The following is a 49,132-nucleotide window of genomic DNA, read 5'->3' on the forward strand; positions in this document are numbered from 1 at the left end:
CGAAAACTACATCGTAGTCATGGTTAGCGACGACGCGAGTAGGATAGAAAATTTCCTCAAAGCTATCAAAAAATTTAACCCCGCAGACGTCGTTCGCGGCGGTTCCGTACTAATGGACTTGTGATGAAATTAAGCGAAATTTATAAAATTTTGGGGCTTGAGTTTAGCGGCGAAGAACTAGAGATCACGGCTCTAAATTCGCTCTCAAACGCAGGAGCCGGCGAGCTTAGCTACTGCGATAGCGAGAAAAACGCTAAATTTATCGAAGGCTCAAAGGCGGGCGCTATTTTAGTCGCGTCAAATTTAAAAGAGCTCGTTGGCGCGCAAAGTAGGGCGGTAGTAGTAGAAAACCCGCACCTTGCCTTTGCTATATTAAGCGAATATTTCGCAAAAGAGCTTCTAGCATCCCAGCCGCAGCCGGCGCAAATTTCGCCAAGCGCAAAGATAATGCCAAACGTCTACGTGGGCTCAGGTGCCGCGATCGGCGACAACACGCTCATTATGGCCGGCGCCTACGTCGGCGATAACGTAAAAATCGGCGCAAACTGCGTCATCCACCCAAACGTCGTCATCTATAACGACACCGTTATCGGCAACGGTTGCCGTATCAACGCAAATGCCGTCATCGGTAGCGACGGCTTTGGCTACGCACACACGAAAACGGGCGAACACGTGAAAATTTACCACAACGGCAACGTCGTTTTAGAGGATTTCGTCGAGATCGGCGCGTGCACGACGATAGACCGCGGCGTGTTTGAAAGCACGGTCGTAAAAGCGTACGCCAAGATCGATAACCTCGTGCAAATCGGCCACAACTGCGAGATAGGCTACGGCTCGATACTGGTCTCTCAGGTAGGGCTCGCAGGCTCGACCAAGCTGGGACGCAACGTCGTGATGGGCGGACAAAGCGGCTCTGCGGGACATTTAAAAGTCGGCGACTTTGCCCAGATAGCGGCGCGCGGTGGCGTGTCAAAGGATATCGCTGGCGGCAAAAAATACGCAGGCGCATATCCGATAATGGAGCTGGCTGAGTTTTTCAAACTGCAAGCTAAGATCGCGAGATTTTTTAAGAAAAACTAAAATTAGACGGCTTTTACGTAATAGCCGTCTAATTTAAAGACATAAATTTAAACGCAAAATCCATGAAAAAAAGCAAAAGAAAAGAAATTTTAAAAGCTATAAAAGAAAAAGAACTAGCCGAGTTTAGACAAAAATTGCCTATGCCCGAAGATAAATTTATACGGCTTTTCGAGCTTTTGGACGCCGAGCTTCACGCGCACGGCTGCGATCACAGCCTAAAACTCACCAAGCAAATCCTATCTAATTTGGAAGTAAAAGACGTTTTGAGCGTGCTTGCGTGGCTTGAAGAGCAGGGCGGATACTGCGACTGCGAAGTGATGATGAACGTTGAGGAGAAATTTGAGTATTTAGATTAAAGCGACGATTTAAATTTGATTCTCGGCTTATCAAATTTATGGAAGCTAAATTTATTAAAACCCAAATTTGACGCTGCAAATTTAAGCCACGTCAAATTTGAGTCAAAATTTACGCTATTTTTTATAGCTTTTTACGAATTCGCCGATCCTTGCGATACCCTTTCTTATACTTTCTAAATCGGTCGCAAAAGATAGCCTAAAGTATCCGTCCATACCAAACCCTACGCCTGGCACCACGGCAACCTTGGCCTTTTCTAGCAGCTCTTTGCAAAATTTCATGCTATCTGGCTCGACCGCGGAGCAGTTTATAAAAAGATAAAACGCGCCGTCGGGCTTAAGCACGCTAAGTCCCGGTATAGCGTTTATCATCTCTACGCCTAGGTCGCGACGCTTTTTAAACTCGCCCTTCATATACGCGATATCCTCGTCGGCTTTGCCCAGCAGCGCAGGGATGGCGCCGGCTTGCGTTAGGGAGTTTATGTTGCTCGTGCTTTGGCTTTGTAGCTTGTTTACCGCGGCGTTTAGCTCTTTAAACGGGCTAGCCATGTAGCCAAATCTCCAACCCGGCATCGCGCCGCATTTGCTTAGGCCGTTTATCGTGATCGTGCGGTTAAACATATCCTCGCTCACCGCCGCAGTCGCGACGAATTCGCCCTCATAGTTTAGCTTTTCGTACATTTCGTCGCTAGCTACGATGATTTTTGTGCCTTTTAGCACTTCGCCCAGTGCTTCGAGCTCTTTGCAGCTATATATCGCGCCCGTCGGATTGCAAGGGCTGTTTAATACTAAAATTTTAGTTCTAGGCGTGATCGCCGCTTTTAGCTGCTCGGGAGTGATTTTAAAGCCGGTCTTTTCGCTAGTTTCGATAAAAACTGGATTGCCGCCGCTAAATTTGACCATCTCCGGATAGCTCACCCAGTACGGGCTTGGTACGATGACCTCGTCGCCCTCGTCGATTAGCGCCTGGAATACGTTAAAAAGCGAGTGCTTGGCGCCGACGTTGGTGATGATTTGATTTGGCGCGTAGTTTAGGCCGTTGTCGCGCTTTAGCTTTGCGGCGATAGCTTCTCTAACCTCGGGCGTACCCGCTACGGCCGTGTATTTGCCGCAACCCTTATCTAGGGCAGATTTTACTTCGTTTTTGATGATCTCTGGCGTGTCAAAGTCCGGTTCACCCGCGCCAAAACTAATCACATCCTCGCCGCGAGCTTTCATCTCTTTTGCCTTGGTGCTGATTTCGATGGTTAGGCTCTCGCCTAGTACTTGTACTCTTTTTGATAGCATTTTTACTCCTTTATTAAATTTAAGATATAGTTTTTAGATAGCCGTTATCGTTTAAAAACAGATACATTTCGCCTAAAATTTGCTTTCGCTGCGAGTCGGTTACGAGCTTTGACTTTTCGATGCGCTCGCTTAGGATGTCTTGGATCTCGTAGATGTCGTAGTCAAGGTCCTCCATGATATCAAGGATCGATTGGCTCTCTAACAGGTGCGAGATTTCAAATCCACTCTCGTTTATCTCGATAGTAGCTTCTGTTGGGTGAGTAAAGAGATTGTGCTTCATACCCAGCACCTCTTGATATGCTCCGACTAGGAAAAATCCTAAAAAGTACTCCTCTTGCTCCACGTCCACATCGTGCAAAAACAGAGGATTTTCCTCGTCGTCAAAGCCTATTTCGCCATCAGAATCGCACGTGATATCCCACAGCGACGCCGAGCGGGTAGGGCGCACGTCTAGGCGGTCAAGCGGCATGATAGGGAAATTTTGTTTTAAACCCCAAAAATCAGGCAACGACTGAAATAGCGAGAAGTTTACGAGATAACGCTCCTGCGCTTCCTCTTGCAGCTTTAAAAGCTCGGCGTTGTGCTGTTTGGTGCCGAGGATTTTAGCCGCTTTTTTGATGATTAGGTGGGTTAAAATTTCGGCATTCGAGCGATCTTGCAGATCGACGTAACCCAGATCAAACAGCGTCAAAATACTCTCCATATGATCGATGCTGTCGTGCAGATACTCTATCGCGTTTGATGGCTTTATCGTACTTAGCAGGTCGTTTAGCTCGGTGATTAGTTGAGGATTTTTCTTTTTAAGCACGAGCTTTTCCTCGGTGTAGTCCTGGCTAAAGAGCTCCAAAACCGGCGCTACTAGCACGGCGTGCGATGCCGCGACGAAGCGGCCGCTCTCGATAAAGATATCGGGCTCCACCTCGTTTCGCTGCGTAGCCATCGTTTTTAGCAGATATACCACGTCGTTGGCGTATTCGCTAAGCGTGTAGTTTCGGCTCGAGTTTTCCTTAAACTGCGAGTACTCTATGGCTAGGCCGCCGCCTAAATTTATAGCCTTTAGGTTTTTTGCGCCCATTTTTCGCAGCTCGGCGTAGATATTTCCTGCTTCGATTAGAGCTTTTTTTAGCGGGTGGATTTCGGTGATTTGCGAACCGATGTGAAAGTGGATCATATTAAAGCGATTGAGCAAATTTGCCTCTTTTAGCAAATTTACCGCTTCGATTAGCTCGGTCGCGGTTAGGCCGAATTTTGAGTTTATGCCGCCGCTTTTAGCCCAGATACCGGATCCTGAGCTATGCAGCCTGATGCGCAGACCGATGTTTGGCTTTGGCGCGAAACGCTCTTTTGCGATGGCGATGATAGCCTCAAGCTCGTTTAATCCCTCGATCGTTAGCGTGATGTTGTGTCCCATTTCAGCCGCGATAAAGCCGATGTTTATCATCTCTTTATCCTTAAAGCCGTTTACGGTGATCGGCGCGCCTTCGTTGTTATACGCCATCACTAGCAGCAGCTCGGCCTTTGAACCCGCCTCCAGCCCGTAGCCGTATTTTTGGCCGTGACGGACTAGGTTTTTTACAAAGCCCGGATATTGGTTTACTTTTAGCGGATAGACGGCGTTAAAGCTGCCTTTGTAGCCGAATTCGTTTTTAGCACTCTCAAAGCTTTTGTAAATTTGCGAAATTTGCTTGTGTATGAGGTGAGGGAAGCGCAGCAATAGCGGGCCTCGGTAGCCTTCGCTCCTGATGCTTTTTACGATGTCGATGATGGCGGGTTTTGAGCCGGTATTGACGCAAATTTTACCGTTTTCGACGATGAAGTTGTTGTTTCCCCATAAATTTAAACCGTAATCATACATTTAAAATCCTTTTAAGTTCCGTCTCCAAATCAACCAAATCAAGCGTTTTTTCGGCTTTTTCGCTCAGATCTTTTAGCCAAATTTTGCCCGATTTTAGCTCGTCCTCGCCGACGCAAAGGCAAATCCTAGCATTTGCGTTATCTGCGGCGTTTAGGTGCTTTTGTAGTTTTTTAGGCTCGTAGCTCACGAGAACCGGGATGCTTTTTCTTAAATTTATCGCTATTTTATAGACCGCATCCACCCCATCGGCATCCATCGCGCCGATATATACGCCGCCTCTTGCGCTTTGGCTCTCGCGGCCGCTTAGGATTTCCATTATGCGCTCGATACCCATCGCAAAGCCCACGCCGTAGCTGGCCTTGCCGCCTAGATACTCAACCAGCCTGTCGTAGCGTCCGCCGCCTGCGACCGCACTCTTTGCGCCGATCTCGCTTGAAACGAACTCAAACGCCGTTTTACAGTAATAATCAAGTCCGCGCACGAGTTTTGGATCTATCTCAAATTCCACGCCGTTGCCGCTTAAAATTTCTTGCAGCTTTTTAAACTCGCCCGCGCATTCGTCGTTTAGGCTACCGATTATCAGCGGCGCGTTTTCGTAAATTTTCTGACAGCTCTCGACCTTGCAATCTAGCACGCGGATAGGATTTGTTAGCTTTCTGCGCTTGCAGTCCTCGCAAATTTGCCCCTCATGCTCGTCTAAAAATTTAACCAATTTTTCGCGGTATGCGCCCATACTAGCGGCGTCTCCGAGCGAATTTACGAGTAGCTTGGTTTTGATACCAAGGCGCGAGAAAATCTCGCTTATCATCAAAATAACGCTCGCGTCCTCATAAACGCTGGGCTCACCGAAGCACTCGCAGCCAAACTGATGAAACTCGCGCAAACGTCCTTTTTGCGGGCGCTCGTAGCGAAACATCGAGCCGTGGTAAAAGTACCGTCTCACGCCGCCCGCGCGATCAAATTTAGCCTCGATAAATGCGCGCACGACGCCCGCCGTCCCCTCAGGGCGCAGGCAAACGTCGTTGCCGCCCTTATCCTCAAACTGATACATCTCTTTGCCCACGATGTCGCTGCTCTCCCCGACGCTGCGGCAAAAAAGCGCCGTTTGCTCCAGGTGCGGAGATAACACGAACTCGTATCCGTAGTTTTTCGCGACCTCTTCGCAGATTTTGATTATCCTCTCATAAAGTCCCGACTGGGGCGGCAAAACGTCCTTCATCCCCCTTAATGCGCTAATCATTTATAAACTCCTTTATCAAATTCGTTATTTTTTCTTCGTCCCAGGCGGCGCCTATTGTGACGTAGCGGACGTCTAGTTTTTGCAAAATTTCCTCCATCGCGTCCTGCACTCTTAGTAGATACGCAAATCCTCTAGCCTCTATGCCGTCCATCTGCGCGCGCGAGCCTAGGCGCAATCTTAGCGTGTTTTCGTCCGCTTTAAAAAATACTATTTTTTGCGGAAAATTTCCTTGCAGGGCAAATTTATTTAAGCTTAAAAGCTCCTCAAAGCTAAAATTTCCGCCCGCCAGCGCGTAAGCCATGCCCGAAACAAAGCCCCTGTCGCTCAAAATCATTTTATCTGAGTTGGGTTTTATTATCTTGCCCGAATGCTCGGCTCTATCGGCCAAAAATAGCAAAATTTCAGCCCTTTTATCTAGACCATTTTCTTTTAGTAAAATCTCGCGCAAATTTTCGCCAAGCTTCGTACCGCCGGGCTCTTTGGTCACGATGGCTTGCGGGAAAGCAGCCGATAGCCGCGCTATCTGCGTGCTTTTGCCTACGCCGTCGATACCTTCAAAAATCACGTACATTTTTCGCCTTTAAATTTGAGCGGTATTTTACAAATTTATAGCTAAATAGCGGCTTTTAAAGCGCGTAACACATAACCAGATTAGGGCGATTTTGTTTCTACCGCATAAAAACACCGCAAGATTTTTGCGCCAAATTTTAACAAAATATAAGAATATTCTAAATATAATTTTAAATCAATCCTTTATATTCGCTGATTAGTTCAGGGTTTATCGCCTTAAAATTTTTACGCAAATCGCCTAAATCGTGATAGCTAGCTACGATAACAAAATCCGGCGTCGCGTCTATTTCAAGCTCGCAAATATCTGCTTTTAGCTGCTTTGCGCACTCTAAAATTAGCTTTTTAGCCTGCAAATATTTATCGTTTAGCTGCGTTTCTTGATTAAAAAGGTCAAAGATTTTCGCCGTTTCGTCGTCCTCGTTTATCTCGGCGCTAAATTCGTAATCAGCGACGTTCCAGATGATTAGACTTTTATCTTCTCTACAAAGCTCCTCGCGCTGCTTTTGCGTACCAAAACCGATAATAGGCGGCAACGAAACCTCGCCGTCGTAAGCTAAATTTATGCAGTAAAGTTTTTGGATAGGCGCGTGCATTTTGATCGTCTCTTTTAGCGCGGGCAGTAGCCTTTGCGCGGCTAATTCGTATAGCTTTTTGTAGCTCGTTTTTTTATCCGGTTTTTTATAGCAGACGTAGCCTCCCTCCAAAGTTATCGAATTTAGCTCGCCTAGTTCGTCGTACTCATAAAAATAGTCGCGGTCTATTTTCGCTCCGAGCCGGTCTATGCCGCGCCACTGCTTTTGCGCTAGTTTAGCATTTGAGTAAATAAAATTTTCAATCCAGTATCCATTATCTATAAATGCAGAGTAAATATTAACCAACAGGCCGCCCTCATAAACATATTTTTGCACGCTTACGCATTTTTTGTCGTAATAATCAAATCTATAGCCCAAAACCTCGTCTTGTTTGTAAAAATAAAAATCCTCGTAAAATCGCTCTTCGTCCGCGTATTGCTTTACCAAAACCACCCGCCCCTGCGCGTCAAATCCGTAGTCGTAGGCATCTGCTAGATTTTTGGGCGACTCTTTTAAAATTTTACCCCTTGAAAAACCGTGAAGCTCAAAGTAAAACGGCTCTAAATTTATATAGCTAGTAGATGCCCAGCGCCTGTTTACGACCTGCGCCTCGGCCCTATTTTTTAGAGCTAGATAGTCGTTGCCCGCGTTTTCAAAAAGCCTGCGTAGATTTTTTATTTCACTCATTTGCTCAGTCATTTTATCTCCGAATTTTGATTTAAGTTTAGCTATTTTTAGTTGCTATAAATTTAGCCTTTTTTACCTAAAGCGCAAAGCGATATACTCGCGTTTGTTACTAAATTTACGAGCCGATTTACCTAAAGCAAATCTTTAGTTATTTTGAGCTACCTTACGCTCTGTGCTTTCATTTTAATTTAAAATACATTAAATAAGGCGCCAAAAATAGCTTTGACGCAAAAGCTACGTAAATTTCCATCTACAAACATCAAATTTTACCGCATTTATGGGTCTGTTTTAGTCGCGAGCCGACTTTAAATTTTTTAAAATTTCGCTTGGAACCAGCTTACTGACGTCTCCGCCATGGCTTAAAACCGAGCGCACTATCGAGCTTGATATGAATGCGTTTTGGAGGCTTGGCATCAGATAAACGGTCTCAAGCTCATCCCAAAGTACGGCGTTTGCATAGCCGATTTGCAGCTCGTACTCAAAGTCGCTAACCGCGCGAAGGCCGCGTATAACGACGTTTATACCTCGGCTCTTGGCAAAATCCACGAGTAAGTTATCAAACCCGACGACCTCTACGTTTTTTAGATTTGCGGTTGAAATTTTAGCCATTTTGACGCGCTCTTGCAAGCTAAAGAGCGGTTTTTTGCTCTGGCTGGCCGCTACTGCAACGACGACCTCGTCAAAGATCTTTATCGCACGTTTGATGACGTCTAGATGGCCGTTTGTAACGGGGTCGAAGGTGCCGGGATAGATGCAGGATTTCATTTTTAACCTTAGGATATTTTTGGACTCGATTTTACAGCTTTTTGCCTAAAATACGGCTTTTGAGCGATTTTGAGCGCTAAAATTTAAATAGGGCGGTAAAGGCGCGAAATGCTACGGCTATTTAAGATAATGACGCCTAGCAATGCAAACGGCGCAACTATTTTTGCGTATTAAATGCGCGGCTTTAAGTAGGCTAAAGAGCAGTAAAAACGATGTTTATTTAGATTAAATACAATAGACGGCATATATTTTAGATGGATTAAGCAAATTACGTCAAATTTAACGATAAATACTAATTTTTAACTGCGTGCCTACGACCATCTTTGATAAATTCGGTGTTTGATGTCTAGCAGGTCAAGCCATTTGCCGACGATAAAATTTTCCATATCTTCAAGGCTACTTTGACCAGAATAATAACCCAAAACGGGCGGCGCGATAACGGCGCCAAGAGCGGAGAGCTTTGCCGCGTGCTCTAGCGCTAGCGTAGAAAACGGCATCTCTCTAACGCCCAAAACCAGCCTCTTTCGCTCCTTTAATGCGACTGCGGCGGCGCGAGTTATCAGCGTATCGGCAAAGCCGGCGTGGATTTTGGCTAGGGTGTTGATAGAGCAAGGCGCGACGATAGTAGCGTCTATGCCAAACGAGCCCGAGCTCGGCGCTGCGGCCAGATCGGAGTCGCCATGGATGGCGGCGCGATTTTGCAAATCTTGCCAAATTTGATAAATTTCGTCTTGTTTGGCGTCTTTTTGAACGCGGTTTTTATCAATACTGCATTGGTTTTGAAATTTACGCTCGTCAAATTTGCTTGCGATTTCATCGTTAGGGCTTGCGTTTTTTTCGCCGTCATTAGATTTACAAATTTGCCAGTTTGCATCGAGAGTATAGTTATCTAAACCGGCAAATTTTAAACCGTTATCGCTCAAATCTTGCGCATTATCCGCAAATTTGACGCTTTGGTTTTGCGATCTTTCATCTCCGCCTCCAAAATCTAGCTCGCCTTGGGCGGAGCCAAAATTTGCAAATTTTGCGTCTTCGTGCGCATGCGAGTCATTTTTATTACAGGGCGTCAAATTTTGTTCTAAATTTTGAAAATTTACGTCCGAACCGTTTTTATAAAAAAAATCCGTAAAATTTAGCTCTTTTTCTAGCACGTTCATTGCGTTTTTACTCACGCACAGATGTAGCTCGCTTCTTTTTGCTATCTCGCGGGCGAGCTTTAGCCCCAGATTTACGCCGCTTGCACCGCTGATACCTAGAAAAATTTTCATCTTATCATCCTGTTTTTTCGAGATGATTTGCGCGCTAAAGACCTTTTTGTCGTTATTTTTAACCTTGATAGTCTCGCCTAGATTGCCGTTTTCTAGCGCCGTGACCTCGACGATAATGCTAAGCGCCCCGTCGCTAAGCACGGCATTAACGCGCTCGCCTTTTTTTATGAGCGGTAGCGGGGTAAACTGCCGTAACCGCAACACTTCGCCGCTTTTTATGTTTTGTTTGGCCGCTAGCCTAGCATTTGGCGCATCGCTCATCATGTCGGGGCTAAACTCGCCAAGCTCGACCCAGTCCTTTGCAAAGTCCCCGATACCTAGCATTTGGCGCGTCACAAGCGGCTTGATAGTCCTTAAAACCGGCATTTTAGCACTAATCTCGTATCTAAAAAATACGCTTGGCTGCGAGCCGTTTGGCGTGATAAAACCGGCTCTAAAGCTGCCTTTTGGATTAATTTTATTTACGTAAATTTTATCGAATTTGTATTCGTGGAAGTTTTTAGGAAGTTCGTTTTGGGGCTCGATAAGCGGAAATTTGACGAACTGTAGCCCCTTAAACTCACTCGTAACCTCTTGCAAAAACGCGCGCTGCACGAGAGCTAACGCGTCGCAGTTTTTTACAAATATCGTCTCTCCGCCGCTTTTGTCCTCAAGCTCTACGCCTCGTTTTTTTAAAATCTCTGCTAAATTTTGCGAATTTATTTTTGCGGCTTTGTTTTCGCCTAAATTTAAAATCTCGTCACTTTTATCCGTAAAACCCAAGTCCGCAAGCGTGATTTTACCATTTGAAACGCAATACATCGGCCAAAGCGCTAAATCTGAAGAAAATAAAAAAATGGGAAAAAATAGTAAGAAAAAAATGGAGCGGGAAACGAGATTCGAACTCGCGACCCCAACCTTGGCAAGGTTGTGCTCTACCCCTGAGCTATTCCCGCACCGTTTGAGAAGTCGCAATTTTAGCAAAAACGTTTTCATTTGTCAAGAAAATTTCAAAATTTTTAAGATTTCGCCCGATTTTAGCTCGCCGAGGCTTTCGCTTGTTACCAAAACGGCGTTACTTTTGATAAGCGGAGTTATCATGCCGGAGCCGAATTTATTATTATCCGTCACGCTAAATTTGCCCTCGCAAAAGCTACCGAGCACGATATTTTGGCGTCCAGATTTTATTTTTACGTCTTGATTTAGGGCGGCGTCAAATTTTTCAAGCTGTACGCCCTTTAAAAAAGGAACGACTAGCAAAAAGCACATCAAAAACGCAGCCATTGGATTTCCCGGCAGGATAAAGACGATTTTTTTATCTTTTATAAACGCTTTGCTCGGTCGCCCGGGTCGGATATTTACGCCGTCAAAAAGCTCGCTAAAGCCTAAATTTAAAAGCGCCGTTTTCATAAAATCAGCCTCGCCCTTGCTCGCTCCGCCGCTTGTTATGATGACGTCAAATTCGGTCGCCTCTAGCGCTCGTGTCGTGCTTTCTAAGTCGTCTTTTATGATTCCCGCGTACGAGCTAGCAAAGCCGAAGCTTTGAAGCAAAGATGCGATGCCTGCGCCGTTTGCGTTGTAGATTTGCTCCTCGCTAGCGCTTTGCCACGGCTCGACCACTTCATCGCCGCTTGAAAATATACCGATCTTTAGCTCGCGCTCTACGCAGACGCAGTAGATGCCTTGAGCAGCTAGCATCATTACTCTTGCGGGCGTTAAAATTTCGCCTTTTTTTAGCAAAATTTCGCCCGCCTTAACCTCCTCGCCCTTATATCTTAGAGCGTTAAATTTTTTGACTTTGCTTTGCGGCGAGAGTTTGCCGTCCTGCAAAATAGCATCCTCAAAAGGCACTACGGTGTCGGCGTTTGTCGGCATTTTAGCGCCGGTCATTATCTTTACGCATTCGCCTTTTTTTAGCGTGATCTCGGCCTCGTCGCCAGCCAGCACGGTTGCCGCGACGCTTAGCGGCTCGCTAAAATCATCAAAATTAAGCGCGTAGCCATCCATCGCGGCGTTGTCGAAGGAGGGCAAATTTTTAACGGCAACGACGTCCTGCGCTAAAATTTTGCCCGTCGCGCGCTCAAGGCTCGCAAACTCGCCGCAGCCGTTAAATTTAGCTTTTTCTAGGATCAAATTTTGAGCAAGCTCTAGCGTCATTTTACTCCTCCAGCCTGCGTATTTTTGCGCCCAGAGCCGCTAGCTTGCGCTCTAGCCCCTCGTAGCCTCTATCTAGGTGATAAATTCTGTGCACGCGGCTAGTTCCGTTTGCGGCAAGGGCTGCTAGCACCAGGGCAGAGCTTGCGCGCAGATCGGTAGCCATCACGTCTGCGGCGTTTATCTCGCCTCCGCCGTAGATCGTCGCGATGTGGCCGTTTAGACGGATATCCGCACCCATACGCGTGAGCTCGCTAACGTGCATAAAGCGGTTCTCAAAAAGCCTCTCGTCGATCGTGCTAACGCCGTTTGCCACGAGCGAGAGCGCCATAAACTGCGCCTGCATATCGGTCGGAAATCCCGGAAACTCCGTCGTCACGATCTCGACGGGATTTACGTTTTTAGCCGGCATTATCGTGATTTTATCGCCGTCCACGACGGTTTCAAAGCCCATTTGGTTAAATTTAGTAAGCACGGCTCGCAGATGCGCGGCATTGGCGTTCGCGATAGTTACTTGCGAGTTTGTGATCGCTCCGGCGCAAAGATACGTGCCCGCCTCGATCCTATCGGGGATGACCGTTATCTCGCCGACGTCCAGCAAGCGCCTATCCGTGCCCTCGATCACGAGCTCGTCCGTGCCTATACCCTCGATCTTTACGCCGCCTGCGGCCAAAACCTCGCAAAGCTGCACCACCTCGGGCTCTTTGGCGACGTTGATCAGATGCGTCGTACCGTGAGCGAGCGCGGCAGCCATTATGATGTTTTCGCTGCCAGTTACCGTGATCTTGTCAAACACGATCTGCGCGCCCTTTAGCCCGTCAGGCGCCGTGGCGACGACGTAGCCTTGTTTTATCTCGATGTTTGCGCCCATCTTTTCAAGCGCGCTTAAGTGCAGATCGATCGGTCTTTGTCCGATCGCGCAGCCGCCCGGCAGGCTCACCTCGCAGTGGCCAAACCTAGCTAGCAGCGGACCAAGAACCAGGATGGAGGCGCGCATTTTACGCACAATGTCGTAGTTAGCCTTCGTGGAGCTAACGTAGTTTGAGTTGATTTTTAGAGTGTGATCGTCAGCAAATTCGCACTTTGCGCCCAAATTTACCAGCAGTGTCGCCAATGTTTTTATATCCGCGACATTTGGCATGTTTTTTAGCATCACGTCGTTTTTTATGATTAGAGCCGCGGCTATGAGTGGCAGGGCGGCGTTTTTCGCACCACTTATGGCGACCTCGCCGCCAAGTTTTGCGTTTCCTTCGATTTCTAGGTAATACATATTCTTAAATCCTTAAATAAAACCCAAAGTATAGTGAAATTTAGCTTATAAATTTAAATTTATGCCGATATTTACCGATTTATTTATATAATCCTGCTTTTAGGCGGCTCGTCTCTACGGCTTGTCTCTTGGGTAAATTTAAATGATCTAGAAATTTTCTCCCTTGATGAACTATTATGTTCTATCTTCGGTCGAAAATTTCTAGATCATTTAAATTTATCACAAGATACTTCGCCTTGAAATTCAAATATAAAATAGGATTATTTAAATGAAATTTACCATTTTTTTACCGCTAGCGCCGATTGCGGCTTTGATTTTTAGCGGTTGCGCGAACAATACGCCCAAAATTTACCCGACCGATCAAAGCGGACAGATTTTAAACGCGAGATTTTTAAACTCGCAGCAAGACGTATTTAACTATTTAGGCGGTAAAGCGCTTTCAAATTTTATGCAAGGATTTTTAGGTAAAAAAGACGGCGGAGACTGCTCTGGTTTCGTCTCGCTCGTAAATAAAAACATAAATAACGTCTACTTTTTTGAGACGAATTTGCTCAAATTTTACGACGAAAACGGATCGAAATCTCAAGCCATTTACAATTTTTACAAAAAGCGAAATTTGATCTCGCAAACAAGCCCAAAGCTCGGAGATTTGGTGTTTTTTAATAACACTACGAGCCAAACCAAAGACAAAAATAAACAAATCATAACCCACCTTGGCATCATAGACCGCATAGAAGACGACGGAACTATAAGATTTATGCATAATAGCAGGGGCAAAAATAAAAGCGGATTTATAAATTTATTTCAAAAAAATAGCCATAAAATGGGCGGCAAAGAGGTAAACTCCTACATCATAGCGTGCAAAGGCGGCGACGCTGCTTGCCTAACGTCAAACAGATTCGCCGGCTTTGGCAAGGTTAATTTTTAGCTAAATTTATGTCTAAATTTTATATGATAAAGCCTTTAAAAAGGAGCCGTTTTTGAAAGCTACGATATCGCTCATCGCGTTAAATTGTCTAGTATATTTTGCCGTTTACTGCGGCATTTGCGGCAACAACGCGACGCTTGGGTTAAATATGTTTTTTATAGACGGGCTTTTCGTCTGGCAGCCGGCGACTTCGATGTTTATGCATGCAAATTTAGCCCATCTGCTGATGAATATGGCTGTTTTGTATCAGTTTGGATCGCTTCTTGAGCGGTGCTACGGCAGCGAAAAATTCGCCGTCATCTACTGCGTCGGAGGCGTTTTGACCTCGCTGCTTAGTTTTGTTTATATTTATATTATGTTTAAAACTAACGGAACTTTTATAAATTTAGTAGGAGCTAGCGGCGCAATCAGCATGCTGCTAGGAGTTTTGGCGTTTTTGGACGCAAGCAGCAGAAAAGGGCTAATAATCGCCATCTTGCTAATGAGCTTCGCACCCGTAGCCATGGGCGTAAACGTCGCCTGGTACGCGCATATTATCGGCTTTGCTTTAGGATATTTCGGGGTAAAATTTAAGGTGATAAAATGAGATTTTTCGATCAAATTTGGGAAATTTTAGAGTGCGGCGACAAGGAGCTTAAATTTGATAAATTTAAACGATTTTACGCCGAATACAAGGCCGGTAAATTTGACGCACAGATAGAAGAGAGCGGTAAATTTGACGAGATAAAACCGCTCGAGCGCCCAAGCTACGCGGCATTTTGCGAGGTCGTAGCGATGAGAGAAATCGGCGGCAAAAAGCAAGCGGACAAGCAAAAAGCCTTCCTTCACTCGATCGCGCACATCGAATACAGCGCCGTAGATATCGCGCTAGATGCGGCGTATCGCTTCCGCGCGCTACCAAAAGCCTACTATGACGACTGGCTAGAGGTCGCCGAGGATGAGATCAAGCACTTTAAGATGATCGAGGATCACATGGCTAAATTTGACGTGAAATACGGCGATTTTACCGTGCACGACGGGCTTTTTATCGCTTTGCAAAATACCTCCGCATCGCTGCTTGAGCGCATGGCGGTGCTGCCTAGATACATGGAGGCAAACGGCCTTGACGCAAACGCTTTTATGCTAAAAAAGCTGGAAACCGAGCGTGAAAAAGACGAGAGCAAGGCACGTCTTTGCGAAATTTTGCAAGTCATCTTAGACGAGGAGATCTCGCACGTCTCAAAGGGCGATCGTTGGTTTAAATTTGCCTGTGAAAAAGAGGGCGTAAGCCCCGAAATTTACGCGCAAATCGTGCAAAAAATCTACCCTAAAGCCTTTTTGCAGTCTCGCGAACTAAACGTTAGCGCACGCCTAAAATCAGGCTTTAGCGAGGCAGAGATCGAGCACATAAAAAATCTATCAAAGGCCAAAAAGGCGGAATAAATGAAAAAAATCTACTTTATCAGGCACGCAAAAGCCGTAGAAGAGGGCGAAAGCAACGACTTTGAGCGCGATCTAAGCGAACGCGGCAAAAAAGACCTAGCTCTGATGTGCGAGCGGCTAAAAAAACATGAGGTAAAGGCGGACGCTATATTTGCCAGTCCCGCCAAACGCTGCGCCAAAACGGCTCAAAAGCTAGCCGAAGCAGTCAAATTTAAGAAGAAAATCAAATTTAAAGATGAGCTATACGGAGCGCAGACGCATGATCTTTTGACTTTTGTAAGAGAGCTTGACGACAAATTTCATAGCATATTTGTCATAGCCCACAACGACGCTATAACTGAAATTTGTGAGCTTTTAAGCGATGCCGCTATCGGAAATATCCCTACATGCGGCATCTTTTGCGTTGAATTTGACGGTAGCTTTAAAGAACTAAAAGAACACGGTGCAAAAGCTCTGTTTTTTGACTATCCTAAAAAACATAAAAAATAGGGCTGATTAAAAGCTCTATTTTATTCCTGCATTTTTCATCGACTTAATTACTTCAAAAATCATCTCAAAAAACATACAATAACAAGCAAAATATTTAGCAAAATAAACATAAAAATTATCCGTTAAATTTAGCATGAAATTTAACGGATAAATTGTTTTAATACAAAAGGTAAAATGTTTGAAAGTACCGTATTTTCGGTTTTTTATGAAGGTATTGAAGCAATGTAAAAGAGATATAAATATTTGTTTGAAAATTATAGTTTTCAATACAAAATAGCAAAAATAGTCTGTATTTTACCTTTTAACAAAACAAACTAGTAAAAAGCTTATATAAATTTAGACTCAAAGGAACTTAACAATATCTATATTACCTCCTACTCCTACTCGTAGTAGTTTGAGGGTTTTAACTTATCTTAAGCGTAAAAAATTAATTTGATTTAAATTTTTTGAATTCTTTGGCAAAAAATGTATTTAGATCGTGTAGACTACCATCATCCATTTGGATTAGTTTTAGACGATTTTTTTTGTAAATTTTAATTTTTTTACTTTTTCTTTTTAAATATTGCGGCGTCTCAAGGCCCCAGAATTCGATATAAACATCGCTTTGCGTCAGATAAAAATCACTAATTACACGTTCTTTTGTCGGAGTTTTCTTTTCGTAGATAAAATCTATTCCTCTATAAAATAGCCAATTTGCAATAATCAGCTCAGCACGACTTTTTACAATGTAGCCGCTATCGCTTTTGTATCTAGTTTGTTTGATTTTTTGCTTTTTAAATAGCTTTAAAGCCAGCAAAACGATTAAGAACAACAACAAAACGATTAAAATTTTTGAAAGATTAAAGCTCATAAACAATTTTCTCTGGAGTAAATGAAGAAAAATTAGTTTTGGTTGCGGAGGACGGATTTGAACCGCCGACCTTCGGGTTATGAGAATTATGTGCTTTTTTAGGAAAAATAAAAATATTTATTTTATATCTTTTTATATCTATTTCATATATTTTAAGTAATATTTAAGCTATATTTTGTTATAATTCTTTTATTAAAACAAAAAAAGGAGATAATATGAAAAAAACAGTTTTTACAAAGATTGTGGATTTTGATCGCAGAGTTTTCTATGTTGAGCGAGATAGAATTCAAATTGAGCGCGTTAGAGAGTATGGAGAGATTGAAAAATACGCTACTTTTGATGGTAATGGTTATAATAGATTTAGTGAGCGTATAGGATATATCTTGGCGGCTAGGGTTTATTTTAGCGATTTTGATATGGGTTGGGATAGCGCTACTAGCGGTTGGGCTACTGCAAAAGATAGAGACGGCAAAGAAGTAAGGTTTATTGTAGAAGACGATAATTTACAGAATTCTATTACAAAATTTGTGGAGGAGTAGATGGAAAATATAGTAAGCGGTTGGCAGACGAGGGTTACTCCTCGTCATCGTAAGAGTTTTGATAAAAAAGGGCACTATTATGTTCGCTTTTTTCATTATGATCGTGGTCGATATTGTTATGTTGATGATGGAGACGTTGTTTCCTGGTTTGACGTAAAGTTACAAAGGCGAGTTCAGCGCTGCGTTTCTACTAAAAATAGTGAGAAATATTATATTTATCGTACTTTGTCTCGTGATACTCAGCCTGGGGGAAATTACGATATAGGTCATTTTATTGTTCTTGAGGATGGGAAAATTTTAGCCGTTGCTCTTGCCGGGAAAGATGCTTTTGAAATTTCCGAAGAGGAATATCGTCAAGAAGGTTGGCTTGATGGTTGATTATATGTATAGGTTTTAAGATGACTCTTAAAGAAGTTTCGGAAATTACGGGTATTCCATACCCGACCCTTTTGGGGTGGAATGCTTCAAAAGGCGATTATAGAAAAAATTTGGTGCGTTTTTTAAAAGACGCCGACCGTTCGGTTTTAATTAAGTATTTTGGATACAAAAAAAAGAACGATAATTAAGTTTTTTTTAATATGATAAGAGGTATTATTTCATCAGTCGGAGAGATTTTACCCCGTTGGGGTTTGAAACTATTGTTTTAGTTAATTCGGATTTCTCTAAATTTATCAGTTTGAGAGATTTTACCCCGTTGGGGTTTGAAACTATTTTTTTAAAAGTTTCATAACTCTCCGAATTTTTACCCCGTTGGGGATTTTAAATAAATTAGGGGTTTCCCCTAATTTATTTTTTATATATCACGTATTCTATTTTGATCTGATTGTATTGATTGTATTCTTCCAGGAAAATTTTTGTTCCGTAGTCCATTTGTCGGCAGCTTGTAAAGAAAATTTTTCGGATTCGCTTATTTTTAAATTTTTCTTGATTTTTGTTTACAAATAGATCCGTATCGGCTACAAATTTTTTTATGATATCTTGCTTTGGTGGATTAGCCCAATTTTTACATTGTGCTAAAACCGCTTCGTTGTCTTTGTATGCTATCAGGTCTATTCCTTCGTCTTTGACTCCGTTTATATAGCCGTTTGGATATACCTTGTAATCTCTTTGCTCAAAAAAACACTTTACGTCGTATTCGTATTGTTTACCTTTTTGGATTTTTTCGGCTTCGGTTTTTGCGACTTTTTGAAAATTTGTATTTTTTGCCTCTTGTTTTATTTTCTCGTATTCTTCCGTTATATCTTTAGTTTTTTGATTTGTTTGATCTATAAAATTTTTTGTGTTTATTTGGCCGTGTGCTTCAGTGTTTTTTAAATTTTCTCTTGTGTCTTTTAATAGAAATTTAGCTGTAAAATATATTATGGCTCCTATTATACAAATAATCAAGATTATAATAAAAGCCTTTTTTATCATATTTACTATTTCTGGATGGGTTGCAAAATAACCGATTATTGCGAATATTGCTATGGTTATAAAAATTGCTAGCTGGGTATCTTCCTTATCTTTCTTTGAATAGTATTTTCTTGGTCTTCTCAAATTATTTCTTTATATTTATTTTTTCGTTGCTTGCTTTTTCTTTTATTTTTTCTAGTTTCTCTAAAAATTTCTTTGTTTCTAAAATTTGTTCATCTAGCGCTAATCCTTGATTTATTAAACGTACTAGTTCAGGCTTTTCTTTTTCCCAGTTTGTGAGAGTGTTTCTTGTGATATTTAATTTTTCTGCTAATTCTTGTCTAGTCATTTTTCATACTTTTTGACAAATTATTTTGCATTTTATTAATTATTAAGGTTTTTTTATTTATCATTTCACTATCCAAATGCACAATTATTGTGCATAAATATTTTTTGGTTTTTTGTTTGCAATGAAATTATATCAAAAAATATGGAATTCCGCCCTGAATACGGCGTTAAACTGTTCCCCCGCTTGTAGGTTTACGGCACTTTCCGGCGGGGTAATTTAGCCGTAAATTTCTTTTAAGGGAAGGTGCCATTATGGAATTAGTCGATAAAGGTTACGAATTAACCTACACACTTTTTAAGGGGCTTATTAGAAGTTCCGCTTCCGGTAAATTTGAGGGTAATGACTACTCCTCGTCTGTCCGAATATCTACCGTAAACGTTTATGATGTCGAGAATAAAAAGACCGGCATTATAGATAGTATTCAGCAACCCGTAGTTTTTAAAATCATTTGCCCGGACGATACTACCGCCGGGCTCGTTGGGAATGCGGTGCGCGAAAAACTTAAAAAGGGGCCGATTGTTTTACACGGCGGTTTCCCTGTCGGCGATCAGCGTATTATATCCGTAGCTGAGCCTTATGAATTTTTCCTTTTTGACTCAAAGCCAATCGATAAAGCTTCTAAGGGGGCATAACATGAGCTTTTCTGTCAATTATTCTCTTTTTCGCGGTGAAGTAAAGATTGTGCCTTCCGGTTCGGTTGCGGATGACGGTCGCGCTTACGTTGTTATTGATTCTTCAAATACCTTTGAAGTCGATGGCGTAAGTAAGGTGCAATCTATTTTTTTTAAAATTCCTTGCCTCGACGATTCTATCGCTTTAAGGGTTGCCGATTTTTTTCTGAAAAAGTTTGATTCTTGCGAAATGGTCTTTTTTTTAGGCACTTTTCCTAAGGATAATTTCGTTACCGTGCTTACTCCTTGCGAAGATTTTTTAACGGAGGCGGTGAAAAAATGAAAAAATCTTATAACGCCGACAGATTTGTCGGACTCTTTGAAAAATTTTACCGCGACTTTGAGGAAGCAGAGCGAGAATTTAGGAGCTTTGATGACGGAACAGGTAAATTTGACAGCTATCTCGATGACGTATGCGACATTAAAGCACAAGTGAAGAATTTGTTGTATTTTGTCGAGTCTCGCGGTTTCAAGCTCAATATCGAAATCGAACCCACTCTGTTTTCTTAAAAAAGCTCGCAGTGCGGCGCGTAGCGTGGGAGCAAGGGTTCCCGCGCCGCCGCACATAACAGGGTCGCAGGGGGAGCCGCTTGCGGGTTCGCTCCCCCCGCCATTCGCTTACTGTTTTGGCAAAGTCTGATTTACTCCAGCTTTTGCCAAAGTGGTACGCGTCCGCTTAATTTTTATAAAGGAGGCTAATATGCCTAAGTTTCTTTCTACCGTGAAGGGTAAAATAGCTACTGTTGTCGCCATTTGTTCGATCGGCGCTATGAATGCTGCTGCTGCTGGCGTAACCATCGGCTCTGACGGTGCGGTTTCTGGTGAAATTGACAAAGCTACGTTTATGGGCTTGGCTGGTGTTGTTGTTGCGCTTCTTGGCGTTATTTTCGGCGTGAAAAAAGGGCTTGCTCTTTTAAGATAGCGCCGTTGTCCCCTTTAGCTTTGCTTTAGGGGAAATTTTTAAAAAGTTCTAAAATGTATGATTTTATTGATCTTGTTAAACTCGGCATTTACGTTAATGGTTTGATGGCCGTTATTGTCGGTTTCTTTGCCGTAGTTAAGCAGGTTGCCGTAGCTTTAGACCTTTTTAAGAGTTTGGATTAAGCCTCATGTATGATTTAAATTTATCCCTAAATGAATATCATTTCCTTATGAGCCTTAGCGGAATCCTTTGTGGCTTTATTTTATGTTTATTTATTTTTCTCGTCGTCAGTAAAATTTAGGCTGATCCAAACTCAACACCGAAGAAAAGGAGCTTTTAAGATGTCAATAGGCGTATTTACAGTTACGGGCGTTCTTAGTTTTGATTACTTCTTTTCGATTATGGTCTGGTTTATGTTGATTTGTTTACCCGTCTTTGCAGGCTTGGTACTTTTTACGAAAAAGGTTTTATAAGTCCGCACCATGCAAAGCTTGATTAAAATCCTACTACTCCTTACTTTTTTCTTTATAAACTCTTTTGCTTTAGATCTTTCGTCTCTGGGCGATGATAGTTTTAACTACCGGGCGAATCAAGGTTTTTTACCTTATGGCGTTTCTGCGCAGCCTATATCTGATATAAAAATTTTAAACAGCTCTTTTTTAAAAGTAAATAATGATATATATGTTTATCGTTTTGATGAATTGATATTTAATCTTTCAAAAAGTAATGCAAGCGGGTACTATTACGAGGGTAATTTGTCTCACATTTCTACTTTATATTATTATGACTCAAAATTTGAAAAAATAACTATTCCTTGCGAAGGTTCAGATTTTAATAATATTCGTTCTTGTTCTAGAAGTTATGTTTTAGGTTCAAAGAATGTTTTACCGGTTGAATTTTCATACTATAGGAAATATAGTATTAATAAAGTAATAAGTTGCGAGGCTGATGAAAATTTCAACACCGATACGCAGCAGTGCCAAAAATGCCCCGACGGCCAGTCGTGGGATCCTCAAACAAATACTTGCTATAAAGACTGTTCTAAAGACGGTAAGATTAATAAAGTCGGCCTTCCCGATGGCCGTTGCATTGATTGTAGCGGTGAAAAAGATTCTTTTGCCGTCTTAAAATGCTTTTGTTCGGGTTTTGGTCTAGGCGGCGGTAATACTTTTTGGAGTAAAGATGGCTCTTCTTCTTCGGATTGTAAACTTCAAGGTTCTTGTTCTGATGGTTCTCAAATCCCTTTTATAAATCCAAAATGTAATGATAAACCCGATCAAAAACCTGATGATAATAGAACCAAGCCTGACAACCCAAATCCCGACAATAATAAGACTAATCCTGACGATCCAAACAACCCCGGCGGAGGAAACAATCAAGGTAATAACGGCGGTAACCAAGGAAATCCTAAACCAAACCCTAACCCGGGAAATAATACGAATCCAAACCCCGATCCTAAACCAAATCCAAAGCCGGGTAACGGAAACTCTACAAATAATGACGGTAATAATAACGGTGGCGGCGGAAATAAAGACGTAGAGGCTAAATTTAATAAAGATGATTTTAATGACGAAGATCTAAGAAAAGAGCGTGACGGTCTTTATGACGGTATTAAAAAGCATATAAACGATAATTTATCCAAATTTGACGGTATACGCGATAGTATAGATCAGTTCGTTAAAAACGTTCAAGGTAAAGGATTTGAAAAAGTTCAGGCAAATATAAAAACTACTTGTCCTATAAAAAAACAAATTTTACTCCCTAACGGTAAATCGCAAGAGGTTGTAGTCGATTATTGCGAAATAGTATCTCCAGCTTCTGAAATTTCATATTATGCCTTTTATGCTGGTTTTGCTATCGGCGGCTTTTTATTATTTCTTAAGCTTTTGATATTTTCAATCTAAAGGGATTTATCGTGCCTGCTTTACTTTCTGCACTTTCTTGGATATTCGGTCGTTTAAAGCTTGGCGAACTTGCGGGCTTTGTTATCAAAAAGATAGCTTTTAGCAAGATTGTTCTAATCGAGATCGCTATGTTTGCTCTCATGGTTATATATTTTGGCGCGTTGCTTGCGATTGCTAATTTTTTATTCGGTCAGTTATTTGATATTTTTAATTTTACTAAAAGTTTGACTTCCCCTACAGGCGGTAATGAAATAACTTCTATTGCACTGGCCGTCTTATCTTCGCTTGGAGTCTTTAAAGCTTTTTGGGATGTTTTCAACCTTTACGCGCCTATTTTTATATCTCTGTTTCTTATGATTGGCGCAAAAATAGGCATTAAGCTACTTGAAAAGCTTAGGTATAGCATTTCAGGGCTTATTAAAACTTATGTTTAGGTTTTTAATATGATAACTTACTTAGTCGGCAATCCTGGAAGCGGTAAAACCTATTACGCCGTTTTTAAAATTTATCAGCTTTTTTTATTTAAACCCGCAAAAGGTTTTTTAAGCAAATTTATTAAATCTGATAAGCAAAAAGAATATACCTATTGCTATACCAATATTAATGAGTTTAAATTTGACCTACACGAGAAATTTATAAAATTTGACTTTGATAAATTTTATGCTGATATGTCTATACTCTACGCTCTTTATTTATCTAAAGTTACTGATGCGGAGTTAAATGAGCGTGCTAAAGAGCTAAATTTAAGTGGTGTTTTTATAGTCCTTGATGAGGCTCACAACTTTTTAAAAGTCAAGGAAGATTCGGTTCTGGTTTGGTGGCTTACCTATCATCGCCACTTATACCAGGATATTTATCTTATTACCCAAGATCTGAGCCTTATAAGCAATGAATACAAGCGTATAGCCGAGCATTTTTTAAAAGCCGTAGATAGTGCCAAACGCCTATTTAAAAATAAATTTCGATATATCCTTTACGGTTCTTATAAGATGTATCAAAAAGATGCAATGCAAAAATTTCATATTCCCTATTTGCAAGAAGTATTTGATCTTTATCACTCTGGACAATCGTCATCTCAAAAATCATTTGTTCGCAAATTTTTCTATTTCGCCCTATTTTTATTTATTGCGCTGTCTATTTACTTTTACTTTTTCCTTAAATCTTTAAGCTCCGATGTTTCCGAAACTCGGCCCGACCTTGAGTCTCCGGGCGCTCAACTTTCTGATTTAAATGCTAATCCCCTCCCTGCTCATCAACCTAAGCCGACCCCGCAAGCTCAAGATAAAATCCAAACCCCGCAAACATATATTTACAATCTTTCATGTATCGATGACGTATGCAGATTCGCAAACGAAAAATACACTTTTCCTTACGGTTTCATTTCTCATGCTATTTCAGGCTCTAAGCCTTTGTATTTTTATTCTACGACTAAAAGCAAATATATGACTGAATATTTTATCGTCCTGGGTTCGGACGTTCTCGAGCCCCTAAAACAAATATCAAATTCTTATAAAGGTGCCGTAAATGAAAAATCTAGCAAAGATATTCCTGGTCCTAGTCCTAGTATTTTTAAATAGTTGCTTTTTAAAAGCCGAAATGATCTATACCGATCTTGCAAGCTTTGCCCAGCTCGCAAGTAAGTCCAACAACATAACCATAGTAACCGACGACAGCATCGACGGCAGCTATTATTATTTTATTTTCCAGCAAGAAACAAATTTAAGCTTACCTATGTTTCAAAAGATGCTTGAGTCCAAAGGATTGTTTTTTTATAAAAAGGACAATTTTTACTATATCACGAATAAGAAGTTGCCCGATTACGATCTAAGGCGCATAGACCTTAGTAATTATATCGTCGATGATGTTCGCCGAATAATGGCAAATTTTGAGCTAAATGCGACTTACTCCACGACTTCAAACTCTGTATTTTTTCGCGCCGACGATGCGGTTTACGAGCAAATCAAGCAAGCTGTAGCCGGGATAGATAAGCCCCTGGAGCAAGTCGAGTTTAAGCTCACGATTACGGAGACCAACCTAAAAGACATCAAAGACCGCGGCACAAAGCTTCAAAGTTTGCTTAAGCCGCTAAACCACGGCGATTTGGCCTACTATGTAAATTTAATCACTTCGCCCTACACTACGAACTCAAACGTTATAAGAAACGATAGCGAGGGCTTTTTTGGCGTCTTAAATTTTCTCGATACCAACGGTCTGACTAAAATTATATCCAGCCCTTTTTTGACGGCCAAAAACCACACCGAAGTTTATTTTAGCGCGGTGCAGAATATCCCTTATTTGGTGCAAAATTCTCAAACGTCCGCGACGCAGACCACGACTCAGAATAGTTATGAATACAAAGATGTCGGCCTTAAAATCACTCTTAAGCCGGTTATTCTTAAAGATCACGTGGATTTTGATTTACACCTTATTTTGGAGGATCTTTTATCAAGCTCAAACACCTTAACCCCCACGACGTCTAAAAAAGAGCTAAAAAGCTCGTATTCTTTACGTCGCGGCGATGTTTTGGTGCTTTCAGGTATCAATAAGACCAATACCGTAAGGCAACGTAACGGCATCCCCATTTTAAAAGATATTTTCATTCTTAAATATCTTTTTTCGGTCGAGCAAGACCAGGACATTAATTCCGTAGTTACTTTGACAATTCAAGTTATTTGAAAATTTGTTTTCATATTATCGAGGATCCACGATAATATTTGTAAGGATCCACGATAATATTTTGTTGCGTTATGAACTTTCAAAAAAATCGTAAAGATCCATACGCTTAAAAAAAGTTTAAATCTATAATGATTTAGCGGAGCGGAAACTGAGCGCGGCGCGTAGCGCGCGCGAAGTAACGCGCCGCCTTGTCAATTTAATAATAATCTGTTACCTTTAAGGTTGGGTGTGTTTGGAATATCTGAATTTGACCGGATTCAATGTCAAAAAAAGCTAGAAAAGCAAAAAGCTTATATGCGAAGTTTTAATTTTATTAATGATTTCGGAGAGTTTAGAAGCTTGCTTGATTGTTCTATGGCCGCAAATTTAAGCCGTAAGTATTACGCAGAGGTGGCAAACCGTGTAAATACTTTCGGCTCGTTTGCGATAGACTACGCGCAGCGCCCGGTATTTCTTACGATTACGCTTAACGGCTGCTTTCGCGGCGCTCTTGCTGGCGATTATTCTAAATTTAGGGATAAAGATATGAAATTTTTGCCGACTGAAGTCAAATACAAGGTTAAAAACGGTGTCGCGCTCACGATTAGCGATTTATGCGCGATATTAAATTATCAGTGGCATTTGCTTATTATGCGTTATAATCGCCATTTTAAAGGCGTCACTAGGTCTTACATCAGGTGCTTTGAGCCTCATAAAAAGGACGGCGTGCCGCATATCCACGCTTTGCTTTTTGTGCCCGGGCATACGATAGATTTTCTTAGGCGTTCTTACAAGGATATATTTTACGCGCCTCAAAATTTACGTGTGGACGCTATTTCACGCGAGCAAATAGCCAACGGCGAAACAAATGGTTTTCAGACTTCTATCCACAATCCCGCCGGCTACGTAATGAAGTATATTCAAAAAACCTTTATAAATTTAGAAAAAACTCAGGAGTTTGATGATCTTGCCGCCTGGTATGTAAAGCACAAAGTAAGACGCTTTTTAACTTCTCAAAATAACGTTCCTTTATGGGTATATAGAAAAATCAATTTTATTTCTACCATGCAAGACTTTTATCACTTAAACAACTTTAAAAACGACGATAATAACGTGCTCGAGTGGGATAAACAAAGCGATTATATATACATAAATATCCCAGATCGCAAGGAAGTTATCATTTATGATAACGGTAAACTCGAACATTATGCCTGCGATAGGCTTATAAATAGTTATGATCGTAAAAAACCGCCTAAAAACGTAACTTCCCAAAGTATAAAACCCGATCTTGAAGCCTGGGTTGATGCCTGGTATGTACGCGAGGGAGAAAAAATCAAACGCGAAGCAATGAAAAAGCGAAAAGAATTCAAAAAACCGCCTTTATGGATGAAAAATTACGAGTTATATAATTATTATTCAAAACTCGATAAGGCTAACTGTAATATCCAGCACCTTGCTTACGTTGAAAACATAATGCTTGATCGAGGTCTAAATTCATTCACAAAAAGAAACACAAAGCACGATCTAAATAATCCAGACCTTGAGGACTTTATCGAGCGCGGATTAAGGGAGTATGAGTTTTGATGATCCTTAACGAGCTTTTTAAAAACTATCTTGAGTATTACGAGCTAATTTTAAGCCCCTCTACGCTTAGAAGTGATATCGCTACGTATAAGAAGCATTTTCAAGACGGTTTAGGTTTAAAAAGCGTAAATGAGATAAATTTCATCGACGTGCAGAAATTTTGCAACGATCTCATCAAAAAAGATTACAAGATCAAGACCGTTAAAAATATCCTGGCAAAGCTCAAGGTTATTTTTAAGCTCGCGTTAAAATTAGAGATAATAAATAAAAATCCTTGCGACTTTATCGAGTTGCCTAAATTTGACAATAAAAGATATTTTGATTATAGCGTTTCGATCCAAAAGAAGTTTATCAAGGCTATTTCAGAAAACAAAGAGCCAAGCGCGGATATATTCTTTTTCCTGCTTCACGGCCGTCGTAAAAACGAAGTATTAAGTTTAAAATTTAGCGATATCAATTTTAAAACCAGGACTTACACTATCCCGTTTAAAATCAACAAAGCAAAGCGCGACATGGTCTATAAAATGAGCGATGATCTATACGATCGCCTTTATCGTCGATACATCGAATCAAAGAAGCGAAACAAGCTAAACGGCTATGTATTTGTAAACCCTATGACAAACGATAAATATCAAGATTTACGTAAGAGTTGGAACTCATTGCTTAAAAGAAATAATCTACCTAAGATTAGATTGCACGATATAAGGCATCTAATCGGCACATATTCAATCAATTACCTTAAAATTCCGATCGAGCAAGTATCGTTTACGCTCGGCCATACAAATATTATTACAACTCAAAAATATATCACTGCAAACGTAAGAAAATCTAAAGAAACTATCGAAAATTTACTTAAATCAATTTCAGAATAAATTAAGCCTTTTAAAAAGTGGCTTCAAACACCGATAAAATGGGGATTTGGTTGCGGAGGACGGACTTGAACCGCCGACCTTCGGGTTATGAGCCCGACGAGCTACCACTGCTCTACTCCGCGATGAAATTTGAGTGGATGGGGTAAGAGGATTCGAACCTCTGGATGATTGGACCAAAACCAATTGCCTTACCGCTTGGCGATACCCCAATGTCTGTAAAAAAGAAAGGTAATTATATATATTTTTACCTTATTTGTCAAGCTTTTTGGCAAATTTTTGCCGTTTTTTTCAAAGTTTTTCCATAAAAGCCGTGCTGTATGAGCCGTTTAAGCGTCTGTTTATATCGTCCTGCCAGCTAGCAGGCAATACTTCTAGCACTCTAAATTTAGGCAACAAATCCAAATTTTCGCTCGGATTAAAAAATAACTTATTTATCTGCATTACGCTTAGAGCATTTTCGTTTTTTTGCAGGATCTCTATCTCGCAGCCGGCCTTGCACGACCCGTTTTCAAGCACTTTGTAGTACCAGCCGGTTAATCCTGTAGCAAAAATCTCTTTGGCTAAATTTGCATTTCCCCAGCGTTTTGCGAGCTTAAAGCACGGTTTTCGCGGTTGGGTTACTTGTAGTACTAATGAGCCGATTTTATGCACGTCGCCCACGCTCACGCTAGTTTCATCCAGCCCGCTAAGGGTCAAATTTTCGCCCATCGCGCCTAACGGCAAATTTTTAAGCCCAAGATAAGCTTCCCACGCGGGATAGTTTTCTAGAGAATTTGCAAACACGGCTTTATTTACGCCGCCGTGATGCTTAGTGTCGGCCACCTCGTCGCCCTCAAAGCCAAGCTCGTTCGCGTAGATTTCGCCCGTTTGCGCATTTTTAAATATCGCCGAGCGCCAAGCCTTGCCCAGCTCGTCCGTAGCCGCTGGGCTGCCGTACTGCCTTACTTTACCTATCAAAAGCGCTTTTATAAATGCCATCTTGCCCTCACGCCACGTTTTGCAGATTTAGCCTAACCTGCTCGCCCTCGTCGTTAAACTCAAATCTCACCGCCCTAGCCCCGAAGCTCTTTGCGATCGCTTCTAGCGTATCGCGCGCGGATTTGTGGATCTTGGACTGGAGTTGATTTATCAGACGTACGGACATCTTTTCGACCTCGGCGCGCGCCTCCTCGATGAGCCTGTTTTTATCCTCTTCGCTAAAGCTACTACCGAAAAATCCGTTTAGCGAATCAGGCAGCAAAAACGGGATAAATTTACCGTTTTTCTCGTCGTAAAATTTCATATTCGCGATCGAAAATTTGTATTTGCAAGGCGGCATCTTGATGAGATACTCCTCACTCGCGACGTTTACGATCTCTAGGCGCGGACTCGTTAGGTCGTAGATAAAATTTATCTCAAACTCAAATATCATCGAGAGCTTTTTCTCGCTCACCAGCCAGCGCAAATACTCCTTGCCGAAGTTGCCAAATGCATGGTCGGTCTTGGTCACGATCTCTTTGCTATAGACCTGAAAAACGGATAGCTCGCCGATGGATTTTAGTTGCGATATCTCGGTACTAATCTGCGTAGTCGCGGGCTTTTGCGCGGTTTTTAAGGCTTTATTAAATCTAAAAATCATAAATACGCAAATCGCCAGCAAAATCACTAAAATAAGGCTCGTAACATCTATCATCTTTGCTCCTTTAAAAGGCGATTTTAGCGAAATTCGTTAAAATAATCGTTAAATTTGAGCTTTTGGTTGTTTTATATCGGTATAAATTTGGATCGTAAATTTAAATTTAGCAAGCTTTTAGAGTAGGCTCTATTTAGCAAAACCCGCACCTTTTAGATACGGATTTAAATTCGGCTCAAATTCGCTTCAAATTTAGCAAGCAAATTTGAACTCAAATTTAACCGCCTAAAACACCTGAATAAATTTAAAATCATGCTCTCTTAGCACTTTTTTGATGAGCTCTTGGTGGTCTTTGCCCTTGGTTTCGAGCGTGATAGTGATATTAGCGTCGCCGTACTCCAGGCTCGTAGAAAAGCGGTCGTAGTCGATTTTTACGATATTGGCGCTAGCGATCTTTAAGCTATCGGTTAGGCTCATGAGCGCGCCCGGTTTGTCGATCAGCGTGATTTGTAGCGCCATCTTGCGGTGGGATTTGATGAGACCCTTTTCGATGATGACGTTTAGCATTTGCACGTCGATATTCCCGCCGCTTAGCACGATGCCGATACGCTCGCCGGCTTTAAATTTGACCTTGTTGTGCAGGATACTAGCTACGCCGACTGCGCCTGCGCCCTCGACCACGATCTTTTGCGTCTCGAGCAGGAACAAAATCGCGTTTGCGATCTCCTCGTCATCGACCTGCACGAACTCGTCCACGCACTCTAAGATATTTGCCAGCGTCGTCTCGCTCGCGTCGCGAACCGCGATACCGTCGGCGATCGTGCGCACGCTCTTTGAGTTTATGCTTTTTTTAGCGCTAAAGCTATTAAACATCGCAGGCGCGCCCTTCGCGCTCACGGCGACCACGCGGATGCCTGGATTTACCTGCTTTACGCAGCTTGATATGCCGCTTATTAGCCCGCCGCCGCCAACCGGCACGATGATAGTCTCAAGCTCGGCTAGATCGTCAAGCATCTCAAGCCCCACCGTGCCCTGCCCGGCCATCACGTACTCGTCGTCAAACGGATGGATAAAGCTCATGCCCTGCTGCTTGGCGTACTCTACGGCGTAGGCGTAGGCCTCGTCGAAGTTATCGCCCTTTAGGATGACTTCGGCGCCTAGATCTTTGGTGCCTAGTACCTTTAAAAGCGGCGTGGACTCGGGCATCACGATAGTAGCAGGCGTTTTAAACTCGCGCGCTGAAATAGCGACGCCTTGGGCGTGATTGCCCGCACTTGCTGCGACTACGCCTTTTTTACGCTCGTTTGAGCTTAAATTTGCGATTTTATTGTACGCGCCGCGGATCTTATACGCGCCCGTGCGCTGGAGATTTTCCTCTTTTAGGTAGATGAGCGCGCCGCTTGCGAGACTTAGCTTTGCGCTGTAGGCAAACGGCGTCTTGTACACAAAGCCGCTTATCGTGCGCTTGGCTTGGATTATTTTATTTAGAGAGATCATTTTAGCCTTTCGTTTTTGTTTAAATTTTACTTTTCGTCGCTTTTGCTCGCGCGTTTATTTACCGTATTTTTGCTTACGTTTTCTTTATTTTTATTTATATTTTTGTTTTTTGCCGCGGGCCGCTAAATTTACAGTGTAAGCTTCGCCGTCAAATTTAGCCTAATCAAGCCTTTGAAGCTCGATTTTTATACACTTATCTTGCACGAAATTTATCCCGTTTTCACTCGCGACCGCTCCTGCTTCGTCGTTTGTTATCCCCAGCTGTAGCCACAGCGTTTTTACGCCTTTTTTGACGGCATCCTTTACTAGCTCGCTAGCAAACTCGCCCTTTCTAAACATCACGGCGATGTCGATATCTCCCTCTATTTGCATCAAATTTCTATAAACCTTACGCCCTAAAATTTCATCAAATTTTGGATAGACGGGAAATACGTTAAATCCGCGCTCAATGAGAAATTTTGCTACCTCGTTGCTAGGCTTGCTCTCATTAGGACTAAGGCCCACGACCGCGATATTTTTAGCGGAGGATAAAATTCGCCTTAATTCGCTAAGCATTTTTACTCCTTAAAAGCATGCCGCACTCGATATGAGCGGTGTTTGCAAACTGATCAAAGACGGCGAATTTAACCGCCTCGTGCGTTAGGGCAAGCTGCGCTAGATCGCGCTTTAGGCTCTGCGGCGAACAGGAGATATAGATGATATTTTCGTAGTTTTTGATGAAATTTATCACGCTATCATCAAGTCCCGCGCGCGGCGGATCGACCAAAACGTGCGAGAAGTCGTAGCTAAAGATATCAAGCTCTCTTAAGCGGTTAAACTCGCGCTCGCGCCTAAACGCACTCATCAGCTCCTCGGCGCTCATTCGCAAAAATTTGATGTTATCTACGCCGTTTAGTTCGCAGTTTTTGAGCGCATTTGCGATTGAGCTTTTGGATATCTCGGTTGCCAAAACGTGCTTAAATTTTTCCGACATCGGAACGGTAAAGTTGCCGTGCCCGCAGTAAAGCTCGAGCAGATCCGCGCCGCACTCTACGCAGCCCTTCGCCCATGCGACCATCTTTTCGTTTACGGCGGTGTTTGGCTGGATAAAAGCCCCGTCGCCGAATGTAAATTTGTAAATTTTACCGCCGATATTTAGGCTATCCCGTAAATTTAGCTCGCTACTCAGCAGCTTTTGCCCTTTTGCCCTCGCGGCTATCGTCACGCGGTGACCGGCAAGCTCGCGCGCTAGGCTCTCTATCTCGCCCTGCTCGGCTTCGCCTAGACGCTTATGATAGAGCAGCGTCGCTAGTATCCCGCTCGCACACGAGATAAACTCGGCGCCAAAGAGCCTCTCTTTTAAAATTTGATTTTTCGCAAGCGCTTCAAGTAAACGCGGCATCAAATTTGCGATAGGAGCGGCTACTTTTGGACACTCGTCTATCATGACGCGCCTAGTTTTGGCGCCGTGCATCGTGTACCTTAGCTCCTCGCCGTCGCGCCAGACTCCAAACTCCGCTCTAGTGCGGTAAGCGGCACTCTGCGAGGCGAAAAACTCAAATTCGCCGCGGTAAAACGGCGCAAACTCGCACCTTATAAACTCGGTTTTAAATTTAACCTGTTCCTCGTAAGGCATATCAAGAGTGCAGCTGCCGCACTCTCCTAAAAATTTACAAAATTTACCGGGCAAATTTAAACCCTCTGCCCGACAAATCTAACAACCAAAGCCGTAATCAAAAGCCCAAACGGCAGCACTATCCAGACGCTTAGGCCAAGCGCGACAGGGAAATATCCCACAAAAATACTGATCGCGCAAACCGTAAGTGCATAAGGCATCTGAGTCTGGACGTGGTCGATGTGGTTACATCCCGCGCCCATGGACGAAAGTATCGTAGTATCTGAGATCGGCGAGCAGTGATCGCCGAATATCGCGCCCGTTAAAACGGCTGAGATATTAACTATCATATACGCGTGCAAGGCGTCGCCCACTAGTCCGCCGTGCATACCGACTGCATTAGCTAACGGTATCGCAAGAGGCATCAAGATACCCATCGTCCCGTAGCTGGTGCCGGTAGAAAAGCTGATAAACGAACCCAGCATAAAAATAGCCGCCGGAAGGACGATCTTTGGCGTAGACTGCGAAAGCAGTTCGACTAGATACCTAGACGTGCCAAGCTCCTTGATAACCGAGCTAAGCGACCACGCAAGAAGCAAGATGATGATCGTAGTGATCATGGTTTTCCAGCCCTTACCCCAGGTCTCTATCGCCTCGCGCACGGTTAAAATTTTCCTATAAACGGCCATAAATATCGCTACCACCGTAGCCAGTAAAGCCGACTGAAATAGCGCCACGGACGCATCGGCAGCGCCGAAAGTAGACTGAAACGCCTGAAACGAAAGCGGAGCGGCCTGCACTAGCGCAAACTCAGCCGCCTTGCTCGCATCCGTTTCCAGTGCGCTAAATCCGCTAAAATAAAAGCTAACGAACGCTCCTAAAATCAGCACCAAAAGCGGCACTACGGCGTTTGAGCTTTGTAGTTTGATATTTTCTTTGGGCTCTAGAGTTTTGTCTTCGACATCGTCTATGCGGGTATTTCCCGAGTGTAGCTCGCCCGCTCTGGCTCTGCGCTCGGCCTTTAGCATACCTGCAAATTCTCGCCCCATAAATGCGGTGCAGACGATAAAAAATAGCATGAAAAGATTGTAAAATCTATAAGGCATCGTCTCAACGAATATGCCAAACGCATTTATATTCGTTACGCCGATTTGACCGTAGCCGTCTTTGATCAGCGATATCTCAAGCCCGACCCAAGTCGAAATGACCGCCAGCCCGGCAACCGGCGCAGCCGTAGCGTCGATGATAAAGGCTAGCTTTTCGCGGCTGACTTTAAATTTATCAGTTATCGGTCGCATGATCGGGCCCACGATGAGGGAGTTTGCGTAGTCATCAAAAAAGACGAAAAGCCCCATTACCCAGGTTGAAATTTGCGCCGAGACGCCTGTTTTTGCCTTTTTGCTTAGCCACAGCGCGACGGCTTTGGTTCCGCCCATTTTGGTGATGAGCGCGACTACGCCGCCGATACAAAGCACCTGAAGCACGATACCCGCGTTCCAGCTATCTGCTAGCGAATCCACCACTCGGCGTACGATATTTATAAACCCTTTAACAAAAGCATAAAACACGTTTGAGTCCATAACGTTTATGAGAAACGTCCCGCTAAAAACGCCGATAAACAGCGACAAAACGACGTCTTTGGTGATAAACGCCAAAACTATCGCCACCACGGGCGGTATGAGCGTCCAGATGCCGAAAATTTCGGCATTTTTTTTCGCTACTTCTGGATCTACGGCTAGCGCCAAGATTGGCAAAAGCGACAAAAATAAAATCTTTTTCATCAAAAACTCCTTTTTGTTTTTCGTCGGTTTAATCAAATTTTCCGCCCGCGCAGGCGGTCAGTATTTAAGGCGTAAATTTAGCTAAATGCGGCTTAAATTTTTGTTTTAAATTCGCTTATCGGTCAAAAATTTTAGCCCTTTATTAAAATCTTATGTTAAAAATGAAGCTTCTAGGTAAATTTTGCTTAGCACGGCGCCGAGCGGCAAATTTAAATTTGCTCGTAGTTTAGATTTTGAGAGAAATTTTAGCTTTGATTTATCGGTCGAATTTGATATTTAGCGCGCCGTGCGTCATTTGCACGAAAGAAGGTTAAATTTAGATTTTCGTTTCAAGCTTGAGCGGGTTGGGGCAATATAAAAGCAGCCTCGCTTCCGCCGCTCAAATTTGAGATCAGGCGTAAATTTAGGATTAAATTTGACCAAAAACAGCTAAATTTAATCCTAAAATCAGTAAATTTAACGCTAAAAGCCTACTTTTTCTCGATAAAAAGCCCGGCCCAAGTCTGCTGCGTCGCCATCGCCTCGACTACGTTGATATTGACGCGGTGAGGCATATTTAGGCAGTTTAGCACGATCTGCGCGATATCCTCGGCCGTGATGTACTCTACACCTTCGTAAACCGCGTCAGCCTTAGCCTTATCGCCGCCGAAGCGAACCTCGCTAAACTCGGTCTTGCAGATGCCAGGAGCTATCTCGGTCACGCGTATGCCGGTGCCGCGGATGTCGTTGCGCAGGTTTCTGCTAAACTGCTTTACAAACGCCTTACTCGCGCCGTAAACGTGACTGCCCGGATACGGCCATGCGCCCGCGGTCGAGCCTAGATTAAAGATATAGCCGCTCTTTCGCGAGATCATGAGGGGCAAAACGGCCTTGGTCGAGTATAAAAAGCCCTTAATGTTGGTATCAACCATCGTCTCAAAATCCTCGATGCTAGTCTCCGCCGCGCCTTCAATCCCCAGCGCTAGGCCTGCGTTATTTACGAGCACTTCGATGTCGCCAAACTCCTGCGGTAAATTTGCCACGCCGTCAAAAACCGCCTTTTTATCGCGGATGTCGGCGACGATGATATGCGTATTTCCAAGCTCCTTAGCCAAGGCCTCGAGCCTTTCCTTGCGGCGAGCGAGCGCTACGATCTTGTAGCCTTCGCGGCTCAGCATCCTAGCTATCGCCTCGCCAAAACCCGACGTAGCTCCCGTGATAAAAGCCGTTCCTTTCATATTTTCTCCTTATTCGGTGATCAAATTTGACTCAAGCCCCATCGCCCTTAGATACTGCGCATTGATCTCCTTTTTGCCGATGATCGCGTAGTCTAGGGCGTTTAGTCCGTTATCATCAACCGCCTGCACGTCCGCGCCGTTATCTACCAAAAGCTGCAATATCTCCACATCAGCCGCCCCCGCCGCGCTCATCAGTACGCTTTTTGACGCCTCGTCAAAGTCGCAGAGCTTTACGAAGCTCGGCAGTTGGACACTCAAATTTGAGCTATAGGCAAGCTTGGTGCTAACGTCTATCAGCCTTTTGTTTACCAGCGCTCCGTTTTTGAGCAGAAATTTGACCAAATTTATGTCGTTTAGCTGCACGGCCTTAAAAAGCGGAGTGATACCGAGCAAATTTTCGTAGTTTACGTCCGCTCCGCTAGAAACCAGGAGCTTTACGTTATTTAAATTTTTAAGCGCGAAAAACAGCGGACTCTCAAAGCCGTAGTTTAAATTTACGCCCGCGCGCAAGAATTCCTTTATCACGTCCTCGCTTTTTTCGTAAAGAAGCGCGGCGTTAAAGGCGTTTTGTAGCGAGCTTTGCGAAACGGTGCCCGAATATATCGCCTCATTTATGCCGTATTTTGTAAAAGTCGGGTCGCTAACCCTTCTGGCAAATTCGTCCATATCGCCGTTTTGCAGAGTTGCGGCGGCAAATTTTAAAAACTCGTTTGCGACCTTTGAAGCATAATAAATCGCGCTGCCTTCGTCTATTTTGAAATTTGATTTGTAGTAGTTTACCAGCAGCCCCAGTACGGCGTTGTAGTCTTTGTTAAAGTCCTTAAAAACCGTGAAGTTACTTAAACTTTGATGTCCCCAGTAGCGAAGCCTGGCTCTGTTTTGCGATACGAGTTTTTCGTATTCGTCTGGACTCTCTAGCTCTTTGGCGTAAATTTCTGGCGCATAGGAGGCTTTTAGGATCTTAAATTTAAACTCGTTTAAATTTTTAGTCGCCAAATTTCCGACGCAAGCAAGGCTTTCGGCGCGGATCTTTTGAGTGGCCGAGAGTAAAATTTGAGCCTCTTTTATCCCCAGGATAGAGTCATTGCAGTTTGGCTCAAATTCTCCCGAAAATGTTAAATTTTGAGAGAAAAATCGCTGCTTTTCGGTCAAAGCGTCATCACAGCTAAAATCTGCAAAAACAAAAGAAAACGACAAAAATATCGGCAAAATAAATCTCATCGTATGCCTCAATATCTTTTAATTTTGATAATTCTACCAAAAAATAATTTGGTAAAAATAAATTTACCACTCATTAAAGCAAACGTCCGCAAACGCGGCTTTTAGCTTCTCGTAAAGCGGAGTAAAAGGCACGCCGTTTACGCGCACTTCGGCGATGGAAGTGATGAAGTTCGTATCGCCGCTCCAACGCGGCACTAGATGATAGTGCACGTGCTCTGCGATACCCGCACCGCCTGCTTTGCCCAGATTCATCCCGATATTTACGCCCGCTGCGTTTAGTTCGCGTTTTAAAATTTTCACACCCTCGCGCACGTAAACACTCATCTCCGACCACGTCTGCTCGTCTAGGCTTTCGATATTATCGGTATGCACGTAAGGTATCACCATAAAGTGCCCCGGCGTATACGGGTAGAGATTCATGATCCCAAAACACCGCTTCGCGCGGAACAAAACGCCCGTATGAGCATCTTTTTCGGGATGATTTACGACGTTGCAAAAGACGCAGCCCTGCTCCTTTTTACTAAAATATTCGCTCCTCCACGGCGCGCAAATATGATCCATCCTAGCCCTCCTTTACGGTTTTTACGGCTTTTGCCAAGTCCTCTTGCCTCATAAAATGCTCGCCTATCAAAAACGCGTCGGCTCCTTGCGCATGAAGCTCTTTTAGCTGCGAATGCTCGTAGATACCGCTTTCGGCGACGATGACGCTTGCGTTTTTGATTTTAGAAAACAGCTTCTCGCAAAGGCTCATATCCATCTCAAACGTGCTTAAATTTCGGTGATTTACTCCGACTATCTTTGCGCGTGCGAAATTTGACTTTTCTACGTCCTCTTCGTCGTGCGTCTCTACCAGAGCCTCAAGCCCTAAAGAGCGCGCATAATCAAGCAGCCGCTTTAACTCGCCCGCGCTAAGAGCCTTTGCGATAAGCAAGATAAAATCAGCCCCGTAAACGAGCGCTTCTAAAATTTGATACTCGTCTACGATAAAATCCTTGCGAAGTAGCGGTAGCGAGCTTGCCCTTCTGATAGCGGATAAATACTCTAAATTTCCTTTAAAAAAATGCGGCTCGGTTAAAACCGAGATGGCGTTTGCGCCGCCCTTTTCATACTCTTTGGCTATCTCTACGGGCGCGAAATTTTGCCTTATTAGCCCCTTGCTAGGGCTTGCTTTTTTGACCTCGGCGATGATGCGATACGGCTCGTCTGAGCTACTTTTTAGCGCTTTTACCGCGTCTTTTATCTCGCGAGGATTTTTGGCTGCGAGCTCTTGTAGCTTTTCAAAAGGCGTTTGCGATTTTCGCAGCGCCAAGTCCTCTTTCGTTCGTTCAATTATCTGATCTAGTATCATTTTTTACCCTTTTTTAAGCAACCTTTGATAGCGTTTATGTGCTCTTTACCCTCGGGCGAATTTACAAATTCCTCGTCGTGCAGGACTTGTTGCATTATCTCGTCGGCCTTTTTGCACTCGCCAAGCTTATAGTATCCCCACGCTAGCGAGTCTAGATAAAACACAGATCCCGGCTCTAGCTCAAGGGCTCTATTTACCAGATCTATACCCTTTTTAGCGTCTATATCGTGGTCGATGAGTAGGTAGCCGTAGTAGTTTAGATATAGCGCGTTATTTAGCTTTACGGCTGATTTTTCAAAGTTATTTATGACTTGCTTTAGGCTATCTTTATCTATCTTTTTGGTTTGTTTGTTTGTGTCTCTTTCGTATTGATATATCGCCATTTTGGCTTGATATTCGAGATTAAAGCTCTTATCAAAGGCTTCTTGCGCTTTTTTATAAGCCTTAGCAAAATCCCCCGTCGCGGCGTAAAGATCCATCAAAGCGTCGTCATTGTAGGAGTATTTTTGCAAAAATTTGATAGCACCGTCGTAGTTTTTTTGATAGACGTAGACGCCAAGAGCCTTTTCGAGATAGATTTTTTCTTTCGTTGCTTCAAAAAGTCCCTCGTAAACATCGATCATATCTGAGTAGCGGCCGTCTTGCGCGTAGATATCTACTAGCGCGGAGACGGTCTCGACCTCGCAGCCGTCGATACGGCGCGAGCTCTCCAGATGCCTGATCGCCTCTTTTTTGTCGTTCATTTTATTGTATAAAAGATCGACTATTCGCAGTAGATTTTCCACGCTCCTATCTAGCTCGTACGCGCGCTCGAGCTCGCCTAGAGCGGCCTTGTTGTCGTTTTGCATCGAGTAGACGGCAGAGAGCATGACGTGGTTTTTAGAAACGTCCTCTTTTTTGACCAGCTCTTGCATTATCTTTGCGGCTTCGTCTAGTTTGTTTTCGCTCATCAAATTTGCGCCCTGTATGCGAAGCACGTCCACGTCGTCTTTTAGCACCTTTTGGCTGAGCGCTAAAATGCTTTTAAAATTTACGTTTTTAGAAAAAAACGCGAGCCTAAGCGCTTCTTTTAGATAGTCCGTGTTTTTAGTTTCTTCGTAAAGCTGCTCGTAAAGCTCGGTCGCCTCGTCGTGCTTGGCGTTTTCTACCGCTAAAAGCGCTTTGATAACGTATAAATTCTCGTCAAAACCGTCTTTGGCGGTAGCAAAACAAACAAGCAAGGCCGCCAATATAAATTTTAAAATCGCCTTATTCCCGCGCATTCTTTCTCCAATTCATTGATTTTATCCTTAAAATAGTCCCAAAACGGAAAGGTGCGGCACTGGCTTGGGCGAAAGTCGTAAACCGAGCAGTTTTTTGCCGTTTCGTCAAAAAATACGCACGCAAATCCGCCCTCGTAGGGTTTTTCTTTGAGGCTAAATTTATATCCGAATTTATCCAAAAATCGCGATCTAAACTCGTCCTCGTTTATTTTTAAATGTTCCGCTAGTGCCGAAATTTCCGCCGAGCTTATCCATATATAGCCGCTTTCTCCCGTGCAGCATTTGCCGCCGCACCGCTCGCACTTGCTAGCGTCAAATTCATAACTAAAGCCATTTTGTCTTAGCAAATTCACTGCTCCGCGTCCTTGCTTTGCGTATTTGCCGCGGCAAAAATTTGGGCCGCTTTTTTACTATAAACTCCGCCTTCAAAAACGAAAATCGCAGGCAAAATTTGAGCTAAGGATTTTGAGCTTTTTTTGGCCTCGATGAGTGCTAAATTTGCCGTGGCGTCTGCTTTTGGATGCACGAAGCAAAGCCTAGTAAGCGTAAATTTAAACTCGCTCAAACAAAACAAAATTTCAGTTAGGCGCTTAGCGTCGTAACAAAAGCTAAAAACTCCGCGCGGCTTTAGGAGCGAATTTGCCCTGCCTACAAGCTTGCTAAGGGGCAAATTTTCGCTGTATCTAGCGGTGCGAAGGTGTTCGTTCTCACTTTTTTTCGCGCCGTCGTGATAAAAAGGCGGGTTTGAGACGATGAGATCATATCTTTTTTCGCTCTTAAATTTAGCAAGATCAGCCGTTATAAACTCGGCTTCAAGCCCGTTTTGGCTAGCGTTTGCGGCGGCTAAATTTACGTTAGCTTCTAAAATATCGAGCAAGCTAAGCGAAATTTTAGGAAAATCGCGCTTTAAAAGCAGTCCCAAAACCCCGCTACCGCAGCCAACGTCTAGCACCTCGCCGCGCACTCCGCCCTCACGGATGAAGTCGTACAAAAACATCGTGTCGCTGTTGTAGCGGTAGCCGTTTTTAGGCTGAGTGATTATCATCTATAGACCTTTATGATAAAGCCCTGCTTATCCTCGGATGTTATTATGTCGTTGCTGTACGATATGCGCGAAAAGTCGCCGAATTCGTCTTTTATCAGCTCTCCGGCGACCTTAGCGCGCTCCTTGCCGATACCGAAATTTGCATACGAATCGATCTTTTCAAGTTCGTCTTGAGGGATGGTTTTTGCTACTTTTGAGGTGGCGATAAAGTTACCGCGGCTTACTATCGGCGTGATTTCAAAATAATAATTTGAATTATAGCTCTGCAAAAAGTCGCTTACTTTATTTTTGCACGTTTGCGTCGGCTTATCCGAGCCCGCGCTCATATCCGTACACTCGACGGAGGCGATGAAAACTACCTTTTTAGGCACTTCGGCTCTAAAATTTAGCTGAATTATCTTTTTTAGGTTTTCATTTTCGCTCATTAGCTCCTCGTTTTTAGCCATTATTTGCGATACTTCGCCCTTTGCGAGATTTCTTTGCGCGCTGGTTTTAGCTAAATTTTCCTTTGTTTGATTTAGGTTTTGCGCCTCGTTTAGCGCTTGCTTTTTTAGCTCCGCTATCTCCTCGTCTTTTTTTGCTATTTGGTTTGTTAGCTCGTTTATTTGCTCTTTGAAGCTCTCGTTTGATTTTAGATTTTCATCGACTAGAGCAGTGATTTTATTGTTTAAAATTTTATAGTTTTGGATATTTTTTTTACCGGCGGCGATCTCGTCTGCTAGCAGCTCTTTTTGGGCGATTAGCGATTCGTTTAGCTCCGAGATTTTGGCGTCTGATTTTTGCAAAAGCTCATCTTTTTTAGCCGATTGCTCTACTAGCTCGTCTATTTTGGCTTGATGGTCGTTTTGAGCGCTAATCGCGCTTTGACGAGCATTTTCGAGTTCTATTTTCAGCGCGTCTATTTGAACTAAAAGCTTTTGCGATTCTTTTTCAAAGTCCTGCGATTGTTTTTCTATTTTCGCGTTTAGCTCGCTATTTGCCACTTTCAGCTCGTCGTTTACCGCTTTTAGATTATCTTTTGATTCGGCCTTTTTATTTGCGATTTCAAGACTTGCTTCAAGCTCGGTTATTTTTCTTTTACCCGCATTGAGCTCTTTTTCTAAAGATGAAATTTGATTTTTGTTAGAGCTTTGTAGGGATAAAATTTGAGCGTTAAATTCGCTCGAAACCCTCTTTATCTCGCTATCTTTTAGCCCCAGTTCGCTCATTAGCCTTGCGTTTTCGTTCTTTAGTTTCGCCGCCTCTGCCGCAACCGCTTTTAGCTCGTTTTCAAATTTTGCCTTGCTAGTTTGCGCCTCGTTTTTTAGCGCGTCGTTTTGCGCCTCCAGTCGTTTTAGCGCATTTTGATTTTCGTTTTGCGTTTTAGCGCTTGATTTGTCAAATTCGCTCTGCTTTTTTTCAAGCTGGGCTTTTAGATTTTTTATCTCTGCTCGTAGCGAAGTTAAATTTTGCTCTAAATTTTTATTTTTTTCGTTTTGTTCTTGCGCTTTGGCTAGTTTTTTATTTAGCTCATCGATCGCGCTTAGGCGCTGTTTGTCGTTAGCGCCTGCAGCTTGCTTTCGTCTAGCTTCCAGCTCGGCTTTTTGCTCGTTTAGCTGATTTGTTATCTCTAGGTTTTTACCGACTAGATCGAGGTTGTCATCGTATAGGAGCTTGTTTTGCGCGCGCAAGACGCGGATTTGTTCTTTTAGCTCGGACTCATTTCCCAAAACGGGCGCGTCGGTATCGTTTGCGTCCAAATTTTTTTCATCTATCAAATTTGGCAAAATGCGATTTTGCGGGGTTAAATTTTTATCGTCTTTAGCCTGCGCAAGCTCGTCTTTAGGCAGTTCCTCGACGTTCATTACCTGCACGGCGAGCTGTTTTGCGCTTTGGTCGCCGCCTTGTTTAGAAAACTCGAAATACAAATAATAACCGCCAAGCGTAAGCAAGCAACCGCAGATAAAAAATAAGACTAAATTTAACGCTCTCAACTCTACTTTTCCTTGATGTTTTGAACTACCTTATGCGCGTGATTTAGCGCTAGCACTATCGATCCGCCGTTTTTTAGCACTATATCGCCGCCGATATATAGCCCTGAGACGCTGCTTTCGTAGTGCTCGTTTACGATAGGATCTTTATCTGCGTCAAGCTCTACTCCGCATTTTTGCAAAAAATCAACCGGGGTCGAGCCGCCGATAGCGTAGACGACTCTATCGTAGACTCTGATTTTACCGTTTGAAAAGTGCGCCCTCACGCGTCCTGATTCGTTTTCTATCTCGGTGATATCGTGATTTAGGCGGACTTTTAGCTTATTTGCCTTCTCCAGCTCCCAAAGCGCGGCTAAATTTACGTCATTTACGCGGCTAAATTTGTCCTTGCGGTACGCTAGCGTGGTTTTGTTGTATTGGCACAGCTCGATAGCGTACTCTACTGCCGAATTTCCGCCGCCGACGACCAGCACCTTTTCGCCGCTGGAACAGGAGTTTAGATTAAAATTTACGACTCCGTTTAGCGAAGGCGGGATTTTATAGTCCGGCTTGTTTGGACGCCCCATTTTACCGATACTTATCATCACGTTTTTGGCCTTGTAGTCGCCCTTTGCGGTGTGCACGAAAAACAAATCGTCCTTTTTTTTCACGCTTTCGACCTCGGAGTTAAAAACTGCTTCTATCTCGTCGTGGTCTAGCAGCTTATCAAAATAATCAAGCGTACTTTCTTTCGTGCCGTCCTCAAAGGACACGATGCCGTGGATGGTGCTGTCTTGACCTTTGTACTCCTTGTCCACGCGCTTGTTGTCTTTGTAAAATTTACGTATCGTTTGACTGTGATTGTCGCCTTTTTCGAGAAGCAAGACTTTTTTTAATCCGTTCGCCCTAGCCTCTACGACGGTCGCGATACCGCAAGGACCGCCGCCGATAACGATAATATCGTAAACATCGCTCATTAATTTCTCCGATTTTGATAATTTTTCATTAATGTAGCGAAAATTGGATTAAATTTTAAGAAATTCGCGAAATTTGGGGTAAATTTAATCTAAAAGCGCAAAAAGCGGTCAAATTTAAAGATAAAAGGCGAGCGAGAGCAAATTTGGCTCGTTTAGATTCCATAAATTTACGAGTCAAATTTGAGCCTTGCTAAATTTACAAATTTATGAAAGGGCGCAAATTTCATCAAAATTTACGCCCGCTAAAGCTAAATTTTCTTTAAAAACTCAGCGATTAAAAACGCTAGTTCTAGCGACTGATCGGCGTTTAGGCGGGGATCGCACTGCGTCTCGTACCTGTGGGCTAGATCGTTTTCGTTTAGCTTAAACGATCCGCCCGTGCACTCGGTCACGTCCTGACCCGTCATCTCTAAGTGCACGCCGCCAGCATGCGTACCTTCTGCTTTGTGGATTTCAAAAAAGCTCCGAACTTCGCTTAAAATTTTGTCAAATTCGCGCGTTTTGTAGCCGTTTGCGGCTTTTATCGTGTTGCCGTGCATCGGATCGATGCTATAGACGATATTTAGGCCTTCGCGTTTTATATCGCGTAGGATTTTAGGCAGTCGCTCGCCGATTTTATCCGCGCCCATTCTGATGATTACGTTTAGTCTGCCCGCTTCATTTTGTGGATTTAGCGCATTTGCGAGCGCTATAACGTCCTGCGCGGTAGCGTTTGGCCCGATCTTGACGCCAAGAGGATTGTGCACGCCGCTTAGAAAATGCACGTGAGCGTCGTTTATGCCGCGAGTACGCTCGCCGATCCAGAGCATATGCGCCGAGCAGTCGTACCAGTCGCCGGTGAGGCTATCCTCTCTAGTGAGCGCCTCCTCGTACGGCAGCAAGAGCGCCTCGTGCGAGGTGTAGACCTTAGTTTCGCTAAGCGCGGGCGTATTTGAGGCGTTTATACCGCAAGCCCCCATAAAGGCTAGAGTTTGGCTCAGCTGCCTAGCTAGCTCGCCGTATTTAGCGTCAAGCTCGGGCTTTTTGATAAAGCCTAGGTTCCAGCGATTTACCTCGTGCAGATCGGCTAGACCGCCGCGAGAAAAGGCGCGAAGCAGGTTCATCGTGGATGCGCTTTGATAATAAGCCTCGATCATGCGGTTTGGATCGGGCACGCGGGCGTCTTGGTTAAATTCAAAGCCGTTTATGATGTCGCCTCGGTAGCTAGGTAGCTTTACGCCGCCTTGCTCCTCGTAGTCCGAGCTTCTAGGCTTGGCAAACTGACCCGCTACGCGCCCTACTTTTACGACGGGACAGCGTCCAGCAAAGGTTAAAACGATCGCCATTTGTAACATTACTTTAAACATATCGCGGATATTTACGGCGTTAAAATTTGAAAAACTCTCCGCGCAGTCGCCCCCTTGTAGCAAAAACGCCTCGCCATTGCAAACTTTTGCAAGGTCTTGCTTTAGATTTCTAGCCTCGCCCGCAAAAACTAGCGGCGGCATCGTTTTTAGCTTATCCTCGGCCTTTTTTAGCAAGACCTCGTCGGGGTAGCTTGGCTGCTGTAAGATATTAAATTTTCTCCACGAATCTCTACTCCACATCTTTAAACCTTTCTTAAAAATAACGCCGATTTTAGCTAAAAGAAATTTTATTACAGATAAAATTTCAAATTTTAGCTTCAAATTCGCATTTTTTCGCCGCATAAGCTCTGCTTAACGACAAATAAATATAATTTCGCCAAAAAAGCGGAAAAATGAAGGACAAAAATCAAACCAAAATCGGCTTAATCTACGGCCTGTCGGTATTTATTATCTGGGGCGTTTTTCCTATTTATTTTAAGCAACTTGGCGCGCTTTCGGCTACCGAGATCGTCGCTCACCGCATCGTTTGGTCGGTGCTGCTTTTGTTTTTACTGCTTAAATTTAGCCGCAAACTAGGCGCCGCAAAGAAAATTTTAAGCGACAAAAAAACTACGTTTTGGCTGTTTGTCACGGGGCTTCTAATCGCCGCAAATTGGTGGATCTACGTCTACGCCGTAAATATCGGCAAGATCGTGGAAACTAGTCTTGGTTATTTTATCAATCCGCTAATAAACATGCTCCTTGGCGTGCTGATTTTAAAAGAAAAGCTATCGCATGCGGGAAAATTTGCCGTCGGCATCGTCTTTGTGGCTATCGGAGTGCAAATTTACGACGCGGGCGGCCTACCTATAATCTCTATTATTTTGCCTATCACGTTTGGATTTTATTCGCTCATTAGAAAGCGACTTAGCGTGCCTTCTTTAGAGGGACTTTTCGTCGAGACCGCGCTCATAGCTCCTATCGCGCTCGTCGCGCTATTTTTCGTCGCCGCTAGCGGGCAAAATCACTTTAGCTTTTCATGGTTTGGGCTTTTAATCGCGCTTTGCGGGCCTGCGACCGTCGTGCCGCTTTTGCTTTTTAACTCGGCAGCCACTAGGCTAAATTTAAGCACGATCGGCTATTTGCAGTATATCTCGCCTTCGATGCAGCTTTTGCTTGCCGTTTTTTACTACGGCGAGCAAGTTAGCGCGCTTAAGGCGCTATCGTTTTTGCTGATCTGGAGCGCGCTGGCGGTGGTTAGCTTTAGCGCAATTTATAGTAAAAAAAGCAAAATTTCAGTATAACCGCAAATTTAAATCAAAAAAGGAAAAGCAATGTCATCCATCGCATTTTACGCCGTCATCTGCGTCATAGCCGCTCTCGTGCTCTACGCGCAGATACAAAAGCTAACCAGAAAGATCGACGAGGACGGCACTTTAGCAAACAACTCCCCCGAGGCCGCGCGTCAAATTTCGGTGCAAAAGTACAAGGATTTTTGCGAGATCATTAACGGCGAGCTAAGAGAGTTAAAGATGAAAGCGCTCTACGACGACGCCCTAAAAAACGAGGATCTTAAAGAAAAATTTTTAGAAAGCCTAAGCGAGATGAGCAAGAAGCTAACATTTATCGAGACGATGAACACCGCTAGGAACCCCGATAAATGGGAGAGCGAGCTCTTTGAGGTGCTTAGCCGCCTAGACGATCTCGTCACGGAAAATTTCAAAGACGGCGAGCGCGCGGGCGACGAGATCAGGCAGCGTCTGGGCGCGGAGTTTAGCAAGCTGCAAAATTAAACCTTAAGTAAAAACGGGGTAATATCGCTTTTTTGATTTAACTCTATCTTTACTAAGGAAAAAACGGATGAGCTATACCAAAAAAGACCTCGTAACCGCTGCAAATTTAACCAAAGACGAAATTTACCATTTCCTAAATTTAGCCAAGGAGTTTAAGGCGCTAAACAACTCCGAGACCAAAAAAGCCAAGTCGCTCTACGGCAAAACGACCATAAACGCCTTTTTCGAAAACTCGACCAGGACGCGGACGAGCTTTGAGATCGCGGCTAAGCGCCTCGGAGCCGACGCTATAAATTTCACCGCTTCAAACTCCAGCACCAAAAAGGGCGAAACGCTCATCGACACCGTCCACAACATCGTCGCGATGAAAACGGACGTCGTAGTCGTGCGCCACTACAGCTCGGGCGCGGCTAAATTTATCGCCCAGAACACGGACGCTCACGTCGTAAACGCGGGCGACGGCCTAAACGAACACCCTAGCCAAGCGCTGCTTGATCTTTTTACCATACTGGAAAATCGCGGCAGCCTAGAAAATCTCACGGTCGCCATCATCGGCGATATCTTTCACAGCCGCGTAGCTCGCTCAAATATCTACGTCCTAAAAACGCTCGGAGCCAAGGTTAAGCTCTTTGGTCCGCCGATGTTTTTAACGGGTATGGAGGCTTTCGGCTGTCAAATTTGCTCCGATATGCGCGAGGCCGTCGAGGACTCGGACGTCATCATCATGCTGCGTATCCAGCTCGAGCGTCAGGATGACGAGATCGCATTTCCGTCCGTGCGCGAATACTCTAAATTTTTCGGCCTAACCCAAGCCAAAATGCAATACGCCAAAGATGGCGTCATGATCCTGCATCCGGGCCCGATAAACCGCGGCGTCGAGATAAACTCCGACGTAGCCGACGATCCACGCTACTCGCACGTGCTAAATCAGGTCGAAAACGGCGTCGCCGTCAGGATGGCGATCCTAGATACTCTCATCAAAAACAAAGGCGCAAAATGAAAACTCTCATCAAAAACGGCACGATCGTAAACCACGACGGTTCGCAAAAAGCAAACGTCCTCATAGACGGCGACAAGATCGCTCTTATCACGGCTGACGAGCCTGCGGCGGGTAATGTAATAGACGCTAGCGGCAAGCTCGTTATGCCCGGACTTATCGATATGCACGTGCATTTCCGCGATCCCGGCCTTGAGTACAAAGACGATATAAACACGGGCTCGGAGACTGCTGTCGCGGGCGGCGTAACCACCTGCTGCCCGATGGCAAATACAAATCCCGTAAACGACAACGCCGTCGTCACGCGCGATATGGTAGCTAAGGCAAAAGCTCGCGGCCTCATCGACCTGCTGCCTATCGGCGCGATAACTAGCAAGATGGACGGCAAAAAGTGCGTAGAGATGGGCGATATGACGCAGGCGGGCGCGGTGGCGTTTAGCGACGACGGCCTGCCCGTAGCTAGTAGCGACGTGATGAGATACGCGCTTGAATACTCAAAGCACTTCGGCAGCTTCGTCATCAACCACTCCCAGGACTGCTCGCTATGCCGCGGCGGCCACATGAACGAGGGCCGCGTCTCGGCGATACTAGGCATCAAAGGCATGCCGCGCGAGCAAGAAGAGATCATGGTCTCGCGCGATCTACTGCTAGCCAAGCTCACGGGCGGCCACATCCACATCGCGCACGTTAGCTCCGAGTGGTCGCTAAAGCTCATCGCGCAGGCGCGCGCGGCCGGCATAAACGTGACCTGCGAGGCGACGCCGCACCACTTTACCTACACCGAGGACGAGCTGCTAGGATATGATACGAACTTTAAAATGTCGCCGCCGCTTCGCACCAGATCAGACGTGGACGCGATCAGAGAAGCTCTTAAAAGCGGCCTAATCGACGTCATCGTGACCGACCACGCCCCGCACCATAACGACGAGAAATTTTTAGAATTCGACAAGGCGCCTTTCGGTATCCTTGGCCTGCAAACCCTCGTGCCTATGACGCTCGATCTAGTTAGAGACGGCGTGATAGACTACGAGAAAATGGCGGCTCTGACGTCTTATAACGCGGCTAAAATTTTAAAACTAAAAGACAAAGGCGTGATCGCGGAGGGCTACCTCGCCGACATCGCGATAATCGATCCGGGTTTTGAGTATCTCTACGACAAAAACCTAAATAAATCAAAATCCCAAAACTCCCCGCTGCTAGGCAAGATGCTAAAAGGCGCGGCGATAATCACAATAAAAAGCGGAAAAACGGTGTTTGAGTTTCCAAACGTCGTGGCGTAAAAGGATGAGATGGAAAGTGAAAGTATATGCACAATATTTTGAATTTAATGGACTTAAATATAGACTAAATACTATTTTGCAGTTTGGAGATAGTTTTACACATATTGGAAATATTATTTTGGCAAATCCTGGAAGCTCTAAGCCAGTGGGAAACATTGATGAAATTTCAAAGGGATCAATAAAAACCTTTTATGATTCCTTTGAAGGGCGAAAATTTAATGACTTAAATTGGTATGAGTTTAGTGTTGATACTACTATGCGAGTAGTCGAAAAAATTTTTAATGGCAGTTATATTACCGATAAACCGCTACAATTAAACGGCGTCGTTCAACTATTTAATGCTTTTAATATAGCCAATCCAAACTTAGACGAAACTCTTAATAATATACCTAGAGATAGCAATCCATATATTATTACTCCAAATATTGCAGATTTTATAGCTGATAAACCAACCTATATAGGATTTTCTCATGATGTTTTATATCATAAATATGATTATATAAGAAAAATTCCTCAAAATATTTTTGAGTCAATGCCATCAAAAATAAAAAAATTTTATGAAAATAATATAGAAAAA

53 protein-coding genes, 3 tRNA genes and 1 pseudogene (1 of these 57 running past the window's edge) are annotated in these 49,132 nt (G+C 43.6%); 25 read left to right on the plus strand and 32 right to left on the minus strand.

Annotation, left to right across the window (positions count from 1 at the left end):
• The 3 genes from ilvN to Q0218_RS07715 all read left to right on the plus strand — a co-directional run.
• Positions 1-124: the end of an acetolactate synthase small subunit gene (gene ilvN, locus Q0218_RS07705; RefSeq protein ID WP_297968447.1), read on the plus strand. Its footprint begins 338 nt before the window's first position; 124 of the gene's 462 nt are visible here — the last part of the coding sequence; its start codon lies off the left edge, out of view; it ends in the stop codon at positions 122-124.
• Positions 124-1,080: a UDP-3-O-(3-hydroxymyristoyl)glucosamine N-acyltransferase gene (lpxD, locus tag Q0218_RS07710; protein ID WP_297968331.1), complete on the plus strand. Its 957-nt coding sequence runs from the start codon at positions 124-126 to the stop codon at positions 1,078-1,080. The genes ilvN and lpxD overlap by 1 nt, the downstream gene beginning before the upstream one ends.
• Before the next feature lie 62 nt (positions 1,081-1,142).
• Positions 1,143-1,436, plus strand: a complete 294-nt coding sequence (locus tag Q0218_RS07715; RefSeq protein ID WP_297968333.1) for a DUF2695 domain-containing protein — start codon at positions 1,143-1,145, stop codon at positions 1,434-1,436.
• A 114-nt stretch (positions 1,437-1,550) separates the two neighbouring features.
• Here Q0218_RS07715 and Q0218_RS07720 read toward each other — a convergent pair whose 3' ends face one another.
• The 11 genes and pseudogenes from Q0218_RS07720 to murA all read right to left on the minus strand — a co-directional run bounded on the left by Q0218_RS07720 (position 1,551) and on the right by murA (position 13,080).
• Positions 1,551-2,720 carry a pyridoxal phosphate-dependent aminotransferase gene (locus Q0218_RS07720; RefSeq protein ID WP_297968335.1) on the minus strand — a complete coding sequence of 390 codons (1,170 nt, stop codon included), beginning with the start codon at positions 2,718-2,720 and terminating at the stop codon, positions 1,551-1,553.
• Between the two features lie 19 nt (positions 2,721-2,739).
• Positions 2,740-4,575: a biosynthetic arginine decarboxylase gene (gene speA / locus Q0218_RS07725; protein ID WP_297968338.1), complete on the minus strand. Its 1,836-nt coding sequence runs from the start codon at positions 4,573-4,575 to the stop codon at positions 2,740-2,742.
• Entirely contained in the window at positions 4,568-5,815 is a 1,248-nt protein-coding gene (hisS, locus tag Q0218_RS07730; RefSeq protein WP_297968341.1) for a histidine--tRNA ligase, read from the minus strand. The genes speA and hisS overlap by 8 nt, the downstream gene beginning before the upstream one ends.
• Positions 5,808-6,386, minus strand: a complete 579-nt coding sequence (tmk, locus tag Q0218_RS07735) for a dTMP kinase (protein ID WP_297968343.1) — start codon at positions 6,384-6,386, stop codon at positions 5,808-5,810. Before tmk ends, hisS begins: the two co-directional genes overlap by 8 nt.
• Before the next feature lie 169 nt (positions 6,387-6,555).
• Positions 6,556-7,656, minus strand: a complete 1,101-nt coding sequence (locus tag Q0218_RS07740; protein ID WP_297968346.1) for a hypothetical protein — start codon at positions 7,654-7,656, stop codon at positions 6,556-6,558.
• A gap of 276 nt (positions 7,657-7,932) precedes the next feature.
• A complete protein-coding gene (coaD, locus tag Q0218_RS07745) occupies positions 7,933-8,409 on the minus strand; it encodes a pantetheine-phosphate adenylyltransferase (RefSeq protein WP_297968348.1) in 477 nt (158 codons plus the stop codon).
• 311 nt (positions 8,410-8,720) lie between these two features.
• Positions 8,721-9,677, minus strand: a complete 957-nt coding sequence (locus tag Q0218_RS07750; RefSeq protein WP_297968448.1) for a UbiX family flavin prenyltransferase — start codon at positions 9,675-9,677, stop codon at positions 8,721-8,723.
• A gap of 24 nt (positions 9,678-9,701) precedes the next feature.
• Positions 9,702-10,478: pseudogene (gene flgA / locus Q0218_RS07755) on the minus strand (flagellar basal body P-ring formation chaperone FlgA); the annotation flags it as partial.
• A 59-nt stretch (positions 10,479-10,537) separates the two neighbouring features.
• Positions 10,538-10,612 (minus strand) — tRNA-Gly (locus tag Q0218_RS07760).
• Positions 10,613-10,655: 43 nt separating this feature from the next.
• Positions 10,656-11,813 carry a molybdopterin molybdotransferase MoeA gene (locus Q0218_RS07765; RefSeq protein WP_297968351.1) on the minus strand — a complete coding sequence of 386 codons (1,158 nt, stop codon included), beginning with the start codon at positions 11,811-11,813 and terminating at the stop codon, positions 10,656-10,658.
• A 1-nt stretch (position 11,814) separates the two neighbouring features.
• Positions 11,815-13,080 carry a UDP-N-acetylglucosamine 1-carboxyvinyltransferase gene (murA, locus tag Q0218_RS07770; protein WP_297968354.1) on the minus strand — a complete coding sequence of 422 codons (1,266 nt, stop codon included), beginning with the start codon at positions 13,078-13,080 and terminating at the stop codon, positions 11,815-11,817.
• Positions 13,081-13,348: 268 nt separating this feature from the next.
• Here murA and Q0218_RS07775 point away from each other — a divergent pair, with 268 nt between their 5' ends.
• From Q0218_RS07775 to Q0218_RS07790, 4 genes are read left to right on the plus strand one after another with little or no spacing between them, the layout of a single operon-like run.
• On the plus strand, positions 13,349-14,008 hold the full coding sequence (locus Q0218_RS07775) for an NlpC/P60 family protein (protein ID WP_297968358.1): 660 nt from the start codon (positions 13,349-13,351) through the stop codon (positions 14,006-14,008).
• 52 nt (positions 14,009-14,060) lie between these two features.
• On the plus strand, positions 14,061-14,594 hold the full coding sequence (locus Q0218_RS07780) for a rhomboid family intramembrane serine protease (RefSeq protein ID WP_297968361.1): 534 nt from the start codon (positions 14,061-14,063) through the stop codon (positions 14,592-14,594).
• The gene (locus Q0218_RS07785) at positions 14,591-15,430 is read left to right on the plus strand and encodes a ferritin-like domain-containing protein (protein WP_297968365.1); all 840 of its coding nucleotides are present in this window, start codon (positions 14,591-14,593) and stop codon (positions 15,428-15,430) included. Before Q0218_RS07780 ends, Q0218_RS07785 begins: the two co-directional genes overlap by 4 nt.
• On the plus strand, positions 15,431-15,919 hold the full coding sequence (locus Q0218_RS07790; protein ID WP_297968368.1) for a histidine phosphatase family protein: 489 nt from the start codon (positions 15,431-15,433) through the stop codon (positions 15,917-15,919).
• Between the two features lie 427 nt (positions 15,920-16,346).
• On the opposite strand, the gene Q0218_RS07795 is transcribed toward Q0218_RS07790, so the two are convergent.
• The gene (locus Q0218_RS07795; RefSeq protein WP_297968372.1) at positions 16,347-16,769 is read right to left on the minus strand and encodes a helicase IV; all 423 of its coding nucleotides are present in this window, start codon (positions 16,767-16,769) and stop codon (positions 16,347-16,349) included.
• 215 nt (positions 16,770-16,984) lie between these two features.
• Here Q0218_RS07795 and Q0218_RS07800 point away from each other — a divergent pair, with 215 nt between their 5' ends.
• From Q0218_RS07800 to Q0218_RS07810, 3 genes are read left to right on the plus strand one after another with little or no spacing between them, the layout of a single operon-like run.
• Positions 16,985-17,308, plus strand: a complete 324-nt coding sequence (locus tag Q0218_RS07800) for a hypothetical protein (RefSeq protein WP_297968374.1) — start codon at positions 16,985-16,987, stop codon at positions 17,306-17,308.
• Complete coding sequence (locus tag Q0218_RS07805; protein WP_297968376.1) at positions 17,309-17,686, plus strand: hypothetical protein; 378 nt, start codon at positions 17,309-17,311, stop codon at positions 17,684-17,686.
• Positions 17,687-17,706: 20 nt separating this feature from the next.
• On the plus strand, positions 17,707-17,874 hold the full coding sequence (locus Q0218_RS07810) for a hypothetical protein (protein ID WP_297968378.1): 168 nt from the start codon (positions 17,707-17,709) through the stop codon (positions 17,872-17,874).
• A 220-nt stretch (positions 17,875-18,094) separates the two neighbouring features.
• Here Q0218_RS07810 and Q0218_RS07815 read toward each other — a convergent pair whose 3' ends face one another.
• A complete protein-coding gene (locus tag Q0218_RS07815; RefSeq protein ID WP_297968380.1) occupies positions 18,095-18,844 on the minus strand; it encodes a restriction endonuclease in 750 nt (249 codons plus the stop codon).
• Position 18,845: 1 nt separating this feature from the next.
• Positions 18,846-19,049 carry a helix-turn-helix domain-containing protein gene (locus Q0218_RS07820; RefSeq protein WP_297968382.1) on the minus strand — a complete coding sequence of 68 codons (204 nt, stop codon included), beginning with the start codon at positions 19,047-19,049 and terminating at the stop codon, positions 18,846-18,848.
• Positions 19,050-19,300: 251 nt separating this feature from the next.
• Here Q0218_RS07820 and Q0218_RS07825 point away from each other — a divergent pair, with 251 nt between their 5' ends.
• From Q0218_RS07825 to Q0218_RS07870, 10 genes are all read left to right on the plus strand, one after another.
• Positions 19,301-19,681 carry a hypothetical protein gene (locus Q0218_RS07825; RefSeq protein ID WP_297968383.1) on the plus strand — a complete coding sequence of 127 codons (381 nt, stop codon included), beginning with the start codon at positions 19,301-19,303 and terminating at the stop codon, positions 19,679-19,681.
• A 1-nt stretch (position 19,682) separates the two neighbouring features.
• Positions 19,683-20,003, plus strand: a complete 321-nt coding sequence (locus tag Q0218_RS07830) for a hypothetical protein (protein WP_297968385.1) — start codon at positions 19,683-19,685, stop codon at positions 20,001-20,003.
• On the plus strand, positions 20,000-20,230 hold the full coding sequence (locus Q0218_RS07835; protein WP_297968387.1) for a hypothetical protein: 231 nt from the start codon (positions 20,000-20,002) through the stop codon (positions 20,228-20,230). Before Q0218_RS07830 ends, Q0218_RS07835 begins: the two co-directional genes overlap by 4 nt.
• Before the next feature lie 190 nt (positions 20,231-20,420).
• On the plus strand, positions 20,421-20,642 hold the full coding sequence (locus Q0218_RS07840) for a hypothetical protein (protein WP_297968390.1): 222 nt from the start codon (positions 20,421-20,423) through the stop codon (positions 20,640-20,642).
• Positions 20,643-21,124: 482 nt separating this feature from the next.
• The gene (locus Q0218_RS07845) at positions 21,125-22,546 is read left to right on the plus strand and encodes a hypothetical protein (RefSeq protein ID WP_297968393.1); all 1,422 of its coding nucleotides are present in this window, start codon (positions 21,125-21,127) and stop codon (positions 22,544-22,546) included.
• 11 nt (positions 22,547-22,557) lie between these two features.
• Positions 22,558-22,980: a hypothetical protein gene (locus tag Q0218_RS07850; RefSeq protein WP_297968395.1), complete on the plus strand. Its 423-nt coding sequence runs from the start codon at positions 22,558-22,560 to the stop codon at positions 22,978-22,980.
• A gap of 9 nt (positions 22,981-22,989) precedes the next feature.
• Positions 22,990-24,123, plus strand: coding sequence for a zonular occludens toxin domain-containing protein (locus Q0218_RS07855; RefSeq protein ID WP_297968397.1), 1,134 nt, complete (start codon positions 22,990-22,992; stop codon positions 24,121-24,123).
• Positions 24,071-25,222, plus strand: coding sequence for a type II and III secretion system protein (locus tag Q0218_RS07860; protein ID WP_297968399.1), 1,152 nt, complete (start codon positions 24,071-24,073; stop codon positions 25,220-25,222). Before Q0218_RS07855 ends, Q0218_RS07860 begins: the two co-directional genes overlap by 53 nt.
• Before the next feature lie 294 nt (positions 25,223-25,516).
• Positions 25,517-26,785 (plus strand): hypothetical protein, encoded by a 1,269-nt coding sequence (locus Q0218_RS07865; protein ID WP_297968401.1) that lies wholly within the window; start codon positions 25,517-25,519, stop codon positions 26,783-26,785.
• Positions 26,785-27,657 carry a tyrosine-type recombinase/integrase gene (locus Q0218_RS07870; RefSeq protein WP_297968449.1) on the plus strand — a complete coding sequence of 291 codons (873 nt, stop codon included), beginning with the start codon at positions 26,785-26,787 and terminating at the stop codon, positions 27,655-27,657. The genes Q0218_RS07865 and Q0218_RS07870 overlap by 1 nt, the downstream gene beginning before the upstream one ends.
• Positions 27,658-27,704: 47 nt before the next feature.
• On the opposite strand, the gene Q0218_RS07875 is transcribed toward Q0218_RS07870, so the two are convergent.
• The 18 genes from Q0218_RS07875 to Q0218_RS07960 form a co-directional block, all read right to left on the minus strand.
• A tRNA-Met gene (locus tag Q0218_RS07875) sits at positions 27,705-27,779 on the minus strand.
• Positions 27,780-27,791: 12 nt separating this feature from the next.
• Positions 27,792-27,866: transfer RNA gene (locus Q0218_RS07880), tRNA-Gln, on the minus strand.
• Between the two features lie 79 nt (positions 27,867-27,945).
• Positions 27,946-28,635: an MOSC domain-containing protein gene (locus Q0218_RS07885; protein WP_297968404.1), complete on the minus strand. Its 690-nt coding sequence runs from the start codon at positions 28,633-28,635 to the stop codon at positions 27,946-27,948.
• A 7-nt stretch (positions 28,636-28,642) separates the two neighbouring features.
• Entirely contained in the window at positions 28,643-29,329 is a 687-nt protein-coding gene (locus Q0218_RS07890) for a DUF4230 domain-containing protein (protein ID WP_297968406.1), read from the minus strand.
• A gap of 225 nt (positions 29,330-29,554) precedes the next feature.
• Entirely contained in the window at positions 29,555-30,766 is a 1,212-nt protein-coding gene (gene ilvA / locus Q0218_RS07895) for a threonine ammonia-lyase (RefSeq protein WP_297968408.1), read from the minus strand.
• 159 nt (positions 30,767-30,925) lie between these two features.
• Positions 30,926-31,321: a CoA-binding protein gene (locus Q0218_RS07900; protein WP_297968410.1), complete on the minus strand. Its 396-nt coding sequence runs from the start codon at positions 31,319-31,321 to the stop codon at positions 30,926-30,928.
• Positions 31,314-32,435, minus strand: a complete 1,122-nt coding sequence (trmA, locus tag Q0218_RS07905) for a tRNA (uridine(54)-C5)-methyltransferase TrmA (protein ID WP_297968411.1) — start codon at positions 32,433-32,435, stop codon at positions 31,314-31,316. The genes Q0218_RS07900 and trmA overlap by 8 nt, the downstream gene beginning before the upstream one ends.
• A 2-nt stretch (positions 32,436-32,437) precedes the next feature.
• Positions 32,438-34,141: a Na+/H+ antiporter NhaC family protein gene (locus tag Q0218_RS07910; protein WP_297968413.1), complete on the minus strand. Its 1,704-nt coding sequence runs from the start codon at positions 34,139-34,141 to the stop codon at positions 32,438-32,440.
• Between the two features lie 470 nt (positions 34,142-34,611).
• Entirely contained in the window at positions 34,612-35,358 is a 747-nt protein-coding gene (locus tag Q0218_RS07915; protein ID WP_297968414.1) for an SDR family NAD(P)-dependent oxidoreductase, read from the minus strand.
• Positions 35,359-35,367: 9 nt separating this feature from the next.
• Complete coding sequence (locus Q0218_RS07920) at positions 35,368-36,579, minus strand: ankyrin repeat domain-containing protein (RefSeq protein ID WP_297968416.1); 1,212 nt, start codon at positions 36,577-36,579, stop codon at positions 35,368-35,370.
• Between the two features lie 63 nt (positions 36,580-36,642).
• The gene (locus Q0218_RS07925; protein WP_297968418.1) at positions 36,643-37,140 is read right to left on the minus strand and encodes an HIT domain-containing protein; all 498 of its coding nucleotides are present in this window, start codon (positions 37,138-37,140) and stop codon (positions 36,643-36,645) included.
• Between the two features lies 1 nt (position 37,141).
• A complete protein-coding gene (gene trpC, locus Q0218_RS07930) occupies positions 37,142-37,927 on the minus strand; it encodes an indole-3-glycerol phosphate synthase TrpC (protein ID WP_297968421.1) in 786 nt (261 codons plus the stop codon).
• Positions 37,924-39,189, minus strand: a complete 1,266-nt coding sequence (locus Q0218_RS07935) for a hypothetical protein (protein ID WP_297968423.1) — start codon at positions 39,187-39,189, stop codon at positions 37,924-37,926. Before Q0218_RS07935 ends, trpC begins: the two co-directional genes overlap by 4 nt.
• On the minus strand, positions 39,165-39,542 hold the full coding sequence (locus Q0218_RS07940) for a YkgJ family cysteine cluster protein (RefSeq protein ID WP_297968425.1): 378 nt from the start codon (positions 39,540-39,542) through the stop codon (positions 39,165-39,167). The genes Q0218_RS07935 and Q0218_RS07940 overlap by 25 nt, the downstream gene beginning before the upstream one ends.
• Positions 39,539-40,234, minus strand: coding sequence for a methyltransferase (locus Q0218_RS07945; protein WP_297968428.1), 696 nt, complete (start codon positions 40,232-40,234; stop codon positions 39,539-39,541). Before Q0218_RS07945 ends, Q0218_RS07940 begins: the two co-directional genes overlap by 4 nt.
• Positions 40,231-42,207: a vesicular transport factor Uso1p gene (locus tag Q0218_RS07950; RefSeq protein ID WP_297968429.1), complete on the minus strand. Its 1,977-nt coding sequence runs from the start codon at positions 42,205-42,207 to the stop codon at positions 40,231-40,233. The genes Q0218_RS07945 and Q0218_RS07950 overlap by 4 nt, the downstream gene beginning before the upstream one ends.
• A gap of 2 nt (positions 42,208-42,209) precedes the next feature.
• The gene (locus Q0218_RS07955) at positions 42,210-43,160 is read right to left on the minus strand and encodes an NAD(P)-binding domain-containing protein (protein ID WP_297968431.1); all 951 of its coding nucleotides are present in this window, start codon (positions 43,158-43,160) and stop codon (positions 42,210-42,212) included.
• 248 nt (positions 43,161-43,408) lie between these two features.
• Complete coding sequence (locus tag Q0218_RS07960; RefSeq protein ID WP_297968434.1) at positions 43,409-44,746, minus strand: class II 3-deoxy-7-phosphoheptulonate synthase; 1,338 nt, start codon at positions 44,744-44,746, stop codon at positions 43,409-43,411.
• Between the two features lie 152 nt (positions 44,747-44,898).
• On the opposite strand from Q0218_RS07960, the gene rarD reads away from it, so the two are divergent.
• The 5 genes from rarD to Q0218_RS07985 form a co-directional block, all read left to right on the plus strand.
• On the plus strand, positions 44,899-45,789 hold the full coding sequence (gene rarD, locus Q0218_RS07965) for an EamA family transporter RarD (RefSeq protein WP_297968437.1): 891 nt from the start codon (positions 44,899-44,901) through the stop codon (positions 45,787-45,789).
• A 30-nt stretch (positions 45,790-45,819) separates the two neighbouring features.
• A complete protein-coding gene (locus Q0218_RS07970) occupies positions 45,820-46,278 on the plus strand; it encodes a hypothetical protein (protein ID WP_297968440.1) in 459 nt (152 codons plus the stop codon).
• Positions 46,279-46,345: 67 nt separating this feature from the next.
• Positions 46,346-47,278 (plus strand): aspartate carbamoyltransferase catalytic subunit, encoded by a 933-nt coding sequence (locus Q0218_RS07975; RefSeq protein WP_297968442.1) that lies wholly within the window; start codon positions 46,346-46,348, stop codon positions 47,276-47,278.
• Entirely contained in the window at positions 47,275-48,555 is a 1,281-nt protein-coding gene (locus Q0218_RS07980; protein ID WP_297968444.1) for a dihydroorotase, read from the plus strand. Before Q0218_RS07975 ends, Q0218_RS07980 begins: the two co-directional genes overlap by 4 nt.
• 16 nt (positions 48,556-48,571) lie before the next feature.
• A partial coding sequence (locus tag Q0218_RS07985) for a hypothetical protein (RefSeq protein WP_297968445.1) occupies positions 48,572-49,132 on the plus strand: 561 nt, incomplete at its 3' end.

Origin of the sequence: uncultured Campylobacter sp. (genome assembly GCF_938039245.1) — a bacterium.
In the GTDB taxonomy this organism is placed as follows: domain Bacteria; phylum Campylobacterota; class Campylobacteria; order Campylobacterales; family Campylobacteraceae; genus Campylobacter_A.

What these genes read in the sequence shown, in the direction of transcription:
- Q0218_RS07890 (WP_297968406.1), bottom strand. Translation starts at nt 29,329, where the DNA reads ATGATAGATGTTACGAGCCTTATTTTAGTGATTTTGCTGGCGATTTGC.
- trpC (WP_297968421.1), bottom strand. Translation starts at nt 37,927, where the DNA reads ATGATACTAGATCAGATAATTGAACGAACGAAAGAGGACTTGGCGCTG.
- Q0218_RS07820 (WP_297968382.1), bottom strand. Translation starts at nt 19,049, where the DNA reads ATGACTAGACAAGAATTAGCAGAAAAATTAAATATCACAAGAAACACT.
- tmk (WP_297968343.1), bottom strand. Translation starts at nt 6,386, where the DNA reads ATGTACGTGATTTTTGAAGGTATCGACGGCGTAGGCAAAAGCACGCAG.
- Q0218_RS07785 (WP_297968365.1), top strand. Translation starts at nt 14,591, where the DNA reads ATGAGATTTTTCGATCAAATTTGGGAAATTTTAGAGTGCGGCGACAAG.
- Q0218_RS07885 (WP_297968404.1), bottom strand. Translation starts at nt 28,635, where the DNA reads ATGGCATTTATAAAAGCGCTTTTGATAGGTAAAGTAAGGCAGTACGGC.
- Q0218_RS07775 (WP_297968358.1), top strand. Translation starts at nt 13,349, where the DNA reads ATGAAATTTACCATTTTTTTACCGCTAGCGCCGATTGCGGCTTTGATT.
- Q0218_RS07825 (WP_297968383.1), top strand. Translation starts at nt 19,301, where the DNA reads ATGGAATTAGTCGATAAAGGTTACGAATTAACCTACACACTTTTTAAG.
- Q0218_RS07945 (WP_297968428.1), bottom strand. Translation starts at nt 40,234, where the DNA reads ATGATAATCACTCAGCCTAAAAACGGCTACCGCTACAACAGCGACACG.
- Q0218_RS07920 (WP_297968416.1), bottom strand. Translation starts at nt 36,579, where the DNA reads ATGAGATTTATTTTGCCGATATTTTTGTCGTTTTCTTTTGTTTTTGCA.
- hisS (WP_297968341.1), bottom strand. Translation starts at nt 5,815, where the DNA reads ATGATTAGCGCATTAAGGGGGATGAAGGACGTTTTGCCGCCCCAGTCG.
- Q0218_RS07865 (WP_297968401.1), top strand. Translation starts at nt 25,517, where the DNA reads ATGCGAAGTTTTAATTTTATTAATGATTTCGGAGAGTTTAGAAGCTTG.
- Q0218_RS07860 (WP_297968399.1), top strand. Translation starts at nt 24,071, where the DNA reads ATGAAAAATCTAGCAAAGATATTCCTGGTCCTAGTCCTAGTATTTTTA.
- Q0218_RS07800 (WP_297968374.1), top strand. Translation starts at nt 16,985, where the DNA reads ATGAAAAAAACAGTTTTTACAAAGATTGTGGATTTTGATCGCAGAGTT.
- Q0218_RS07715 (WP_297968333.1), top strand. Translation starts at nt 1,143, where the DNA reads ATGAAAAAAAGCAAAAGAAAAGAAATTTTAAAAGCTATAAAAGAAAAA.
- Q0218_RS07840 (WP_297968390.1), top strand. Translation starts at nt 20,421, where the DNA reads ATGCCTAAGTTTCTTTCTACCGTGAAGGGTAAAATAGCTACTGTTGTC.
- Q0218_RS07765 (WP_297968351.1), bottom strand. Translation starts at nt 11,813, where the DNA reads ATGACGCTAGAGCTTGCTCAAAATTTGATCCTAGAAAAAGCTAAATTT.
- coaD (WP_297968348.1), bottom strand. Translation starts at nt 8,409, where the DNA reads ATGAAATCCTGCATCTATCCCGGCACCTTCGACCCCGTTACAAACGGC.
- Q0218_RS07975 (WP_297968442.1), top strand. Translation starts at nt 46,346, where the DNA reads ATGAGCTATACCAAAAAAGACCTCGTAACCGCTGCAAATTTAACCAAA.
- Q0218_RS07970 (WP_297968440.1), top strand. Translation starts at nt 45,820, where the DNA reads ATGTCATCCATCGCATTTTACGCCGTCATCTGCGTCATAGCCGCTCTC.
- Q0218_RS07810 (WP_297968378.1), top strand. Translation starts at nt 17,707, where the DNA reads ATGACTCTTAAAGAAGTTTCGGAAATTACGGGTATTCCATACCCGACC.
- ilvA (WP_297968408.1), bottom strand. Translation starts at nt 30,766, where the DNA reads ATGATCTCTCTAAATAAAATAATCCAAGCCAAGCGCACGATAAGCGGC.
- Q0218_RS07790 (WP_297968368.1), top strand. Translation starts at nt 15,431, where the DNA reads ATGAAAAAAATCTACTTTATCAGGCACGCAAAAGCCGTAGAAGAGGGC.
- speA (WP_297968338.1), bottom strand. Translation starts at nt 4,575, where the DNA reads ATGTATGATTACGGTTTAAATTTATGGGGAAACAACAACTTCATCGTC.
- Q0218_RS07980 (WP_297968444.1), top strand. Translation starts at nt 47,275, where the DNA reads ATGAAAACTCTCATCAAAAACGGCACGATCGTAAACCACGACGGTTCG.
- Q0218_RS07750 (WP_297968448.1), bottom strand. Translation starts at nt 9,677, where the DNA reads ATGAAAATTTTTCTAGGTATCAGCGGTGCAAGCGGCGTAAATCTGGGG.
- murA (WP_297968354.1), bottom strand. Translation starts at nt 13,080, where the DNA reads ATGTATTACCTAGAAATCGAAGGAAACGCAAAACTTGGCGGCGAGGTC.
- rarD (WP_297968437.1), top strand. Translation starts at nt 44,899, where the DNA reads ATGAAGGACAAAAATCAAACCAAAATCGGCTTAATCTACGGCCTGTCG.
- lpxD (WP_297968331.1), top strand. Translation starts at nt 124, where the DNA reads ATGAAATTAAGCGAAATTTATAAAATTTTGGGGCTTGAGTTTAGCGGC.
- Q0218_RS07900 (WP_297968410.1), bottom strand. Translation starts at nt 31,321, where the DNA reads ATGCTTAGCGAATTAAGGCGAATTTTATCCTCCGCTAAAAATATCGCG.
- Q0218_RS07720 (WP_297968335.1), bottom strand. Translation starts at nt 2,720, where the DNA reads ATGCTATCAAAAAGAGTACAAGTACTAGGCGAGAGCCTAACCATCGAA.
- Q0218_RS07805 (WP_297968376.1), top strand. Translation starts at nt 17,309, where the DNA reads ATGGAAAATATAGTAAGCGGTTGGCAGACGAGGGTTACTCCTCGTCAT.
- Q0218_RS07935 (WP_297968423.1), bottom strand. Translation starts at nt 39,189, where the DNA reads ATGCGCGGGAATAAGGCGATTTTAAAATTTATATTGGCGGCCTTGCTT.
- Q0218_RS07855 (WP_297968397.1), top strand. Translation starts at nt 22,990, where the DNA reads ATGATAACTTACTTAGTCGGCAATCCTGGAAGCGGTAAAACCTATTAC.
- Q0218_RS07835 (WP_297968387.1), top strand. Translation starts at nt 20,000, where the DNA reads ATGAAAAAATCTTATAACGCCGACAGATTTGTCGGACTCTTTGAAAAA.
- Q0218_RS07845 (WP_297968393.1), top strand. Translation starts at nt 21,125, where the DNA reads ATGCAAAGCTTGATTAAAATCCTACTACTCCTTACTTTTTTCTTTATA.
- Q0218_RS07915 (WP_297968414.1), bottom strand. Translation starts at nt 35,358, where the DNA reads ATGAAAGGAACGGCTTTTATCACGGGAGCTACGTCGGGTTTTGGCGAG.
- Q0218_RS07795 (WP_297968372.1), bottom strand. Translation starts at nt 16,769, where the DNA reads ATGAGCTTTAATCTTTCAAAAATTTTAATCGTTTTGTTGTTGTTCTTA.
- Q0218_RS07960 (WP_297968434.1), bottom strand. Translation starts at nt 44,746, where the DNA reads ATGTGGAGTAGAGATTCGTGGAGAAAATTTAATATCTTACAGCAGCCA.
- Q0218_RS07740 (WP_297968346.1), bottom strand. Translation starts at nt 7,656, where the DNA reads ATGACTGAGCAAATGAGTGAAATAAAAAATCTACGCAGGCTTTTTGAA.
- Q0218_RS07870 (WP_297968449.1), top strand. Translation starts at nt 26,785, where the DNA reads ATGATCCTTAACGAGCTTTTTAAAAACTATCTTGAGTATTACGAGCTA.
- Q0218_RS07830 (WP_297968385.1), top strand. Translation starts at nt 19,683, where the DNA reads ATGAGCTTTTCTGTCAATTATTCTCTTTTTCGCGGTGAAGTAAAGATT.
- Q0218_RS07955 (WP_297968431.1), bottom strand. Translation starts at nt 43,160, where the DNA reads ATGAGCGATGTTTACGATATTATCGTTATCGGCGGCGGTCCTTGCGGT.
- Q0218_RS07925 (WP_297968418.1), bottom strand. Translation starts at nt 37,140, where the DNA reads ATGGATCATATTTGCGCGCCGTGGAGGAGCGAATATTTTAGTAAAAAG.
- Q0218_RS07910 (WP_297968413.1), bottom strand. Translation starts at nt 34,141, where the DNA reads ATGAAAAAGATTTTATTTTTGTCGCTTTTGCCAATCTTGGCGCTAGCC.